At 60.6% G+C, this 55,539-nt stretch carries 57 protein-coding genes (2 of these 57 running past the window's edge); 54 read left to right on the top strand and 3 right to left on the bottom strand.

The window, feature by feature from the left end:
• From rfbG to fliJ, 22 genes are all read left to right on the top strand, one after another.
• A protein-coding gene (rfbG, locus tag ACYAS9_RS05575; RefSeq protein WP_463567324.1) for a CDP-glucose 4,6-dehydratase crosses the window boundary here: on the top strand, window positions 1-542 show its 3' portion. It extends 541 nt beyond the left edge of the window; the window shows 542 of its 1,083 coding nt (coding positions 542-1,083); its start codon lies off the left edge, out of view; the stop codon is at window positions 540-542.
• Complete coding sequence (locus tag ACYAS9_RS05580) at window positions 539-1,099, top strand: dTDP-4-dehydrorhamnose 3,5-epimerase family protein (RefSeq protein WP_463567325.1); 561 nt, start codon at window positions 539-541, stop codon at window positions 1,097-1,099. Before rfbG ends, ACYAS9_RS05580 begins: the two co-directional genes overlap by 4 nt.
• A complete protein-coding gene (locus ACYAS9_RS05585; RefSeq protein WP_463567326.1) occupies window positions 1,096-2,322 on the top strand; it encodes a methyltransferase domain-containing protein in 1,227 nt (408 codons plus the stop codon). Before ACYAS9_RS05580 ends, ACYAS9_RS05585 begins: the two co-directional genes overlap by 4 nt.
• Window positions 2,319-3,185, top strand: coding sequence for an NAD-dependent epimerase/dehydratase family protein (locus ACYAS9_RS05590; RefSeq protein WP_463567327.1), 867 nt, complete (start codon window positions 2,319-2,321; stop codon window positions 3,183-3,185). Before ACYAS9_RS05585 ends, ACYAS9_RS05590 begins: the two co-directional genes overlap by 4 nt.
• A complete protein-coding gene (locus tag ACYAS9_RS05595; protein WP_463567328.1) occupies window positions 3,175-4,248 on the top strand; it encodes a class I SAM-dependent methyltransferase in 1,074 nt (357 codons plus the stop codon). Before ACYAS9_RS05590 ends, ACYAS9_RS05595 begins: the two co-directional genes overlap by 11 nt.
• A gap of 15 nt (window positions 4,249-4,263) precedes the next feature.
• On the top strand, window positions 4,264-4,998 hold the full coding sequence (locus tag ACYAS9_RS05600) for a cephalosporin hydroxylase family protein (RefSeq protein WP_463567329.1): 735 nt from the start codon (window positions 4,264-4,266) through the stop codon (window positions 4,996-4,998).
• A 58-nt stretch (window positions 4,999-5,056) separates the two neighbouring features.
• Window positions 5,057-7,990, top strand: a complete 2,934-nt coding sequence (locus tag ACYAS9_RS05605; protein ID WP_463567330.1) for a glycosyltransferase family 2 protein — start codon at window positions 5,057-5,059, stop codon at window positions 7,988-7,990.
• Window positions 7,991-8,228: 238 nt separating this feature from the next.
• Window positions 8,229-9,155 (top strand): ketoacyl-ACP synthase III, encoded by a 927-nt coding sequence (locus tag ACYAS9_RS05610; protein WP_463567331.1) that lies wholly within the window; start codon window positions 8,229-8,231, stop codon window positions 9,153-9,155.
• 321 nt (window positions 9,156-9,476) lie between these two features.
• Window positions 9,477-10,328 (top strand): flagellin domain-containing protein, encoded by an 852-nt coding sequence (locus ACYAS9_RS05615; protein WP_463567332.1) that lies wholly within the window; start codon window positions 9,477-9,479, stop codon window positions 10,326-10,328.
• A 73-nt stretch (window positions 10,329-10,401) separates the two neighbouring features.
• Window positions 10,402-10,788, top strand: coding sequence for a flagellar protein FlaG (locus tag ACYAS9_RS05620; RefSeq protein WP_463567333.1), 387 nt, complete (start codon window positions 10,402-10,404; stop codon window positions 10,786-10,788).
• Window positions 10,789-10,870: 82 nt separating this feature from the next.
• Window positions 10,871-12,307: a flagellar filament capping protein FliD gene (gene fliD / locus ACYAS9_RS05625; protein WP_463567334.1), complete on the top strand. Its 1,437-nt coding sequence runs from the start codon at window positions 10,871-10,873 to the stop codon at window positions 12,305-12,307.
• 126 nt (window positions 12,308-12,433) lie between these two features.
• On the top strand, window positions 12,434-12,820 hold the full coding sequence (fliS, locus tag ACYAS9_RS05630) for a flagellar export chaperone FliS (protein ID WP_463567335.1): 387 nt from the start codon (window positions 12,434-12,436) through the stop codon (window positions 12,818-12,820).
• A 26-nt stretch (window positions 12,821-12,846) separates the two neighbouring features.
• The gene (locus tag ACYAS9_RS05635) at window positions 12,847-13,140 is read left to right on the top strand and encodes a flagellar protein FliT (RefSeq protein ID WP_463567336.1); all 294 of its coding nucleotides are present in this window, start codon (window positions 12,847-12,849) and stop codon (window positions 13,138-13,140) included.
• A 167-nt stretch (window positions 13,141-13,307) separates the two neighbouring features.
• Entirely contained in the window at window positions 13,308-14,783 is a 1,476-nt protein-coding gene (fleQ, locus tag ACYAS9_RS05640) for a transcriptional regulator FleQ (RefSeq protein WP_463567337.1), read from the top strand.
• Between the two features lie 126 nt (window positions 14,784-14,909).
• Window positions 14,910-16,103 (top strand): sensor histidine kinase, encoded by a 1,194-nt coding sequence (locus tag ACYAS9_RS05645; protein ID WP_463567339.1) that lies wholly within the window; start codon window positions 14,910-14,912, stop codon window positions 16,101-16,103.
• Between the two features lie 17 nt (window positions 16,104-16,120).
• A complete protein-coding gene (locus tag ACYAS9_RS05650) occupies window positions 16,121-17,491 on the top strand; it encodes a sigma-54-dependent transcriptional regulator (protein ID WP_463567341.1) in 1,371 nt (456 codons plus the stop codon).
• A gap of 273 nt (window positions 17,492-17,764) precedes the next feature.
• A complete protein-coding gene (gene fliE / locus ACYAS9_RS05655) occupies window positions 17,765-18,094 on the top strand; it encodes a flagellar hook-basal body complex protein FliE (protein WP_463567342.1) in 330 nt (109 codons plus the stop codon).
• Between the two features lie 15 nt (window positions 18,095-18,109).
• Window positions 18,110-19,894, top strand: a complete 1,785-nt coding sequence (gene fliF / locus ACYAS9_RS05660; protein ID WP_463567343.1) for a flagellar basal-body MS-ring/collar protein FliF — start codon at window positions 18,110-18,112, stop codon at window positions 19,892-19,894.
• A complete protein-coding gene (gene fliG, locus ACYAS9_RS05665; protein WP_459745053.1) occupies window positions 19,887-20,903 on the top strand; it encodes a flagellar motor switch protein FliG in 1,017 nt (338 codons plus the stop codon). The genes fliF and fliG overlap by 8 nt, the downstream gene beginning before the upstream one ends.
• 15 nt (window positions 20,904-20,918) lie before the next feature.
• Window positions 20,919-21,752 carry a flagellar assembly protein FliH gene (gene fliH / locus ACYAS9_RS05670; protein ID WP_463567344.1) on the top strand — a complete coding sequence of 278 codons (834 nt, stop codon included), beginning with the start codon at window positions 20,919-20,921 and terminating at the stop codon, window positions 21,750-21,752.
• A complete protein-coding gene (gene fliI / locus ACYAS9_RS05675) occupies window positions 21,742-23,100 on the top strand; it encodes a flagellar protein export ATPase FliI (RefSeq protein ID WP_463567345.1) in 1,359 nt (452 codons plus the stop codon). The genes fliH and fliI overlap by 11 nt, the downstream gene beginning before the upstream one ends.
• 6 nt (window positions 23,101-23,106) lie before the next feature.
• Window positions 23,107-23,556: a flagellar export protein FliJ gene (gene fliJ / locus ACYAS9_RS05680; RefSeq protein ID WP_463567346.1), complete on the top strand. Its 450-nt coding sequence runs from the start codon at window positions 23,107-23,109 to the stop codon at window positions 23,554-23,556.
• A 31-nt stretch (window positions 23,557-23,587) separates the two neighbouring features.
• Here fliJ and ACYAS9_RS05685 read toward each other — a convergent pair whose 3' ends face one another.
• Window positions 23,588-24,448, bottom strand: a complete 861-nt coding sequence (locus ACYAS9_RS05685) for a class I SAM-dependent methyltransferase (RefSeq protein ID WP_463567347.1) — start codon at window positions 24,446-24,448, stop codon at window positions 23,588-23,590.
• A gap of 211 nt (window positions 24,449-24,659) precedes the next feature.
• On the opposite strand from ACYAS9_RS05685, the gene ACYAS9_RS05690 reads away from it, so the two are divergent.
• The 26 genes from ACYAS9_RS05690 (at window position 24,660) to ACYAS9_RS05815 (ending at window position 48,903) form a co-directional block, all read left to right on the top strand.
• Window positions 24,660-24,962 (top strand): STAS domain-containing protein, encoded by a 303-nt coding sequence (locus tag ACYAS9_RS05690; RefSeq protein WP_463567348.1) that lies wholly within the window; start codon window positions 24,660-24,662, stop codon window positions 24,960-24,962.
• A 3-nt stretch (window positions 24,963-24,965) separates the two neighbouring features.
• Window positions 24,966-26,687, top strand: coding sequence for an ATP-binding SpoIIE family protein phosphatase (locus ACYAS9_RS05695; protein WP_463567349.1), 1,722 nt, complete (start codon window positions 24,966-24,968; stop codon window positions 26,685-26,687).
• Between the two features lie 66 nt (window positions 26,688-26,753).
• On the top strand, window positions 26,754-27,083 hold the full coding sequence (locus ACYAS9_RS05700) for an Hpt domain-containing protein (RefSeq protein ID WP_463567417.1): 330 nt from the start codon (window positions 26,754-26,756) through the stop codon (window positions 27,081-27,083).
• Between the two features lie 109 nt (window positions 27,084-27,192).
• A complete protein-coding gene (locus tag ACYAS9_RS05705) occupies window positions 27,193-28,539 on the top strand; it encodes a flagellar hook-length control protein FliK (protein WP_463567350.1) in 1,347 nt (448 codons plus the stop codon).
• A gap of 231 nt (window positions 28,540-28,770) precedes the next feature.
• The gene (gene fliL, locus ACYAS9_RS05710; protein ID WP_463567351.1) at window positions 28,771-29,271 is read left to right on the top strand and encodes a flagellar basal body-associated protein FliL; all 501 of its coding nucleotides are present in this window, start codon (window positions 28,771-28,773) and stop codon (window positions 29,269-29,271) included.
• Window positions 29,272-29,281: 10 nt separating this feature from the next.
• Entirely contained in the window at window positions 29,282-30,250 is a 969-nt protein-coding gene (gene fliM / locus ACYAS9_RS05715; protein ID WP_463567352.1) for a flagellar motor switch protein FliM, read from the top strand.
• Window positions 30,251-30,309: 59 nt separating this feature from the next.
• The gene (gene fliN, locus ACYAS9_RS05720; RefSeq protein ID WP_463567353.1) at window positions 30,310-30,774 is read left to right on the top strand and encodes a flagellar motor switch protein FliN; all 465 of its coding nucleotides are present in this window, start codon (window positions 30,310-30,312) and stop codon (window positions 30,772-30,774) included.
• Between the two features lie 30 nt (window positions 30,775-30,804).
• Window positions 30,805-31,230, top strand: coding sequence for a flagellar biosynthetic protein FliO (gene fliO / locus ACYAS9_RS05725; RefSeq protein WP_463567418.1), 426 nt, complete (start codon window positions 30,805-30,807; stop codon window positions 31,228-31,230).
• A complete protein-coding gene (gene fliP / locus ACYAS9_RS05730) occupies window positions 31,230-31,982 on the top strand; it encodes a flagellar type III secretion system pore protein FliP (RefSeq protein ID WP_463567354.1) in 753 nt (250 codons plus the stop codon). The genes fliO and fliP overlap by 1 nt, the downstream gene beginning before the upstream one ends.
• Before the next feature lie 25 nt (window positions 31,983-32,007).
• Window positions 32,008-32,277, top strand: a complete 270-nt coding sequence (gene fliQ / locus ACYAS9_RS05735) for a flagellar biosynthesis protein FliQ (RefSeq protein ID WP_463567355.1) — start codon at window positions 32,008-32,010, stop codon at window positions 32,275-32,277.
• A 6-nt stretch (window positions 32,278-32,283) separates the two neighbouring features.
• Entirely contained in the window at window positions 32,284-33,069 is a 786-nt protein-coding gene (gene fliR / locus ACYAS9_RS05740; RefSeq protein ID WP_463567356.1) for a flagellar biosynthetic protein FliR, read from the top strand.
• Between the two features lies 1 nt (window position 33,070).
• Window positions 33,071-34,207 (top strand): flagellar biosynthesis protein FlhB, encoded by a 1,137-nt coding sequence (gene flhB / locus ACYAS9_RS05745; protein ID WP_463567357.1) that lies wholly within the window; start codon window positions 33,071-33,073, stop codon window positions 34,205-34,207.
• A gap of 247 nt (window positions 34,208-34,454) precedes the next feature.
• Window positions 34,455-36,578 (top strand): flagellar biosynthesis protein FlhA, encoded by a 2,124-nt coding sequence (gene flhA / locus ACYAS9_RS05750; protein ID WP_463567358.1) that lies wholly within the window; start codon window positions 34,455-34,457, stop codon window positions 36,576-36,578.
• Window positions 36,579-36,589: 11 nt separating this feature from the next.
• A complete protein-coding gene (flhF, locus tag ACYAS9_RS05755) occupies window positions 36,590-37,921 on the top strand; it encodes a flagellar biosynthesis protein FlhF (RefSeq protein ID WP_463567359.1) in 1,332 nt (443 codons plus the stop codon).
• A 115-nt stretch (window positions 37,922-38,036) separates the two neighbouring features.
• Window positions 38,037-38,873 (top strand): flagellar synthesis regulator FleN, encoded by an 837-nt coding sequence (gene fleN / locus ACYAS9_RS05760; RefSeq protein ID WP_459745038.1) that lies wholly within the window; start codon window positions 38,037-38,039, stop codon window positions 38,871-38,873.
• Complete coding sequence (gene fliA, locus ACYAS9_RS05765; protein WP_463567360.1) at window positions 38,870-39,610, top strand: RNA polymerase sigma factor FliA; 741 nt, start codon at window positions 38,870-38,872, stop codon at window positions 39,608-39,610. The genes fleN and fliA overlap by 4 nt, the downstream gene beginning before the upstream one ends.
• Before the next feature lie 248 nt (window positions 39,611-39,858).
• Window positions 39,859-40,233, top strand: coding sequence for a chemotaxis response regulator CheY (locus tag ACYAS9_RS05770; RefSeq protein WP_459745036.1), 375 nt, complete (start codon window positions 39,859-39,861; stop codon window positions 40,231-40,233).
• A 19-nt stretch (window positions 40,234-40,252) separates the two neighbouring features.
• Window positions 40,253-41,038 carry a protein phosphatase CheZ gene (locus ACYAS9_RS05775; protein ID WP_463567361.1) on the top strand — a complete coding sequence of 262 codons (786 nt, stop codon included), beginning with the start codon at window positions 40,253-40,255 and terminating at the stop codon, window positions 41,036-41,038.
• A 31-nt stretch (window positions 41,039-41,069) separates the two neighbouring features.
• Window positions 41,070-43,379: a chemotaxis protein CheA gene (locus ACYAS9_RS05780; protein ID WP_463567362.1), complete on the top strand. Its 2,310-nt coding sequence runs from the start codon at window positions 41,070-41,072 to the stop codon at window positions 43,377-43,379.
• 50 nt (window positions 43,380-43,429) lie between these two features.
• Window positions 43,430-44,605: a protein-glutamate methylesterase/protein-glutamine glutaminase gene (locus ACYAS9_RS05785; RefSeq protein WP_463567363.1), complete on the top strand. Its 1,176-nt coding sequence runs from the start codon at window positions 43,430-43,432 to the stop codon at window positions 44,603-44,605.
• Entirely contained in the window at window positions 44,605-45,345 is a 741-nt protein-coding gene (locus ACYAS9_RS05790) for a flagellar motor protein (RefSeq protein WP_463567364.1), read from the top strand. The genes ACYAS9_RS05785 and ACYAS9_RS05790 overlap by 1 nt, the downstream gene beginning before the upstream one ends.
• A 5-nt stretch (window positions 45,346-45,350) precedes the next feature.
• Window positions 45,351-46,238 carry a flagellar motor protein MotD gene (motD, locus tag ACYAS9_RS05795; RefSeq protein WP_463567365.1) on the top strand — a complete coding sequence of 296 codons (888 nt, stop codon included), beginning with the start codon at window positions 45,351-45,353 and terminating at the stop codon, window positions 46,236-46,238.
• Window positions 46,239-46,282: 44 nt separating this feature from the next.
• Window positions 46,283-47,071: a ParA family protein gene (locus tag ACYAS9_RS05800; protein WP_463567366.1), complete on the top strand. Its 789-nt coding sequence runs from the start codon at window positions 46,283-46,285 to the stop codon at window positions 47,069-47,071.
• A 1-nt stretch (window position 47,072) separates the two neighbouring features.
• Window positions 47,073-47,960: a CheW domain-containing protein gene (locus tag ACYAS9_RS05805; RefSeq protein ID WP_463567367.1), complete on the top strand. Its 888-nt coding sequence runs from the start codon at window positions 47,073-47,075 to the stop codon at window positions 47,958-47,960.
• 58 nt (window positions 47,961-48,018) lie between these two features.
• Complete coding sequence (locus ACYAS9_RS05810; RefSeq protein WP_056838760.1) at window positions 48,019-48,498, top strand: chemotaxis protein CheW; 480 nt, start codon at window positions 48,019-48,021, stop codon at window positions 48,496-48,498.
• Between the two features lie 3 nt (window positions 48,499-48,501).
• A complete protein-coding gene (locus ACYAS9_RS05815; RefSeq protein WP_463567368.1) occupies window positions 48,502-48,903 on the top strand; it encodes a DUF2802 domain-containing protein in 402 nt (133 codons plus the stop codon).
• 94 nt (window positions 48,904-48,997) lie between these two features.
• On the opposite strand, the gene ACYAS9_RS05820 is transcribed toward ACYAS9_RS05815, so the two are convergent.
• Both ACYAS9_RS05820 and fliK read right to left on the bottom strand, forming a co-directional pair.
• A complete protein-coding gene (locus tag ACYAS9_RS05820) occupies window positions 48,998-49,321 on the bottom strand; it encodes an EscU/YscU/HrcU family type III secretion system export apparatus switch protein (RefSeq protein WP_463567369.1) in 324 nt (107 codons plus the stop codon).
• Window positions 49,321-50,958, bottom strand: a complete 1,638-nt coding sequence (gene fliK, locus ACYAS9_RS05825; protein WP_463567370.1) for a flagellar hook-length control protein FliK — start codon at window positions 50,956-50,958, stop codon at window positions 49,321-49,323. Before fliK ends, ACYAS9_RS05820 begins: the two co-directional genes overlap by 1 nt.
• 157 nt (window positions 50,959-51,115) lie before the next feature.
• On the opposite strand from fliK, the gene ccmA reads away from it, so the two are divergent.
• The 6 genes from ccmA to ACYAS9_RS05855 all read left to right on the top strand — a co-directional run.
• Entirely contained in the window at window positions 51,116-51,742 is a 627-nt protein-coding gene (ccmA, locus tag ACYAS9_RS05830) for a cytochrome c biogenesis heme-transporting ATPase CcmA (protein ID WP_463567371.1), read from the top strand.
• The gene (gene ccmB / locus ACYAS9_RS05835) at window positions 51,739-52,410 is read left to right on the top strand and encodes a heme exporter protein CcmB (protein ID WP_463567372.1); all 672 of its coding nucleotides are present in this window, start codon (window positions 51,739-51,741) and stop codon (window positions 52,408-52,410) included. Before ccmA ends, ccmB begins: the two co-directional genes overlap by 4 nt.
• Window positions 52,411-52,477: 67 nt before the next feature.
• A complete protein-coding gene (locus ACYAS9_RS05840) occupies window positions 52,478-53,263 on the top strand; it encodes a heme ABC transporter permease (protein WP_463567373.1) in 786 nt (261 codons plus the stop codon).
• Window positions 53,260-53,436, top strand: coding sequence for a heme exporter protein CcmD (ccmD, locus tag ACYAS9_RS05845; protein ID WP_463567374.1), 177 nt, complete (start codon window positions 53,260-53,262; stop codon window positions 53,434-53,436). Before ACYAS9_RS05840 ends, ccmD begins: the two co-directional genes overlap by 4 nt.
• Window positions 53,433-53,903: a cytochrome c maturation protein CcmE gene (gene ccmE, locus ACYAS9_RS05850; protein WP_463567375.1), complete on the top strand. Its 471-nt coding sequence runs from the start codon at window positions 53,433-53,435 to the stop codon at window positions 53,901-53,903. The genes ccmD and ccmE overlap by 4 nt, the downstream gene beginning before the upstream one ends.
• Before the next feature lie 3 nt (window positions 53,904-53,906).
• Window positions 53,907-55,539, top strand: the 5' portion of a protein-coding gene (locus tag ACYAS9_RS05855) for a heme lyase CcmF/NrfE family subunit (protein WP_463567376.1). Its footprint extends 341 nt past the window's final position; only the first 1,633 of its 1,974 coding nucleotides appear in the window; its start codon is at window positions 53,907-53,909; its stop codon lies off the right edge, out of view.

A 55,539-nucleotide genomic window follows, 5' to 3' on the forward strand; every position in this document is an offset into this window, starting at 1 on the left:
CTCCTGCTCTGCATGCAGAACACGGTCTGGCCCTGGCCACTGCGCGTGCCGGCAATGTACTGGGCGGCGGCGACTTTGCCGCTGAACGGCTGATTCCCGATGTGCTGCGGGCCTGGTCGGCCAGCGAGCCGGTGACCTTGCGTTACCCGCAGGCGGTCAGGCCTTGGCAGCATGCATTGGAGCCGCTGGCCGGTTATCTGTTATTGGCGCATGGCTTGTATGAGCATGGGCCGCAGTTTGCCGGGGCCTGGAACTTTGGTCCGGGTGAGTCCGACATGTGCAGCGTTGGTGAAGTAGTGCGTTTGCTGGCCGAGCGCTGGCCACAGGCTCCTGGCGTGCGGATCGAACCTGCCGAGCTGCACGAGGCTGGCTTGCTGCGTCTGGACAGCAGCCGGGCGCGGCACTTGCTGCACTGGCAGCCGCGCTGGTCGCTGGTGCAGTGTCTGGAGCAAACGCTGAACTGGCACCTGGCCTGGGAGGCCGGTGGCGATATACGTCAGGTCACCCTGGCGCAACTGAATCTGTACAGGGGGCATCTGTGAGCGAATTCGCCTTGCAGGCATTGCCGCTGGCGGGATTGTTTCTCGTCCAGCACAAACACCACAGTGACGCACGCGGGCATTTTTCCAGGCTGTTTTGCGAGGGTAGCCTCAGCGCTTTCGGTCAGCCCTTTCATATCCGTCAGATCAACCATTCCTGCACCCGTGAAGTGGGCAGCGTGCGCGGCCTGCATTATCAGACTGCCGCGCAGCCCGAAGCCAAGCTGATCAGTTGCCTGCGCGGTGAGGTCTGGGATGTGGCAGTTGACCTGCGTCCGGATTCGCCGACCTTTCTGCACTGGCACGCCCGGCACCTCAAGGCCGGTGATGGCCAGGGCCTGTTGATTCCAGCAGGCTTTGCCCACGGTTTTCAGGCACTGAGCGACGATGCCGAGTTGCTGTACCTGCACAGCGCCGACTACACCCCGGAGCATGAAGGCGGTTTGTCGGTGTATGACCCAAAGCTTGCCATCGCTTGGCCGCTGCCTGTCAAGAATCTGTCGCCGCGCGACATCGCGCATCCTTTGCTGGATGAATCCTTTGCTGGAGTTCGTGTATGAACTGTCGGGGTTGCGGCACGCCTCTGAGCCTGCCGCTGATCGATCTGGGCACTTCGCCGCCGTCCAACGCCTATCTGCTGGCCGAGCAACTGGAGCATGCCGAGCAGTGGATTCCGTTGAAAGTGCAGGTGTGTGAGCACTGCTGGCTGGTGCAAACCGAAGACTACACGCGCGCCGATAGTCTGTTCGATGCCGACTATGCCTATTTCAGTTCGTTCTCCAGTACCTGGCTTGAACATGCGCAGCGCTATGTAGGCGATATGGTCGAACGCTTTGGCTTGAACGCTGATAGTCGAGTGGTAGAGATTGCCGCCAACGACGGTTACTTGCTGCAATACGTGGCCGAGCGCGGCATCGCCTGTCTGGGTGTCGAGCCGACGCGCAGCACCGCTAATGCTGCCCGTGTCAAAGGGCTCGAGATCCGCGAACTGTTCTTCGGCCAGCAGACTGCGCAGATTTTGCGTGAAGATGGCTGGGCCGCCGACCTGATGGCCGCCAATAACGTGCTGGCCCATGTGCCGGACATCAACGATTTTCTGACCGGTTTTGCGACGCTGCTCAAGCCTGAAGGTGTAGTGACGTTTGAATTCCCGCACTTGCAGGCGCTGATGGCCGGCGCGCAGTTCGACACCCTGTACCACGAGCACTATTCCTATCTGTCGCTGACGGCCGTCAATACTTTGTGCCAGCGTAATGGCCTGACGATTTTCGATGTGCAGCATTTGTCGACCCATGGTGGCTCGTTGCGGGTGTTTGCCCGTCGCAGCGACGGCCTGTATCGCGAACCGCAGCCAGCCGTCGAGCAGCAACTGAATGCCGAGTTGAGCGCAGGTATCAAGACCGCCAGCTTTTACGCCACCCTGGCGCCGGCCGCCGAACGCATCAAGCATGAGTTGCTGCGCTTTCTGCTGCAGGCCAGGGCCGACGGCAAGCGGGTGGCAGGCTATGGCGCGGCAGCCAAGGGCAATACACTGCTCAATTACGCCGGGATCAAGCCTGACTTGCTGAGCTGGGTGGCCGATGCCAGCCCGCACAAACAAGGCAAGTTCTTGCCGGGCAGCCGCATCCCGGTGGTCGCCCCAGAGCGCTTGCTGGAAGAACAACCCGATTACGTACTGGTGCTGCCGTGGAACCTGCTCGACGAAGTCCGTAAGCAGTACCCACAAGTTCAGCAGTGGGGCGGGCAGTTTGTGATTGCCGTGCCTGAGTTGCGCCGGCTATGAGTGGCGTGACGGCGTTGGTGACCGGCGCCACCGGCTTTGTCGGTCGCCATCTGGTCCGGGCCTTGCTCGACAAGGGCTATCGGGTGCGTGCCGTGGCGCGCAACCTGGACGTTGCCCGCACCATGCCCTGGTTCGATGAGGTGCAGTTTTTCGCCGCCGATGTGCACGCGGCCGATCTGGACGTTGGCGGGTTGACCCAAGGCGTAGATGTGCTGGCGCATCTGGCCTGGCCAGGGCTGCCGGCATATCAGGGGCTGTTTCATTTCGAGCACAACCTGTTTGCCGATTACGCCTTTATCAAGACGGTCGTACAGGCGGGCGTCGGCCAGGTGCTGGTGACCGGCACCTGTTTCGAATACGGCCTGCAAAATGGCGAACTGAGCGAAATCACTGAGGCCAGGCCGGCCAATCCTTACGGGCTGGCCAAGCATTCGCTGCGTCTGTTTCTTGAAGCCTTGCAGCGTGAACAGCCGTTTACTTTGCAGTGGGCGCGGTTGTTCTATCTGCATGGCGAGGGGCAAAACCCCAACAGTCTGCTGGCCAGCCTTGAGCGGGCCATTGATGCGGGTGCCGAGCAGTTTGATATGTCGGCCGGCGAGCAATTGCGTGATTATCTGCCCATCGAGCAGGCCGCAGGCTATCTGGCGACAATCATTCAGCGCCCCGATTTCAGTGGCGTCATCAATTGCTGCAGCGGTCGGCCGGTTTCAGTGCGTGCCCTGGTTGAGCAACGAGTGGCTCAGCGCGGCTCGGATATTCGTCTTAACCTTGGTCACTATCCTTATTCGGTGCATGAGCCCCTGGCGTTCTGGGGCAGTGCGCAACGTCTTGAGCAGTTAATGGAGGCTAGGCATGGGCAATGAGTTGTACCGGGCCAGTGGTTTGCCCGTCTTGCAGAATCGTACCTTCGCCGATGCCGCCTCAGCCAGGGCTTCGATCAGCGCCGATGTGGTGCTGGTTCAGGATCCGCGCAGCGGACTGGTATTCAATGCCGCATTCGATCCGCAAAAGCTCACTTACGACAGCGACTACCAGAACGAACAGGCGCATTCGGGGCACTTCAAGGCGCACCTGGAGGCAGTCGAGCAGATCATTGCCCGGCACTTTGGCAGTAAAAGCCTGATCGAGGTGGGGTGCGGCAAGGGCTATTTCCTTGAGCAGTTGCGCAGCAAGGGTTTCAATATTGTCGGCATTGATCCTGCTTACGAGGGCGATAACCCGCATGTGATCAAGGCGCCCTTCACCCCTGAGGCAGGGCTGTCTGCCGAGGCGGTGGTGTTGCGCCATGTGCTTGAGCACATTCCGGACCCGCAGGCGTTTTTGCACACCATCGCCCAGGCCAATGGCGGCGGTTTGATCTATATCGAGGTGCCGTGCCTGGACTGGATTCTGGAGCACCGGGCCTGGTTCGATGTGTTCTATGAGCACGTCAATTATTTTCGTATCGATGATTTCCGGCGTCTATTCGGCACTGTGCATGAGGTCGGGCACCTGTTCGGTGGCCAGTATTTGTACGTGGTGGCTGACCTGGGCAGCCTGCGCAGCAACTTGCCGGCGCCTGGCTCACAGGTGCAGGTGCCAAATGACTTCCAGCACAGCATCGAGCGCGCCTTGAATATCGCCAAGGCATCTCCCGACCAGGCGCTGGGCATCTGGGGCGCCGCCTCCAAGGGGGTGATCTATTCATTGTTCTTGCAGCGCGCGGGCGTCACGGTCGATCAGATTGTCGACATCAACCCGGCCAAGCAAGGTCGTTACCTGCCGCTGAGTGGCCTTAGAGTGTCTTCGCCGCAAGAGGCCTTGCAGGCTTTGCCCGAAGGCGCTCACCTGTTTGTGATGAATTCCAATTACCTGGATGAAATCAGGCGCATGACCGATGACCGCTATGTCTATCACGCGGTCGACGCTGCGGCATTCCAACAATAGTTATCGAGGTTGAACATGACCGGTACCCAGGCTCAAGAATTCGCAGCACAGAACGAAGCAGACATTAAGGCGCAGGGTGAAAACACCACGTTGCGTAATCTGGCCACTGATTTTTTCAATGAGTCGGCCAAGCATAAATACAGCTATCACTTCTCCTGGATGGGGAGGCCGATCATTCAGTTGCCCCAGGACATGGTGGCGATGCAGGAGATCATCTGGCAGTTCAAACCTGACTTGATCATCGAATGCGGCATCGCCCATGGCGGCTCGATCATTTACTACGCCTCGATTCTGGAGTTGCTCGGGCATGGCGAGGTGCTGGGTATCGATGTCGATATTCGTCCGCACAACCGTGAGGCGATCGAAAGTCATCCAATGTTCAAGCGTATCTCGATGATCGAAGGCTCCAGCATTGACCCGGCGATTGCCGCCCAGGTTGCGGCGCTGGCTGCCGGCAAGAAGGTCATTGTCGTTCTGGACTCCAATCACACTCATGAGCACGTGCTTGAAGAGCTGCGCCTGTACGCACCGTTGGTGACGGTAGGCAGTTATTGCGTGGTGATGGACACCGTGGTCGAAGACATGCCGGCCGACGCATTCCCGGACCGTCCGTGGGGACCGGGTGATAACCCAAAGACCGCCGTGTGGCAATACCTCAAGGAAAGCAGCGACTTTGAGATCGATCGGCGCGTGGACAACAAGTTGCTGTTGTCAGTCGCGCCGGACGGTTATCTGTTGCGGGTCAAGTAAACAACACTAATTCGATTGCCAGGCCGCCGGTACGACCTGCGGGGATGGGGAAGACAAGATGCCGCTGCAAACCGTGGATACTGCCGTAACGCCCTTGAATGAGCGCTTTACTCTGGTTGTGATCAGCCATAACCGCAGAGCCTTCCTGCGCCGTACGATGGAGTATTACCGTCACTTTGCCGGCAAGTTGCTGGTGCTGGACTCCTCAACTGAAGCTGATACGACGCTGGTCGAGGATTACCCTGGTATTGAGTATCACCATCTGGGGCACCTGTCCTATTTTGGTTTGCAGGAAAAACTGGCGTATGGCTCATCGGTGGTGACTACGCCATACATGTCGTTTGCTGCTGACGACGACTTCATGCTGCATGATGCGATGGTCGAGTGCGTCGACTTTCTCGATGCCAACCCCGATTACGGCATGTGCCACGGCTATGGTTTGATGTATCTGTGCCGTGCGACTGAAGTGCTGTATTACCGCCGCGACCTCAAGGTGCAGGAAGACTACGGTTCGGAGTTGGCTGCGCAACGTGTCATGGATTTCATGGGCCAGTTTTTGCCGCCGTTCTATGCGGTAACACGTACTGAGCTGTTGCGCAGCTGGCACCAGTCGATGCCGGCGGGTATGAGTTTCGAGTGGCAGGAAATCGGCCATGCGTTCTATCTGCTGGCCAGTGCCAAGGCGCGAATTCTCGACATTCCTTACATCGTCCGCGAAATCAACTATGGCGGTTCTGATCACAAGACTAACGTATTGACGGTACTGACTTTTCAGGACCAGAAGTCGGTGGCTGAGCGTGAGGCGTTCGCTGAGTTCCTGGCAGGGCTGAGCACCGGGCTTGATGTCCTGGACAAGCCACAGGCGATTCAGGTGGCGCTGGATAGTTTTGCCGCAATGTCCAACTGCCTGCTCACCGGCAAGTCACTCAAGGCAACCCGTATCTTCCGTTCGCAGTGGTCGCCACTGTCGTTTGAACCGGTGCGTTTGTTCGACCCGCATCAGTTTGTGGAAATGCCGTTCTATAACAAGCCATTGTTCGATTTGTTGACCGAGATCGAGTTTTTGCTGCATGTGATGCCGGCTGGGCGTCAGCAACTGATCGAGCTTGAAGGTGTGCTGGTCAAGCAACACGCATTGCTGCGTCAGTACCCGGACGATACTCATGACACTGTCAGAAGCCGTTTATGGCAGGCCTTGAACGGCTATCTATTTAACCCTGCGGTAGTTGATGCGTTGCTGCATAACCTGGAAACCTCCGGCAATGATGGCTACGCGCTGGAGATCGAGCAGGCAAGGGGTTGGCAGCGGCGTCTTGCGACCCTGAATGTGGCAGATCGCAAAGTACTGCTCGACAACACCCAGTCAGGGCGCTTGCTTGGCTGGCTGAGTGCCCGGACGCCAGACGCCCGGCAGGTCGCTACGGCTGGCCAGTTGATTCAGCAAAACGGTCCCCGTTTCGAGATATTGCTGCTGGATCTGGAAAACGACGCGGCGGGCCTGCAAACCACGTTTGATAGCCTGCTGGCCAGCAACTTCAGAGCCTTCAAGGTGGTGGTGTTTACTACTGGCGACCTGCCGGGCGGCACAACGCGTAAAGATACGGTGCATTTCGTTCAGGTCAGTCCTGATCATTACGTGGAGCGCCTCAATGAAATCGCCGCCAACTCGACGTCCGACTGGCTGCTGCTGGCCGAGGCCGGCGATGAGTTCACGGCCAGCGGCCTGTTGCGTGCAGCTCTGGAATTGAAGGATGCCGAAGGCTGTCGTGCGGTCGCGATGGATGAAGTGCATCGTCAGGAAGATGGCGCCCTGCGGGACATCTTCCGCCCTGGTTTCAACCTGGATCTGCTGCTGGGCGTGCCAGCGCTGATGGCACGTCACTGGTTGATTCACAAGGACACGCTGCTGGAGGCGGGTGGCTATAACTCCGAGTTTGACCAGGCGCTGGAATTCGATTTGTTGCTGCGCATTATCGAGCAGGGCGGCATGGCGGGGCTTGCGCATCTGCCTGAGCCATTGCTGATCTGCAAGGCCGCCAGGCTTGAGAGAAACGATCAGTATGCCCAGGCTTTGACTCGTCATCTTGAAGCGCGTGGTTACTCGGCTCAGGTGGCATCTTCCGAGTCGGGCACCTTGCAGGTCGATTATCGGCATGCCGAGCGTCCTCTGGTGTCGATTGTGCTGCCCAGCCAGGACAATTTCGAAGCTTTGCAACTGTGCCTGATCAGCGTTCTGCAACGCACCCGCTACCATCATCATGAGATTCTGATTGCCGACAATCACAGCCAGGATCCGAAGCTGCATGAATGGCTGGATCAACTTGAAGGCAAGGGCGAGCGCATCAAGGTGTTGCGCCGGCAACAGGCGGTCAGCCCGGCGACGCTGCTCAATCAGGCCAGTCAGCAGGCCCGCGGTGAGTATCTGCTGTTTCTGGCTGCCGACGCGCAAGTGGTCACCGCTAACTGGGTCGAGGCGTTGCTTAATCAGGCGCAGCGTCCTGAAGTCGGCGTGGTCGGTGGCAAGCTGGTAGATGAAAAGGGCGTCTGCACCCAGGCTGGCCTGATTCTTGGCTTCGATCAAGGTGTTGGTGTAGCTCTGGTTGGGGAGGCCAAGGACGCCAAAGGCTATATGCAGCGCTTGCAGGTCGAGCAGAATTTCACGGCAGTGTCCGGAATATGCATGATGGTGCGTAAAGAACTCTTCGATGCCGTGGACGGTTTCGATGACGTGCTGTTCGGTGAGCACTTTGCGGCGGTCGATTTGTGCCTGAAGCTTGATGCGGCGGGTTATCTGACGGTCTGGACACCACAGGCGCAAGTTCTGCACCACGGTGCATTGCCACAGGCCAAGTCTGAGCTCGAGGCGCTGCAAACTCAGTGGCCTGTACCTATGCAGCATGATCGCGCCTATAATCCGAACCATCGGCACGCTGGCAAGGCATTCGTATTGGGTGCTGCTCAGCCGGTAGAGTGGGATCAACTGTTGGTCTGACGCGTTATCAGCTTTACCGGGGCCACGAACAACAACGGTTGTTCGTGGCTTTGCTGTTTATAGAGCGGGTGAGTGTGTCGCGCCAGGCGTCGCGAGATGAAATTAAGCGTGACCTTCAGCTCGCGGCAAGCATCTTCACTGTATCGTATGAGGCGGACCAGGCCTCGTAGCCATCTTTTGAGTCACGTCTTTCGCGCATTGAAGGGCGTCGTTAACCGTTTACTACTGGGAAGCCACGATGATTGGCATAAAAAGCATAGCGAGTTACGTGCCCACCGAAGGCGTGGATAACTACGCTCAAGGTGCCAGGTTCGACAAGGATGAAGAGTTCATCCTCGGCAAGATCGGCTCGACCTTTCTGCCTCGCAAGGATGCCGCACAGGAAACCTCCGACCTGTGCGTGGAAGCCGTCAACAAACTGTTGGCCGGTAACCCTCAGTTATCGCGTGAAAGTATTGATGTGCTCATTGTCGTCACTCAGAACGGCGATGAAGAAGGGCTGCCGCACACGGCTGCCATCGTTCAGGACAAGCTGGGGCTGACTACCGCCGTGGCGGCGTTCGATATCTCGCTGGGCTGTTCGGGCTATGTGTATGGCCTGTATGCCATCAAGGGCTTCATGGAAGCCACCGGCCTGAAGAACGGAGTCCTGGTCACCGCCGACCCGTATTCGAAGATCGTCGACCCGAACGACCGCAACACCACCATGCTGTTTGGCGATGCCGCCACCGCAACCTGGATGGGCGAAGACGCCGCCTGGCTGCTGGGCAAGGCTAAATTCGGCACTGATGGTTCTGGCGCGCCGCATCTGAAAGTCAGTAACGGTGTGTTCTATATGAATGGCCGCCAGGTGTTCAACTTTGCCTTGCTCAAGGTGCCGGCACATTTGCACGAGCTATTGGACGATTCTGGTCTGACCGCCGACGACATCGATGCCTTCTGTATTCACCAGGGCAGTGCGGCCATCGTCGATGCCGTGGCGCGACGTTTTGAAGATCAGCCCGAGAAGTTCGTCAAGGACATGGTCGAGACCGGCAATACCGTGTCGTCGAGTATTGCGCTGCTGGTCGAAAAGCATGTACTGGGTTCTTCATGGAAGCGTGTGGCACTCAGTGGCTTCGGTGTAGGTTTGTCGTGGGGATCGGCGATCATTTACCGTCCTTGATATTGATCGGTTGCAATCGACGCCCGGGACCTGAGCCCGGGCGTTTTTATTTTTACTGACCGTTCGTCGTGGTCGCTCGCACAGAGTGCCTAGCCGTTCACATTTCAGTGCCTCTCAAAGGCGCCTCGCCACAGCTCTGCTCCTCGTTAAAGCTACGCTAAGGTCTTGTTTTACTTGGGTTGGCACCGAGCCACTAAAAAAATTAAAAAAAAACCTCAAGCAACGTGCCATGCCGACGATAACTATTACGAAGGTTCTCTAGGCACACCCGGCGCTTGCAGGGGCCGGAAGCCACAGCAAACAAACCACGAGGAATTCATCATGGCTTTAACAGTAAACACCAACGTTGCCTCCCTGAACGTGCAAAAGAACCTGGGCCGTGCCTCTGATGCGCTGTCGACTTCCATGACCCGTCTGTCTTCCGGCCTGAAAATCAACAGCGCCAAAGACGACGCTGCCGGCCTGCAGATCGCAACCCGCATGACTTCGCAGATCCGTGGCCAGACCATGGCGATCAAAAACGCCAACGACGGTATCTCCATCGCCCAGACCGCTGAAGGCGCGATGCAAGAGCAGACCAATATTCTGCAGCGTATGCGTGAACTGGCTGTTCAGTCCCGCAACGACAACAATAGTGAAGCTGACCGTGACGCCCTGAACAAAGAGTTCGCGGCCATGTCCGACGAACTGACCCGTATCGCTGAAAGTACCAACCTGAACGGCAAGAACCTGCTGGACGGCTCGGCTGCAACCATGACCTTCCAGGTCGGTTCGAACTCGGGTGCAAGCAACCAGATCACTCTGAGCCTGAGCGACTCTTTCGTAGCTTCGACTCTGGGTGTTGACTCGGCGACCATCGCGATCACCGGTTCCGACAGTGATACTGCTCAGGCAAGCTTCGAAGCAGCTATCTCTGCAATCGACTCGGCTCTGGACACCATCAACGCCAGCCGTGCCGACCTCGGTGCTGCACAGAACCGTCTGACCAGCACCATCTCCAACCTGCAGAACATCAACGAAAACGCCACCGCCGCTCTGGGTCGCGTACAAGACACCGACTTCGCAGCTGAAACTGCTCAGCTGACCAAGCAGCAGACTCTGCAACAGGCGTCGACTTCGGTCCTGGCTCAGGCCAACCAGCTGCCGTCCTCTGTACTGAAACTGCTTCAGTAATTTCGGCATGGACTCTAGCGGGAGGGTGCGGGTGCGTACCCTCTCGCTTTTTTACTTTCAGAGGTGACAAAACATGGATATGGGCATCAGGCTGAATGTGTCTTATCCGGTCGCCAAACCGGTAAGCGACTCTGTCGGCGTCGACAAGAGTGCTTCGGTCGATACGACCAAACCTGTGCGTGTCGTCGATGCATCGAGCAAAAGCGAAAGCAATAGCAATAGTGCCGGGCAGCAAGACGATAATCAGGTCAAGGCAGCGGCCGCAGAAATTCAGGACTTCTTTCAATCGGTCAAGCGCAATCTTGAGTTTTCGGTTGATGATCGTTCTGGCAAAGTAGTGGTCAAAGTCATTGCGAGCGATTCAGGTGAGGTGATTCGACAGATTCCCAACGAGGAAGTGTTGAAGCTGGCCGAAAGCCTGAGCGACGCAAGCAGTCTGTTGTTCAGCGCGAAAGCCTGATTGCAGACAACCCCATGTTGCTGGTTTTCATGTGCTTCACAAGAGCCGTAAAACCGGCAGCATTCAAGCAAGGAGATACATGATGGCGAGTCCAATCTCAACGTCGACCGGTCTGGGTTCGGGTCTGAATATTAGTGGCATCGTCACCGCTCTGGTGGACGCCGATAAGGCGGCCAAACAGAAGCAGATCACGACCGACACGACCAAGAATACGGCGTCATTGTCTGGCGTCAGTCAGCTGAAATCGGCACTGGCTGCGTTTCAGTCAACGCTGACGACCCTCGGCAACACGACAACTCCAGCTTTTCAGGGGTATGGTGCGAGCTCGAGCAATGAAGCGCTGGTCAAGGCGACGACCAATAATTCAGCGGTCGGCGGCATCTATTCGGTCAAAGTGAACCAGTTGGCGACGGGTTCGAAAGTGGCCACTGTAGCCCTTGACTCAACTCAGGCGAGTGCCATTCCGAGTGGGAACCTGACCATCACTCAAAATGGCATTGATACGGTCATCAAGATCGACGCCACCTCGACCCTGCAGCAGGTGCGCGACAAGATTAACTCCGATCTGCAGTTCAATACCAACGGCATCAGTGCAAACATTATTAACGATGCCAATGGTTCGCGTCTGGTATTCAGCTCCAGCAAGACTGGTGCAGGCATGGATATCAGCGTCAAGGGCGACAGCAGCATCGGTACGTTGCTGGACATCGATGGCACCAAAATGATGAGTGCCAGTGGTACTGCGACTAATCCGGGGGCCGGCGCGATCAGTGCTCTGGCTCAGGATGCCAAGTTCGAGATTGATGGTCTTGCCATAACCAGCTCGAAGAATACTGTCGAGAATGCCGTTTCCGGTTTGACCTTGAACCTGGTTGCTGCCGATAAAGACAAAGTTACGACTATTACCGTGGCCTCGAATACCGATGCTATCAGAACGTCATTGCAGAGCTTTGTTGATGCTTACAATACTGTGGTCACGCTGGTCGGTAACCTGACCAAGGGCTCTACGGCATCCGATGGTACCTTTGTGTCCGGTGCAATGACCGGTGATTCAACACCGCGCAATATTCTGGCAGCCATTCGCTCGCAAATCGCAACCTCGACCAGTACCAGCGGCCTGGGGTCTTTGGCGCAGCTGGGAATTACAACTCAGCGTGCCGACGGTAAGCTGGCGCTCGATAATGTTGCCTTCTCGACCGCTATGAATGACAAGAATCTCGGTGGTCAGATTCAGACCATGTTTACCGGCGATAACGGCCTGCTGGGTCGCATCGAGAAATCGCTTAAGCCGTTCACGGATACGGGTGCCATTCTGGCGCAAAAAGACACCAGCCTGAACAAGGTCAAGACGCGGCTTGCCAACGACCAGGAAGCGCTTGATCGTCGTGTCGCCACGCTGACCGAGACCCTGACCAAGAAATACAATGCCATGGACCTGGCAGTAGCGCAGCTCAAGGCAACTGCTTCGAGCATCACCTCGATCTTCGATGCGATCAACGCGCAGAAAAACGCGTCCTGATCCAGGCATTAAAGCTCGTAACAAAAGCCCGACCTCGCGTCGGGTTTTTGCATTAATGCTAAAGTTTTCCCACGCCACGTCGATAGCTTGGGTATCCAGAGTACGGATTTGCCAAGAGGTCCCCCTATGAATCCGATGTTAGCGTTGCGTCAGTACCAAAAAGTCGGCTCCCAGGCGCAGACGTCTGAAGCCAGTCCTCACCGTCTGGTGCAGATGCTGCTTGAAGGCGGTCTCGCCCGTATCGCCCAGGCCAAAGGCGCCATGGCGCGTAAAGAAATCGCCGGTAAGGGCATCCTCATCGGCAAAGCCATCGACATCATCGGTGGCCTGCGCGAGGGTCTCGACCTGGACAACTACGGCACCGATGCCCTGCGTAACCAGGACAACCTCTACGACTACATGATGAAGCGCCTGGCTGAAGCCAACGCGAAGAATGATGCGAAGATCCTTGATGAAGTCACCGATCTGCTGATCACTGTCAAAGAGGGCTGGGACGCTATCGCAGCGGCCTGATCCTACGCCTTCACAAGGAGCTTCCCATGAGCGCAGCACAGCGTATCGCAGAAACCCGCGAAGCCTTGGTCGAGGCTTTGGCTGAACGCGACTGGGAAGCCATCGGCAGGCTCGATCTGGCTTGCCGTGAATGCATCGAAACGGTAGCAGTCGACACCGCAGCCAATGAGCCTGACCTGCGCGACAATCTGGAAGAGCTGCTGAACGTCTATCGGCAGTTGATTGACGTTGCAATCGGCGAACGTCAGGCAATTGCCGATGAGATGTCGCAGCTCAACAGAGCGAAACAAGCCTCGAAAGTGTACGATTTGTTCGGCTGAAAATTTCTTGTCGGACAAGATTCACGCCATAAATTTGACTATGTCCGTTTTTTTGACTTAACTAGTGATGTTTTTTGTTGTCTGGCGTCTGATCAGATGTAACGGCTAAGATGCCAAGCTGCCCACGACCGATGGGCGTACAAGTTGACTAGGGAAGTTTCGATTGCATGTGGCGTGAAATCAAAATTCTGCTGATCGATGACGACAGCCAGCGTCGCCGCGACCTGGGCGTCATCATGAACTTCCTGGGCGAAGAAAACCTCTCCTGTTCCAGCCAAGACTGGCAGCAGGTGGTCGGTTCTTTGTCGTCTACCCGCGAGGTGTTGTGCGTCCTGATTGGCAATGTCAGTGCCGCGGGCAGTCTTCAGGGCTTGCTTAAGACCATCGCTGCATGGGATGAGTTCCTTCCTGTGTTGCTGATGGGCGAAAGTTCTTCTGTCGACCTGCCCGAAGACCTGCGCCGTCGCGTGCTGTCCAGCATTGATATGCCGCCCAGCTACAGCAAGCTGCTCGACTCTCTGCACCGTGCCCAGGTCTATCGTGAAATGTACGATCAGGCCCGTGAGCGCGGTCGTCATCGCGAGCCCAATCTGTTTCGCAGCCTGGTCGGCACCAGCCGTGCCATCCAGCATGTGCGGCAGATGATGCAGCAGGTGGCCGACACCGACGCCAGTGTCCTGATTCTTGGCGAGTCCGGGACCGGCAAGGAAGTGGTGGCGCGTAACCTGCACTACCATTCCAAACGTCGCGACGCGCCGTTTGTGCCGGTCAACTGTGGTGCCATTCCGGCAGAGCTGCTTGAAAGCGAGCTGTTCGGCCATGAAAAGGGCGCCTTCACCGGTGCGATCACCAGCCGTGCCGGGCGTTTCGAGCTGGCCAATGGCGGCACCCTGTTTCTTGACGAGATCGGCGACATGCCGTTGCCGATGCAGGTCAAGCTGTTGCGTGTTCTGCAAGAACGCACCTTCGAGCGGGTCGGCAGCAACAAGACCCAGAGCATCGATGTGCGGATTATTGCGGCCACGCACAAGAATCTTGAAAAGATGATCGAGGTCGGCAGCTTTCGCGAAGACCTTTATTATCGCCTGAACGTATTCCCTATCGAGATGGCGCCGCTGCGCGAGCGTGTCGAAGACATTCCGTTGCTGATGAACGAACTGATTTCGCGCATGGAACACGAAAAGCGCGGCTCTATCCGTTTCAATTCCGCCGCGATCATGTCGCTGTGCCGGCACGCCTGGCCGGGTAACGTCCGTGAGCTGGCCAACCTGGTCGAGCGCATGGCGATCATGCACCCGTATGGCGTGATCGGCGTTGCCGAGCTGCCGAAGAAATTCCGCTATGTCGAAGATGAAGACGAGCAGATGGTCGACAGCCTGCGCAGCGATCTGGAAGAGCGCGTGGCCATCAACGCGACTACGCCGAACTTTGCGTCCGGTGCGATGCTGCCGCCTGAAGGTCTGGACCTCAAGGACTACCTCGGTGGTCTGGAGCAGGGCCTTATCCAGCAAGCGCTGGACGACGCCAACGGTATCGTGGCGCGCGCCGCAGAACGCTTGCGCATTCGCCGCACGACCCTGGTCGAGAAAATGCGCAAATACGGCATGAGCCGTCGCGATGGTGATGAACAGGCAGATGATTGACGCTTTGCCTGTCGCGTAACCTGTGAAAACCTCCGATTCGTCGGAGGTTTTTTTTCGGCACGAGGATTGCTAAGTCTCTTTTCTACACGCCGTTTAATGACGGTTCGCCCAGCGAGAGAGAATTCAATGTCCCAGGCCGTGCAGATTTGCAACGAACTCCCGAGCCCGTCGGCGCCTTCACTGGAGCTGGAAAGCCGTCAGGGGCTTGAGCAGGCCTTTGCGTTGTTCAATCAGATGTCGGCGCAACTGACCGATTCCTACAGCTTGCTTGAGGCGCGGGTCAATGAGCTCAAGGGCGAGCTGGCCGAGGCAGGGGTTCAACGTATGCAGGAACTGGCGGAAAACGAGCGTCTGGCCTATCGCTTGCAGAACCTGCTGGATCTGCTGCCGGGCGGTGTGATTGTGATCGATGGCACGGGCGTGGTGCGTGAAGCCAACCCGGCGGCCCTGGATTTGCTGGGCGAACCTCTGGTCGGCGAGCTGTGGCGACAGGTCATCAGCCGTAGCTTTGCGCCGCGCAAGGACGACGGCCATGAAGTCTCGCTCAAGGACGGCCGCAGGGTGTCCATCGCCACTCGCTCGCTGGATGCCGAGCCTGGGCAACTGGTGTTGCTGACTGATTTGACGGAAACCCGTCGTTTGCAGGATCAGCTGTCGCGTCACGAGCGCTTGTCGTCGCTGGGCCGGATGGTCGCTTCGTTGGCGCATCAGATTCGTACGCCGCTGTCAGCGGCGATGATTTATGCCAGTCACTTGAGCGAGCAGGAGTTGCCGGTGCGGACCCAGCAGCGTTTCGCCTCGCGCCTCAAGGAGCGCCTGCACGAGCTGGAGCATCAGGTGCGCGACATGCTGGTGTTCGCGCGTGGCGAATTGCCTTTGACCGATCGGCTGAGCCCCGAGGCGCTGTTTCAAGCGTTGCAATCGGCGGCCCAGACCCATGTGCGTGAGGCAGCGGTGCGCTGGCAGTGCGACAGCGTCGACGGTGAGTTGCTGTGCAATCGCGACACGCTGGTCGGTGCGTTGCTCAACCTGATCGAAAATGCCGTGCAGGCCAGCAGTGGCGCGGCGCGGCTGAAAATTCACGCTTATCAATACGGCTCGATGCTGCGTGTGTGCATCAGCGACAGTGGCAGCGGTATCGAGGCGGCGGCACTGGCGCGTATTGGCGAGCCGTTCTTCACCACTAAAACCACCGGCACCGGCCTGGGTTCGGCGGTCGTCATGGCCGTGGCCCGGGCTCATCAGGGCAGTGTGCAATACCGCTCCCGAGTCGGGCGCGGCACGTGTGCGATTGTCAGCCTGCCGTTAATTCCTTCCTGAGCTCCCGGAGTACGTTGATGGCAAGCAGAATCCTGCTGGTCGAGGACGACCGTTCACTGCGCGAAGCGCTCGGCGATACGCTGGAGCTGGCCGGGCATGCCTATCATGCGGTGGGTTCGGCCGAAGATGCGCTGGCCGCCGCGGCTCAGGAGTCGTTCAGCCTGGTGATCAGTGACGTCAACATGCCGGGCATGGATGGTCACCAGTTACTGGCCGTGTTGCGTGCCAGGCATCCGCAATTGCCGGTGCTGTTGATGACCGCCTACGGCGCAGTAGAGCGCGCCGTGGAAGCCATGCGCCAAGGGGCGGTGGATTATCTGGTCAAGCCGTTTGAGCCTGCAGCCCTGCTGGCGCTGGTGTCGCGTCATGCCTTGGGGCGGCTTGAGCCTGCCGGGCGGAGCGGGCCGGTGGCGGTCGAGCTGGCCAGTATCCAGTTGCTGGAGCTGGCCAGTCGGGTGGCGAGAAGCGATTCCACCGTGCTGATCTCGGGCGAATCAGGCACCGGCAAAGAGGTGCTGGCGCGCTATATCCACCAGCACTCGCCGCGTGCGGACAAGCCGTTCATTGCCATCAACTGCGCCGCGATTCCGGACAATATGCTTGAAGCCACGCTGTTCGGGCATGAGAAGGGCTCGTTCACCGGCGCGGTTGCCGCGCAGGCGGGCAAATTCGAGCTGGCCGAGGGCGGCACGATCCTGCTCGACGAAATTTCCGAAATGCCGATGGGCCTGCAGGCCAAGCTGCTGCGCGTGTTGCAGGAGCGTGAGGTCGAGCGGGTCGGCGCGCGTCGGCCGATCAGCCTGGATATTCGTGTGCTGGCGACCACCAACCGCGATCTGCTGGGTGAAGTGACGGCAGGGCGTTTTCGCGAAGACTTGTACTATCGCTTGTCGGTATTCCCGCTGGCGTGGCAGCCGCTGCGTCAACGAACCGCCGATATTCTGCCGCTGGCCGAGCAGTTGCTGAGCAAGCACGTCAATAAAATGAAACACGCGCCGGTGCGGCTGTCTGCCGAGGCCCAGGCCTGTCTGGTGGCTTATGCCTGGCCTGGCAATGTGCGTGAGCTGGACAACGCTGTGCAGCGTGCCTTGATCCTGCAGCAGGGCGGGGTGATTCAGGCGCAGGATTTCTGTCTGGCAGGTCCGGTGCATTTCACGTCGCAGCCTGCGATTGTCGCCGTGCCGGAGCCGGTCGAGCCCGCCGGTGCGCTGGGTGAAGACCTGCGGCGGCGTGAGTTCCAGTTGATCATCGACACGTTGCGCAGTGAGCGCGGACGGCGCAAGGAGGCGGCCGAACGCCTGGGGATCAGCCCGCGTACGCTGCGCTACAAGCTGGCGCAAATGCGTGATGCCGGCATGGATGTCGAGGCCTATCTGTTTGCGACCTGAGGTTTGCAAGCTGAGGCTTGCGGGCTGATGGGTGGCCTCTGGTCTGCCTTTTTTGTGATCTGTGTCAAATTGTCGATACAACGAAACATCACATCGTTATCATGATGGCCAACGGATACAGCGGGAGCGGGTGGGCCTGCGCAGCCAGTGGACGAGCATCAATATGTCCGGTTGGTCGTGCGCTTGTACGTCACTGGCACTCTTGTTGCTATGACATTGTTATCCGTAGAAACCAGTGTCAAAAAATTGCGGGCCTTACGAGAGATAAAGTCCATGAGCCAAGGTGTTGAATTTAATCGCTTGATGTTGGATATGCGGGCCATGCAGACGCAAGCCATGGGCGGTTCCAAGCCCGTTGAAGGCGTGCAGGAAGTGGCCGGCAGCAACTTTGCCGACTTGCTGGGCCAGGCGATCAACAAGGTGGCCGACACCCAGGAAGCATCGAGCCAGATGGCCAATGCCTTTGAAATGGGCAAGAGCGGTGTCGATATCACCGACGTCATGATCTCGTCGCAGAAAGCCAGTGTGTCCTTCCAGGCATTGACCCAGGTGCGCAACAAGCTGGTTCAGGCTTATCAAGACATCATGCAGATGCCGGTTTAAGGGACGTACTGATTAATGGCAGACGCAGCAGCCGATCCCGTTCCGGCAAGACCGGGCGCTCCGGAGAATAAAAAGCCGTTGTTCGGCTTTGCCTTTCTGGAAAACCTCTCCGAGATGACCATGCTGCGTCAGGTCGGCCTTATGGTCGGTCTGGCGGCAAGCGTGGCGATCGGCTTTGCCGTGGTGTTGTGGTCGCAGCAACCCGACTATCGGCCGCTGTATGGCAGCCTGGCGGGTCTGGACAGCAAGCAGATCATGGACACCCTGGCGGCGGCCAATATTCCGTACACCGTCGAGCCCAACTCCGGCGCTTTGCTGGTCAAGGCCGACGATGTGCAGCGCGCACGCATTCAGCTGGCTCAGGCCGGCGTGTCGCAGAACAACACCGGCATCGGCTTCGAGATCCTCGACAAGGATCAGGGCCTGGGCACCAGCCAGTTCATGGAAGCTACCCGCTACCGGCGTGGCCTTGAAGGTGAGCTGGCACGGACCATTTCTTCGCTGAACAACGTCAAGGCGGCTCGCGTGCACCTGGCGATTCCGAAAAGCTCGGTGTTTGTGCGCGACGACCGCAAGCCCACCGCTTCGGTACTGGTCGAGTTGTACCCTGGCCGTTCGCTGGAGCCGGGCCAGGTGGCCGCGATCATCAATCTGGTGGCCACCAGCGTGCCGGAACTGACCAAGTCGCAGGTCACCGTGGTCGACCAGAAGGGCACGTTGCTGTCCGATCAGGGTGAAAACTCCGAGCTGACCGTGGCCGGCAAACAGTTCGAATACACCCGGCGCATGGAGACCATGCTGTCGCAGCGTGTGCAGAACATTCTGCAACCGGTGCTGGGCAACGACCGCTACAAGGCTGAAGTCTCGGCGATGGTCGACTTCAGTGCCGTCGAATCGACCGCTGAAAGCTTCAACCCCGACCAGCCGGCGCTGCGCAGCGAGCAGTCGGTCAACGAGCAGCGCTCCACCAGTTCTGGAACAGGCGGTGTGCCGGGTGCCTTGAGCAACCAGCCGCCGGGCCCTGCCACCGCACCGCAAGTCGCCGGTGGTGGTGCCGCCGGTGCCGCGCCTGCCATAGCGCCAGGCCAGCCGCTGCTGGATGCCAACGGTCAGCAGATCATGGACCCGGCCACCGGTCAGCCGGCGCTGGCGCCGTACCCGACCGACAAGCGCACGCAGTCGACCAAGAACTTCGAGCTCGACCGCTCAATCAGTCACACCAAGCAGCAGCAGGGCCGTCTGAGCCGGTTGTCGGTGGCGGTGGTGGTCGACGACATGGTCAAGACCAACCCGGCCAACGGCGAAGTGACCCGCGCGCCGTGGAGCACCACGGACCTGGCCCGCTTCACCCGTCTGGTACAGGATGCGGTGGGCTTCGATGCCAGCCGTGGCGACAGCGTCAGCGTGATCAACGTGCCGTTCTCGACCGAGCGTGGCGAGCTGATCCCGGACATTCCGTTCTACTCGCAGCCCTGGTTCTGGGACGTTCTCAAGCAGGCTGTGGGCGTGATCTTCATCCTGATTCTGGTGTTCGGTGTGTTGCGCCCGGTGCTCAACAACATCACCAACCCCAAGAGCAAGGAATTGGGCTTCGGCGGCGACGCCGAACTGGGCGGCATGGGTGGTCTGGACGGCGAACTGGGCAGCGACCGGGTCAGCCTGGGCGGTCCGCAAAGTATTCTGTTGCCAAGCCCTACCGAGGGCTATGACGCACAGCTGAACGCAATCAAGAGTCTGGTGGCCGAAGACCCGGGTCGTGTAGCCCAGGTCGTGAAAGAGTGGATTAACACCGATGAATGATCGAGCTGCCGCAATCAAACTGAGCAAGGTCGAAAAAGCGGCCGTGCTGCTGCTGTCGCTGGGCGAAACCGATGCGGCTCAAGTGCTGCGGCACATGGGTCCCAAAGAGGTCCAGCGCGTCGGTGTGGCCATGGCGCAAATGCGCAATGTGCACCGCGAGCAGGTCGAGCAGGTGATGAACGAGTTCGTCAACACCGTGGGCGACCAGACCAGCCTGGGCGTCGGCTCCGATGGCTACATCCGCAAGATGCTCACCCAGGCACTGGGCGAAGACAAGGCCAACGGCCTGATCGACCGCATCCTGCTGGGCGGCAACACCAGCGGTCTCGACAGCCTGAAGTGGATGGAGCCACGCGCCGTGGCCGACGTGATCCGTTACGAGCACCCGCAGATTCAGGCGATCGTGGTGGCGTACCTGGATGCCGACCAGGCCGGTGAAGTGCTGGGCCATTTCGATCACAAGGTGCGGCTCGACATCATCCTGCGGGTGTCCTCGCTGAACACCGTACAGCCGGCCGCGCTCAAGGAACTCAACCAGATTCTGGAGAAGCAGTTCTCCGGCAACGCCAACACCTCGCGGACCACGCTGGGCGGTATCAAGCGCGCGGCCGATATCATGAACTTCCTCGACAGCTCGATCGAAGGCACGCTCATGGACTCGATCCGCGAGGTCGACGAAGACCTGTCGGTGGCGATCGAAGACCTCATGTTCGTGTTCAACAACCTGGCCGATGTCGACGACCGCGGTATCCAGGCGCTGCTGCGCGAAGTGTCCTCGGACGTGCTGGTACTGGCGCTCAAGGGCTCGGACGAAGCGGTCAAGGAAAAAATCTTCAAGAACATGTCCAAGCGGGCCGCCGAACTGCTGCGCGACGATCTGGAGGCCAAGGGGCCGGTTCGGGTCAGCGATGTGGAAGCGGCACAGAAAGAAATTCTCACCATTGCCCGTCGTATGGCCGAGGCCGGCGAGATCGTGCTCGGTGGCAAGGGTGGCGAGGAAATGATCTAAGGATCCAGCCCACACATGTCCAGCTCCAATAAAGAAGCGCCCAGCGACCTGATTCGCGCCAGGGATATACGTGGGCTCGATGTCTGGGCGTTGCCCAGCTTCGACCCGTATGTGCCCGCGCCGCCGCCTGAACCGGTAGCCGAGCCGGAACCCGATCCGGACACGGTCGAAGAGGTGCCGCTGGAGGAAGTTCAGCCGATCACTCTGGAAGAGCTCGAAAGCATCCGTCAGGAAGCCTGGAACGAAGGCTTCGCCACTGGCGAGCGCGAGGGCTTTCACAGCACCCAGATCAAGGTCCGCCAGGAGGCGGAAGTCGCCCTCAAGGCGCGGCTCGACAGCCTGGAGCAGGTCATGCTGCAGTTGTTCGATCCGCTGGCCGAGCAGGACATGCAGATCGAAAAGTCGGTGGTCCATCTGGTCGAGCACATTGCCCGCCAGGTGATTCAGCGCGAGCTGCAGACCGACTCGCAGCGCATCGTCCATGTCCTGCGCGACTGCCTCAAGCTGCTGCCGATGGGCGCGAGCAACCTGCGCATCTTCGTCAACCCGCAGGATTTCGGCTCGATCAAGGCGCTGCGCGAGCGGCACGAAGAAACCTGGAAGATTTTCGAGGACGACGACCTGCTGCCCGGCGGTTGCCGCATCGAGACCGAACACAGCCGCATCGATGCCAGCATCGAGACACGCATCAGCCAGGCGATTACCCGCATGTATGACCAGATGCATGAACAAGTCGCACACCCGGCCGCTCCTGATCTGAGCCTGGAATTGCCTGAGGTCTCGGCGCCGCGTGCTGCTGCGCCGGTTGAAGAGTACAGCGCATCCGAAGAGTCCGGCGATGCGCCTTGATCGCCTGAGCTTCGGCAAGCGCCTCGGTGGCTATAGCGGTGCCATCGACCTGCCGACCCAGCCGGTGGTCGAAGGTCGCCTGCTGCGCATGGTTGGCCTGACCCTTGAAGCCGAAGGCTTGCGCGCTGCCATGGGCAGCCGTTGCGTGGTCATCAACGACGACAGTCATCACCCGATGCAGGTTGAAGCCGAGGTCATGGGCTTTTCCGGCGGCAAGGTCTTTCTGATGCCGGTCGGCAGCGTGGCCGGCATCGCGCCGGGTGCTCGCGTGGTGCCGTTGGCAGACACCGGCCGCCTGCCGATGGGCATGAGCATGCTGGGCCGGGTACTCGACGGTGCCGGCCGGCCGCTCGATGGTCGCCCGCCGATCAAGGCCGAAGACTGGGTGCCGATGGACGGCCCGACGATCAACCCGCTCAAGCGCGACCCGATCAGCCAGCCGCTGGATGTGGGGATTCGCTGCATCAACGGATTATTGACGGTCGGCCGTGGCCAGCGTCTGGGCCTGTTTGCCGGTACTGGCGTCGGCAAGAGTGTGCTGCTCGGCATGATGACGCGCTTTACCGAGGCGGACATCATCGTCGTCGGCCTGATCGGCGAGCGGGGCCGTGAGGTCAAGGAATTCATCGAACACATTCTCGGCGAAGAGGGCCTCAAGCGCTCTGTGGTGGTGGCATCGCCGGCCGACGATGCGCCGCTGATGCGTCTGCGCGCCGCGATGTACTGCACGCGCATCGCTGAATACTTCCGCGATTGCGGCAAGAACGTTCTGTTGCTGATGGACTCGCTGACCCGTTTTGCCCAGGCCCAGCGTGAAATCGCCCTGGCGATTGGCGAGCCGCCGGCGACCAAGGGTTATCCGCCCTCGGTCTTCGCCCGCCTGCCCAAACTGGTCGAGCGCGCCGGCAATGCCGAGGCCGGTGGCGGCTCGATCACCGCGTTCTACACGGTACTGTCCGAAGGCGATGATCAGCAGGACCCGATTGCCGACTCGGCTCGCGGCGTGCTCGACGGCCATATCGTGCTGTCGCGGCGGCTGGCCGAAGAAGGGCATTACCCGGCCATCGACATCGAAGCGTCGATCAGCCGGGTCATGCCTGCCGTGGTCAGTCCCGAACACATGACCCGCGCCCAGCACTTCAAGCAACTGTGGTCGCGCTACCAGCAAAGCCGCGACCTGATCAGCGTCGGTGCCTATGTGGCGGGCGGTGACCGCGAAACGGACCTTGCCATCTCGTTGCAACCGACGCTGGTGCGCTACCAGCGCCAGGGCCTGCGCGAAAACGTCAGCCTGCAGGGCAGCGGCGATGCACTGGCGGCGGTGTTCGGGCCCGCGCCGGGCGGGTGATGAGTCATGGCCAATAGTCGTGCGGCGCGCCTGGCGCCAGTGGTCGAGATGGCCGAAAAGGCCGAGCGCACGGCCGCCCAGCGCCTGGGCTATCTGCAAGGCCAGGTCAATCTGGCGCACAGCAAGCTGGAAGAACTCGATCAGTTTCGCCTCAACTATCAGCAGCAGTGGATCAATCGCGGCAGCCATGGCGTGTCGGGCCAGTGGCTGATGAACTACCAGCGCTTTCTCAACCAGCTCGAAACCGCCATCGGCCAGCAGCGCAAGAGCCTGGCCTGGCACCAGGTCAACCTCGACAAGGCCCGCGGCGCCTGGCAACAGGCCTACGCCCGGGTCGAAGGCTTGCGCAAGCTGGTGCAGCGCTATATGGACGAAGCCCGTCAGCTTGAAGACAAGCGCGAGCAAAAACTGCTGGATGAACTGTCCCAGCGTCTGCCTCGGCATGATTCATTCTAAAAAGTGTGCTACAGACTGTGCGACCAGCAGGTCATTCTTTCTGGCTGATGATGTAAATGATATCGCTCGGCAATATTTTTAGAACAGGTAAGGTAATGGCCACTACTGCCCAGATAAGCCATCGACTGAGGAAGCCTGATTTACCCGTGTAAGCGATACGTTCGTGAAGCCCGTCCAGGCTTAATGTTGGCAACGTGCCTTCGGTTTTTACCGTAAATTCATACTGGCTAATCAATTGAGTGAGGTTCACTCGATTGAAGTAATGAAGATGGGGGGAGGGGAGTCCTTTTTGCCATAAGCGTTCAAAAGGCCCGTGCAGGTGCAGGCGTGAAAACAAGGTCGAGAGTTTGTAAAAGATACCATCGCTACTCGGAAGATTCAGGACCAGTAGTCCGCCCTTGTTCAAGTGTTGATGGCATTTTTCAATAATATGTCCAGGGGCGGGAATGTGTTCAAACACGTCATTGAAGACAATGATGTCGAAGGTTTCCTCTGGGATCAGGGCTGTCGGGAAGTAGCCTTGACGGACGACCAGCCCCTTTTGACTTGCAACGTCGAAGATGGCCTGGTCGGGTTCTATGCCGCACACCTCGAAATCCTTGCGTGCCGACTCGAGAAACCAGCCATGGGCACACCCGACTTCGAGCAGGCGACCGCCTTGAGGTCGGTGAAGTTTGATCTGCTGCAGAAGGGTGGTGAAGTTTTTTGTACGAATGGCCCGTAATCCGGCTTCACGAGAGGCTTCATCAATCAGGGTGTTTGCAGCGCTGTTAATAACAGGTCGAAGGTCGACGCCTTCATAATGACAATTTTTGCACCTGAAGTGCCAAGGCTGATGTCCGGGTGAAAGCTGGGTCTGGCAGACGGGGCATTGGCTGTGTGCTGAGGGCATGGATGTTCTCTGTCCGAGTAAAGGTGATGTAACGACAGAGGGTATGAGTAGGGTTGTCTCATTCTCTTTGCATCCGTGGGGGGCATTAACAGGGGGTGTTGCTATTTAAGTTGGGTGATGCGCTTCCTGCAAGTTAATAGAGTAAAGCGGAGGCGACATTTTTCAGATGGTCTAGGCTGTGTCTTATCGGTGAGACATTACAGGAGGCCTTATGACCGTCACTTCCGAGCGTTCCCCGGATGGCCGACAGGTAACCCTGCTCGTTGAAGGGCGCTTCGATTTTGCATCCCATCAGGCGTTTCGCGCCGCTTACCAGAACCATCCTGCCGATCTCGATTATGTCGTCGATCTGCGCGGCACCCATTATCTGGACAGTTCGGCGTTAGGCATGTTGCTGTTGTTGCGCGACCATGCCGGCGGCGAAAAGGCGGTTGTGAAACTGGTCAACTGCACGCCGGATGTGATCAAGATCCTGACCATTTCCAACTTCTCCAAACTGTTTCAGGTCAGCTGAGTCTTGCAGGCAGACCCGCACAGCCTGCGCATTCTGATCGCGGACGACAGCCCCAGCGACCGCTTGCTGTTGTCGAGCCTGATCGCGCGGCAGGGGCATCAGGCGCTGATTGCCGCCAATGGCGCCGAGGCGCTTGAGCTGTACCGCATTCAACAGCCGCACCTGGTATTGATGGATGCGCTGATGCCGGTGATGGACGGCTTCGAGGCGGCGCGGCAAATCAAGCTGCTGGCCGGCGAGTCGCTGGTACCGATCATTTTCCTGACCTCCCTGACTGAAGGCGAAGCGCTGGCGCGTTGTCTGGATGCCGGTGGTGACGACTTCATCGCCAAGCCATTCAACCCGCTGGTACTGGCGGCCAAGATCAACGCCATGAACCGCCTGCGCCAGTTGCAGGAAACCGTGCTGCGCCAGCGCGACCAGTTGGCCAGTCATCGCGAGCACATGCTCAACGAGCAGCGGGTGGCCAAGGCAGTGTTTGACCAGGTGGCACACTCCGGTTGCCTGGATGCGCCGAATATCCGCTACCTGCAATCGCCGTATGCGCTGTTCAACGGTGACTTGATGCTGGCGGCCTGGGCGCCTGCCGGGCACATGTATGTGTTTCTCGGTGACTTCACCGGCCATGGCTTGCCGGCCGCGGTGGGGGCGATGCCGCTGGCCGAGGTGTTCTATGGCATGACTGCCAAGGGCTATGGCTTGCCGGAAATGCTGCGCGAGATGAATGCCAAGCTCAAGCGCATCCTGCCGGTGGGCATGTTCTGCTGCGCGACCTTGCTGTGCATCGACTTCAAGCAGCAGCAAGTCGAGATGTGGAATGGTGGCCTGCCTGACGGTTATCTGTTGCACGCCGGTGGCGGCTTCGAGCCGTTACCGTCACGGCACCTGCCGTTGGGCATATTGCCGGCCAGCGCCTTTGACGAGAGCACTGAAGTGTTGCCGCTGGCGCCGGGCGACCGGATCTTTCTGCTTTCCGACGGCGTGATGGACACCCGCGACGCTCAGGAGCGTCTGTTTGGGACGCGGCGGCTGTGCGAAGTGCTGGCGGCCAACCGTGAGCCTGCGCGGTTGATCGAAGAAATCCTTGAGGCGCTGAATGAATTCGGTGGCCGAGCGCGTGACGATGTCAGCATGCTGGAAATCAGTGCCTCGCTGCAGGACGGCGACAGTGTGCCGCCAGCGACCCGTTCGGAGGGCGGCCCGGCAAGCCCGCTGGACTGGTCGGCAAACTTCGAGTTTCGTGCCTCGACGCTGAAGACCTTCAACCCCTTGCCCTACATTCTCCAGCTGTTGCTGGAGGTGCACGGGCTGCGCGATCAGAGCGGGGCGCTTTATAGCGTTCTGGCCGAGCTATACAGCAATGCGCTGGAACATGGGGTGCTGGGCCTCGATTCACGCCTGAAACAGGATGCGTCCGGATTTGCCCGCTATTATCAAGAGCGTACCCAGCGCCTTGAGCAGTTGCAGAGCGGCTTTATCAATCTGCAACTGCAAGTTCGCGCCAGTGCCGAAGGCGGCGTGTTGATCATCAATATGCAGGACAGCGGCAAAGGTTTTGACGTACAGGATGTGTTGACCCGCGCCCCTTCGGTCGACGGGTTATGTGGTCGTGGTCTCAGGCTGGTCCGTTCGCTGTGCAGTGAAGCGAACTGGTCGGACAATGGTCGGGCGGTTTGCGTGGAGTTTTCATGGGGGGTAGTGGCATACTTGCCCCCGGTTTCTTGATCAAGGAGTGAGCAAGTGGCGGCCGTTCATGTGGATTACAGTGTGTTGACGACCTTGCAAGAGGTCATGGAAGACGAATACCTGACGCTGATCGATGTCTTTCTCAAGGACTCGGACCTGCGTATGGCCCTGTTGCGCCAGAGCGTACACGCGACTCGCGTGGGTGGCACCTCGCTGGACCTGGTCGAGCTTGGGCTGGCAGCCCACAGCTTCAAGGGCAGCAGCAGCAATATGGGCGCGGTGCGGTTGTCGGACCTGTGCCGTCAGCTTGAAGACCAGACCCGCCGCCAGGCGGTCGAAGGCCTGGAAGACCTGGTTCGCTCGATCGACATCGAGTACCTGACCATCCGCCGGTTATTCGACGCCGAGCGCCAGACCTTCATCGGACAAACCTGATCGACCGCTGTTGCAGCCCGGGCACCGTGCGCACCGTTTACGTCGATGTGTGAGATGGCCCGCATCTTGCTGGTGCAATGTCATTGTGCTGTCTGATGCGGAGATTCGAATGTCCCTTGCCCCCAATGTATTACTCCAGACCAATGCGGCGACCACGGCCAAGTCCAGTGCCGCCAGCCATTTGTCCAAGTCTGCTGAGATCGGCAAGGACGGCGCTTCCGGCTTCTCCAAGGTGTTCAATCGCGAATCCCGCGAAGCGCCCAAGGCCGAGCGCGATGTGCAGCCCAACGCGGCTCGCGACAAAAGCGTAGCGGACAAAAGCAAATCGGTGGCCGGCAAGGACAAGCCTGACCAGGCGCCAGAGGTTGCCGATGACAAGTCCTCGGTTGCCGAAAGCGGCAATGACTTGCCTGCCGACAAGGTGGTGCAGGCAAACGATCAGGATCATTCGGCTGACAAGGGCGACGACAGCGCCGCACAGAACAGCGCCGGCAGCACCGTCGATCAGGCCGGCCAGGCGCTGGTCGCCAATGCGCAGGCGGGGCAGGTGCCATTGGTGCCTTTGACCGTGCCGCCGGCAAGTGCCGCTACCGATGCGGCCGTCGACGAAGCATTCGACCCTGAAGCCGACGCGCTCGAAGGTTTGCATGCCTTGCAGTTTGCGCTGGAAAGCGCCACCGGCCGCAGCCGCACGCCTGCGGCGCCGGCGACTCAGGCGTCCACCGCTCAGAACGGCGCGCTGGTCGATGGTGAAGTGGCGGATGCGCAGAACATCGTCAATAACCTGGCGAGCCTGCAAGGCGATCAGGACCTGGGCGAGGGCGGCTCTGAAGGGAGCGAGAAATCGCTGGCCGGCCTGCTGGACGACGGATTGAAAGATGTCAAAGCCGCCGCCGGCGATACGCGGGTGGATAATTTTGCCGAGCGCCTGGCAGCGTTGAGCCAGGCCGCGCAACCCGCCCGCACTGCAGCCGTGACTACGCCGGTGATCAACCAGCCACTGGCCATGCATCAGAGCGGCTGGAGCGAAGGCATCGTCGAGCGCGTGATGTACCTCTCGAGCCAGAACCTAAAATCGGCAGAAATCAAACTGGAACCGGCCGAACTGGGCCGCCTGGACATTCGCGTCAATATGGCGCCGGACCAGCAGACCCAGGTGACATTCGTCAGCGCGCACCTCGGTGTGCGTGATGCACTTGAAAGCCAGATGATTCGCCTGCGCGAGTCGTTCCAGCAGCAGGGCCTGGGCCAGGTTGACGTCAATGTCTCCGACCAGTCGCAACAACAGGCTCAGCAACAAGCCCAGGAACAGGCCAGCCGTGCCCAGCGTGGCAGCTCACGCAGCGATTCAGGCATCAGTGACGGACTTGAAAGCAACAGCACCGAACCTGCCGTCGCCACCAGCCAGCCGGTTCAGCGGGTCATCGGCAGCAGCGAGATCGATTACTACGCCTGACCCCGTGTGTATCGAACCCCTGATCTGCACCCCCGTAGGAGCGCGCTCGCCCGCGACCGAGTGCGCTAGCGCTCGCAAAATTTCGGAAACGCCAAAATTTACGACTGCTAACGCAGCCGGTCGCGGGCAGGGCGCGCTCCTGCACCCGCCAATGTGTTCCAATCTGGCATAACCTTTGCTCGGCCTCTGTCACGTAACAGTGAACCCCCTGAATAGTGACGGATTATTGGCATGGCGCAGACCGAAGCAGTCAAAGAGCCCGGCTCGAAAAAGAAACTCAAGCTCATCATCCTCGGTGTCGTGGGCTTGATCCTGGCCATCGGTTTGTCGGTGGGCGCCACCTGGTTCTTGATGCACAAGTCCGAGCCCAAGCCGGACCCGGCCGCCGCTGCCGCGCAGGCCAATACCAAACAGCCCGCCGTGTTCGAGGCCATGACGCCTGCGTTCGTGGTCAACTTCAATGTCAACGGCCGCCAGCGCTACATGCAGGTGAGCATTACCATGCTGGCACGCAGTGCCGCCGACATGGAGGCCTTGAAAGTCCACATGCCGACCATTCGCAATAATCTGGTGCTGCTGTTTGCCGGCATCCCCTTCGATTCGCTGACCACGCCGGTGGGCATGGAAATGCTGCGCCAGAAGGCGACGGCCAGCATTCAGGAAGTGGCCCAGAAAGAACTCGGCAAGACGGTCATCGAGCAGTTGCTCTTCACTAACTTCGTATTGCAGTAGGATCCACGACATGGCCGTGCAAGACCTGCTGTCCCAGGATGAGATCGATGCGCTGCTGCATGGCGTGGACGATGGCATGGTCGAGACCGACAACGTTGCCGAACCCGGCACCGTCAAGACCTACGACCTGACAAGCCAGGACCGGATCGTCCGCGGACGCATGCCGACGCTGGAAATGATCAACGAGCGGTTCGCCCGCTACACCCGCATCAGCATGTTCAACCTGCTGCGCCGCTCGGCGGATGTGGCGGTGGGCGGCGTGCAGGTAATGAAGTTCGGCGAGTACGTGCATTCGCTGTACGTCCCGACCAGCCTCAACCTGGCCAAGATCAAGCCGCTGCGCGGCACCGCGTTGTTCATTCTTGACGCCAAGCTGGTGTTCAAGCTGGTGGACAACTTTTTTGGCGGCGACGGACGTCACGCCAAGATTGAAGGGCGTGAATTTACCCCGACCGAATTGCGCGTCGTGCGCATGGTGCTGGACCAGGCTTTCGTCGACTTGAAGGAAGCCTGGCAGGCGATCATGGAAGTCAATTTCGAGTACATCAACTCGGAAGTGAACCCGGCCATGGCCAACATCGTCGGCCCCAGCGAAGCCGTGGTGATTTCCACCTTCCACATCGAACTCGATGGCGGCGGCGGCGACCTGCACGTGACCATGCCGTACTCGATGATCGAGCCGATCCGCGAAATGCTCGACGCCGGTTTCCAGTCCGATCTCGACGATCAGGACGAGCGCTGGGTCAAGGCGCTCAAGGAAGACGTGCTCGACGTCTCGGTGCCGGTCACCACCACGGTTGCCAATCGTCAATTGCTGCTGCGCGACATTCTGCACATGCAGCCTGGCGATGTGATTCCGGTGGATCTGGACGAAAACCTGGTGATGCGCGCCAATGGCGTGCCTTCGTTCAAGGTCAAGCTTGGCTCGCACAAGGGCAACCTGGCCTTGCAGATTATCGAACCCATAGAACGGCGCTGATCGGCACGGTCGCGCTTGACCAAATTGCGTAATTGAAGACTGCCCGCAGAGGACAACCGATGGCTGATAACAACGAAATGACGTCTGCTGAAGATCAGGCGCTGGCCGATGAGTGGGCTGCTGCATTGGGCGAAGCCGGCGATGGCCAGGCGGACATCGATGCCTTGCTGGCCGCCGATGCCGCCCGCAAGCCAAGTTCCAACCGTATGGCCATGGAAGAGTTTGGCGGCGTGCCGAAAAACTCGGCGCAAGTGACCCTGGACGGTCCCAACCTGGATGTGATCCTGGACATTCCGGTGTCGATTTCCATGGAAGTCGGCAGCACCGATATCAGCATTCGCAACCTGCTGCAGCTCAACCAGGGTTCGGTGATCGAGCTGGACCGTCTGGCCGGCGAGCCGCTCGACGTGCTGGTCAACGGCACCCTGATCGCCCATGGCGAGGTGGTGGTTGTCAACGAGAAGTTCGGTATTCGTCTGACGGACGTCATCAGCCCGAGCGAACGTATCAAGAAGCTGCGCTAAGTGAAGCGTTTGCTCTGTGCGGTGTGGCTCATGCCGTTGATGGCGGTTGCCAGCGAACCGGTCGCGTCGGGGGCGACGGCGGCAGCGCCTGTGGCCCAGGTCGGCAGTGCGCTGTCGGGCGGCATGGGCGGGCAGTTGCTGCAGCTGGTGTTGGGCCTGCTGCTGGTGATCGGCCTGATCTTTCTGCTTGCCTGGGTGACGCGCAAGGTTCAGGGCGGTGGCCTGGGCAATCAACAGGTCATCGAGCTGGTCGGTTCGCGTGCCCTCGGGCCGCGTGACCGGCTGGTGCTGGTGCAGATCGGCAAGGAACAGATTCTGTTGGGCGTGACGCCTGGGCGTATCACGCCGTTGCATGTGCTCAACGAGGCGGTGGACGTCCCTGTCCGCCAGCCGGCTACGCCGGAATTCGCCCAGCGCCTGCTGGAGTTGATGGGCAAGGATAAGGACAAGACGTAATGGCCATGCTGCGTTTGCTGATAGTGCTGCTGTTGGGGATGGCGGCGCCACTGGCGCTGGCGGCCGACCCGTTGTCGATCCCGGCGATTACCCTGTCCAATGGTGCCAACGGCCAGCAGGAATACTCGGTCAGCCTGCAGATCCTGATGATCATGACGGCGCTGAGCTTCATTCCGGCGTTCGTCATCCTGATGACCAGCTTTACCCGCATCATCGTGGTCTTCTCGATTCTGCGTCAGGCGCTGGGCCTGCAACAGACGCCGTCCAACCAGGTGTTGATCGGCATGACCCTGTTCCTGACCATGTTCATCATGACCCCGGTCTACGAGCGGGTGAACCGCGACGCCTTGCAGCCTTATCTGGCCGAAACCATGAGCGCCCAGGATGCCCTGGTCAAAGCGCAAGTGCCGGTCAAGGATTTCATGCTGGCGCAGACCCGCACCAGTGACCTTGAGCTGTTCATGCGCCTGTCCAAGCGCACCGACATCCAGACTCCTGAAGCCGCGCCGTTGACTATCATCGTGCCGGCCTTCGTGATCTCCGAACTCAAGACCGCCTTCCAGATCGGCTTCATGATCTTCATTCCGTTCCTGATCATCGACATGGTGGTGGCCAGTGTGCTGATGGCCATGGGTATGATGATGCTCTCGCCACTGATCATCTCGCTGCCGTTCAAGATCATGCTGTTCGTGCTGGTCGACGGCTGGGCGCTGATCGTCGGGACGTTGGCCGGCAGTTTCGGTGGTGTATGAGTCACGTTGACGAGGAGCCTGTCCGATGACCCCTGAAGTTGCGGTCGACCTGTTCCGTGAGGCGCTGTGGCTGACCACCGTGCTGGTCGCGATCCTGGTGGTGCCGAGCCTGATCTGCGGCCTGATCGTGGCCATGTTTCAGGCGGCTACACAGATCAACGAACAGACCTTGAGCTTTCTGCCGCGCCTGATCGTCATGCTTTTGACGTTGATCGTCGCCGGCCCCTGGCTGCTGAGCGTGTTCATGGACTACGTGCTGAATCTGTACAACAGCATCCCGACCTTGATCGGCTAGCGGCGCATGGAGCCGATGCTCGCCCTGACCGATACCCAGATCAGTACCTGGGTGGCCAGCTTCATGTTGCCGATGTTTCGCATCGTCGCCGTGTTGATGACCATGCCGATCATTGGTACCACGCTGGTGCCGCGCCGGGTGCGCTTGTACTTTGCCTTTGCGATCACCATTGTCGTCGCCCCGGTGCTGCCGCCGATGCCGGCGGTGCAGGCGCTGGACCTCAGTGCCCTGTTGCTGATTGGCGAGCAGATCATCATCGGCGTCGGCATGGGCCTGTCGTTGCAGTTGTTCTTCCACATATTTGTCGTGGCCGGGCAGATCATTGCCACGCAGATGGGCATGGGCTTCGCCTCGATGGTCGACCCCACCAACGGCGTGTCATCGGCGGTGGTCGGGCAGTTTTTCACCATGCTGGTGACCCTGATGTTTCTGGGCATGAACGGCCATCTGGTGGTGCTTGAGGTGCTGGTCGAAAGCTTCACCACGCTGCCGGTGGGCGGCGGGGTGCCGGTGGGCAATTTCTGGACCCTGGCTAACGGCCTGGGCTGGGTGATGGGCTCGGGCTTGCGCCTGGTGCTGCCGGCGGTGACTGCCTTGCTGATCATCAACATCGCGTTCGGCATCATGACCCGCGCCGCGCCGCAACTGAACATCTTCTCCATCGGTTTTCCGTTGACCCTGGTGCTGGGCATGGTGATCCTGTGGATGAGCATGGCCGATATCCTCAGTCAGTATCAGCCGATGGCGGTCGAGGCCTTGCAGCAAATACGAGATCTGGTGAGGGCCCGCTGAGATGGCAGAAAGCGAGAGCGGTCAGGACAAAACAGAAGAACCCACGGAGAAAAAGGTCCGCGACAGTCGGGCCGAGGGCCAGGTTGCGCGCTCCAAAGAGCTCACCACGCTGGTGGTGATGATGATGGGCGCGGTAGGGCTGCTGATGTTCGGCGGCGGCGTGGCGCAGATGCTCGCCGAAGCGATGCGCGAGAATTTCTCGATCACCCGCGAAATGCTCATGGACCCGATGTGGATGGGGCGCATGCTGCTCAAGACCGGGCAGACCGCCATGATCGTCGTGCTGCCGTTCATGATCGCCATGCTGGTGGCCGCGTTTGTCGGCCCGATCATGCTGGGTGGCTGGTTGTTCGCCACCAAGTCGCTGATGCCCAAGTTCAGCCGCATGAACCCGTTGTCCGGGGTCAAGCGCATGTTCTCGGTCAACTCGATCGTCGAGTTGCTCAAGGCATTTGCCAAGTTTCTGGTGGTGCTGGCCGTGGCGTTGGTGGTCATCAAGAAAGACCGCAACGACCTGATTGCCATCTCCCACGAGCCGCTGGAAATGGCGATCATCCACAGCCTGCAACTGGTGGGCTGGAGCACGCTGTGGATTGTCTGCGGGCTGATACTGATCGCTGCGGTCGATGTGCCGGTTCAGCTGTATCAGGCGCACAAGAAGCTGCTGATGACCAAGCAGGAAGTGCGCGACGAGCACAAGAACAGCGAGGGTAACCCACAGGTCAAGCAACGCATCCGGCAGTTGCAGCACGACATGGCCAACCGGCGCATGATGGCCGCGATTCCCGAGGCCGATGTCATCATTACCAACCCGACCCACTTTGCCGTGGCGCTCAAGTACGACCCCGAAAACGGCGGGGCACCGAAACTGCTCGCCAAAGGCCTGGACCTGATCGCCCTGAAAATCCGCGAGATCGGTGCCCACAACCAGATCATGATCCTCGAATCCCCGGCGCTGGCGCGCTCGATCTACTACAGCACCGAGCTTGAGGAAGAGATTCCTGCCGGCCTGTATATGGCTGTCGCCCAGGTGCTGGCCTATGTCTACCAGATCCGCCAGTTCCAGGCCGGCCGCGGCAAACGCCCGACCCCGCTGGGCGACATCAGCATCCCCCCCGATTTGCGTCGCGACGAATAACCCGTAGGAGCGCGCTTGCCCGCGACCGAGTGCGTAGCGCTCGCAAATTCTATGAAACGCTGAAAATTTACGGCTGTTAACGCACTCGGAAATTCTATGAAACGCTGAAAATTTACGACTGCTAACGCAGCCGGTCGCGGGCAAGCGCGCTCCTACAGGGTGTTGTGCTGAGTTGGACAGCTTTTTGCAGTAGGTCGATTCAGGACGCTGATGGCGTCAAAGTTTTGGTCTATGCGGTGGGGCATCAGTGGATCGATCTCAGTTAGTCAGCGGCGCACGCAATCTGGGCCGCAATCACAGTCAACTGGCAGTGCCGATCCTGTTGCTGGCGTTGCTGGCGATGATGATGCTGCCCATCCCGCCATTTTTGCTGGATGTGTTCTTTACCTTCAACATCGCCTTGTCGATCGTGGTCCTGCTGGTCTGCGTGTATGCGCTGCGGCCGCTGGATTTCTCGGTGTTTCCGACCATCCTGCTGGTGGCCACGCTGCTGCGCCTGGCGTTGAACGTGGCCTCGACCCGTGTGGTCATGCTTCACGGCCAGGACGGTCACGACGCGGCGGGCAAGGTGATCCAGGCCTTCGGTGAAGTCGTCATCGGTGGTAACTACGTGGTCGGTATCGTGGTTTTCGCGATCCTGATGATCATCAACTTCGTGGTGATCACCAAGGGCGCCGGGCGGATCTCCGAGGTCAGCGCGCGGTTTACCCTCGATGCGATGCCCGGTAAACAGATGGCCATCGACGCCGACCTCAATGCCGGTCTGATCGATCAGAACCAGGCCAAGGTCCGCCGTGCCGAAGTCGCCGCCGAGGCGGAGTTCTACGGTTCGATGGACGGTGCCAGCAAATTCGTGCGCGGCGACGCCATCGCCGGCCTGTTGATTCTGTTTATCAACCTGATCGGCGGCATGCTGGTCGGCATGCTCCAGCACGGCATGACCTTCGCCGATGCCGGGCGTATTTATACGCTGCTGGCGATCGGTGACGGTTTGGTGGCGCAATTGCCATCACTGCTGTTGTCCACCGCTGCCGCGATCATGGTGACCCGTGCTTCCGGTTCGGAAGAAATGGGCAAAATGATCAACCGCCAGATGTTTACGTCCTACAAGGCTTTGGGCGTTTCGGGCGCGATCATGATCGTCATGGGCCTGGTGCCGGGCATGCCGCACTTCGCCTTTATCGGTCTGGGCCTTGCCGCTTCCGGCGCCGCCTATTGGCTGTGGCGTCGTGACCAGCAGAACAAGATCGTGGCCCTGGCCGAGGTGCAGCGCCAGCAAGAGATGCTGCCGCCGCCAGGCCGTGTGCAGGATTCCAAAGAGCTGGGCTGGGACGACGTGACGCCGGTCGACATCATCGGTCTGGAAGTCGGCTATCGCCTGATTCCGCTGGTGGACCGCAACCAGGGCGGGCAACTGCTGGCGCGGATCAAGGGCGTACGCAAGAAGCTCTCGCAGGAGCTGGGCTTTCTGATGCCCACCGTGCACATCCGCGACAACCTTGACCTGGCGCCCAGCGCCTATCGTTTGACGCTGATGGGCGTGATCCTGGCCGAGGCCGAGATTTACCCGGACCGTGAGCTGGCGATCAACCCGGGTCAGGTTTACGGCACCCTCAACGGTATCAGCGCCCGTGACCCGGCCTTTGGCCTGGAAGCGGTGTGGATCGAAATCAGCCAGCGCAGCCAGGCGCAGTCGCTGGGCTACACCGTGGTCGATGCCAGTACCGTGGTCGCCACGCACCTCAACCAGATTCTGTACAAGCATTCGCATGAGCTGATCGGCCACGAAGAAGTCCAGCAATTGATGCAATTGCTGGCCAAGAGCTCGCCGAAACTGGCCGAAGAACTGGTGCCGGGTGTGCTGTCGCTGTCGGGCCTGCTTAACGTGTTGCAGGCCTTGCTGACCGAGCATGTGCCGGTGCGCGACATTCGCACCATTGCCGAGGCCATCGCCAACAATGCTTCAAGGAGTCAAGATACCGCCGCTTTGGTGGCGGCGGTACGTGTCGCGCTGAGCCGCGCAATCGTGCAAAGCATTGTAGGAATTGAGTCTGAGCTGCCTGTTATCACGCTTGAGCCAAGGTTGGAACAGATCTTGCTCAATAGTCTGCAGAAGGCCGGTCAGGGTCAGGAAGAAGGCGTTCTTCTTGAACCGAGCATGGCCGAGAAGCTCCAGCGTTCGTTGATCGAAGCCGCCCAGCGTCAGGAAATGCAAGGGTCGGCTGTGATTCTGCTGGTAGCAGGCCCCATCCGGGCCATGTTGTCGAGGTTTGGACGGTTGGCTGTACCGAACATGCATGTTCTGGCGTACCAGGAAATTCCGGACAACAAGCAAGTCACCATCGTAGCGACTGTCGGGCCCAACGGCTGAGGTAGTGAGTCATGCAAGTTAAGCGATTTTTCGCCGCCGATATGCGTCAAGCCATGAAACTGGTTCGCGATGAGCTGGGCGCCGAGGCGGCCATCATCGGTAACCGGCGCATTGCCGGTGGCGTCGAGCTGACTGCTGCCCTGGATTACAAGTTGTCCGCCCTGGCGCCGCGCGTGCCGAACATGGAACTTGAAGACGAGCTGCGCAAGACCCAGTCGCGCATCGTCTCTGCACAAGCCGAACTTGAAAATCGCACCGACAACGATGCGAACAACAACCTTCAGCTGTTTTCCGGCTTGCCGCTCAGCGCTGCCGACACGCACATCGAACCGACCCTCGAAGAGCCGCCACGGCCTGCTGCGCCACCGCCTTCATCGGCCAGCAGCGAAGCCGCCATCGGCCAGCGCGTGTTCGAGTCGATGTGCTCGGAGCTCAATGGCCTGCGCGAGCTGCTTGAAGTGCAGCTCGGCTCGCTGGCCTGGAACCAGTTGCAGGGCGCCCGCCCGCAGCAGGCCAACCTGTGGCGCCGTCTGCAGCGCATCGGCCTGTCGGGCCCGCTGTCACGCGACCTGCTGGGCATGATCCCGGACATCGAAGACCCCAAGCAGGCCTGGCGCATGCTGTTGGCGTACCTGGCGCGGATGATCAATGTGCCGGAAATCGAGCCGCTGGAAGAGGGCGGTGTCATCGCCATGGTCGGCCCTGCCGGCATGGGCAAGACCACCACGCTGGCCAAACTGGCCGCGCGTTACGTGCTCAAGTACGGCTCGCAGAACATCGCGCTGGTGAGCATGGACAGTTTTCGTATTGGCGCCCAGGAGCAGCTCAAGACCCTGGGGCGGATTCTCAATGTGCCGGTGACCCACGTCGACCCGGGCCAGTCGCTGGCCCAGGCGCTGGAGCCGTTGATTCGCAAGCGCGTCGTGCTGATCGACACCGCAGGCCTGCAAGCCAGCGACCCGGCACTGCGTCTGCAACTGGAAAGCCTGGCCGGGCGGGGTATTCGCTCGCGCAACTATCTGGTGCTGGGTACTACCAGCCAGAAACAGGTGCTGACCGCGGCCTATCACAGCTACAAACGCTGTGGCCTGGCCGGCTGCATCCTGACCAAACTGGATGAAACCGCAAGCCTTGGCGAAGTGCTGAGCCTTGCGATCGGTCATGAATTGCCAGTGGCTTATCTGACCGATGGGCCACGTATTCCTGATGATCTGCATCTGCCGCGTCGTCACCAGCTGGTGAGCCGTGCGGTCAGTGTGCAGATGCAGGATGAGCCGAGCGAAGAGGCCATGGCGGATATGTTCGCCGACCTGTATCACACCCCCGGCAAGCAAGTGGGGTAAATGATGGAAACGATTGGAAAGTCCCTGCATCTCTGGTCTGCCAGGCATTGTTCGCTCGCGAACGTGCAGCCCGTAATGTGGTTTCGGTCTACGCATGACAAGGTAATGAAATAACATGGGCAGCATGCATCCCGTACAGGTTATCGCCGTGACCGGCGGCAAAGGTGGCGTCGGCAAGACCAACGTGTCAGTGAACCTTTCACTGGCGCTGGCCGAGCTTGGGCGACGTGTCATGTTGCTCGATGCCGACCTGGGCCTTGCCAATGTCGATGTCCTGCTGGGCCTGACCCCCAAGCACACCCTGGCCGATGTCATCGAAGGCCGCTGCGAGCTGCGCGACGTGTTGTTGCAAGGCCCTGGCGGTGTGCGCATCGTGCCGGCTGCCTCAGGCACCCAGAGCATGGTGCATCTGGCGCCTGCCCAGCATGCCGGCCTGATCCAGGCCTTCAGCGAGATCGGCGACAACCTCGACGTGCTGGTGATCGACACCGCCGCCGGCATCGGCGAATCCGTGGTTAGCTTCGTACGCGCAGCGCAAGAAGTGCTGCTGGTGGTGTGCGACGAACCGACGTCGATCACCGACGCCTACGCGCTGATCAAGCTGCTCAATCGCGACTACGGCATGAACCGTTTCCGGGTCCTGGCCAACATGGCCCAGAGCCCGCAGGAAGGACGCAACCTGTTCGCCAAGCTGACCAAGGTCACCGACCGTTTCCTTGACGTGGCTCTACAGTACGTTGGCGCCGTTCCTTATGATGAGTGCGTACGCAAGGCCGTGCAGAAGCAACGTGCCGTCTACGAAGCGTTTCCGCGTTCCAAGTGCGCCCTGGCGTTCAAGGCTATCGCCCAGAAGGTCGATACCTGGCCGCTGCCGGCCAACCCGCGCGGGCACCTTGAGTTCTTCGTCGAACGGCTTGTTCACCAGACCAGCGCAGCGGGACCTGTTCAATGACAGCCAGCGGTTATCAGATGTACAGCAAGGCTTCCAGGAATTCGCAGTACGAACTGATCGAGCGTTACGCTCCATTGGTCAAGCGCATCGCCTACCACCTGTTGGCACGCTTGCCGGCCAGTGTGCAGGTGGAAGATCTGATCCAGGCCGGCATGATCGGCCTGCTGGAAGTGTCGACCAAATACGACTCGAGCAAGGGCGCCAGTTTCGAGACTTACGCCGGTATCCGCATTCGTGGGGCGATGCTCGACGAGGTGCGTAAAGGTGACTGGGCGCCACGTTCGGTACACCGCAATACCCGGATGGTCAGCGACGCAATTCGCAGCATTGAGTCAAAAACCGGTCGCGACGCTAAAGATCACGAGATTGCTGCCGAACTCCAGTTAAGTCTGGATGATTATTACGCTATCTTGAACGACACCTTGGGCAGCCGCCTGTTCAGTTTTGACGACCTCTTGCAGGACGGCGATCATGACGGGCTGCACGAGGATGGCGCCAGCGCTTCGCTGGAGCCGTCGCGGGACCTGGAAGACGAGCGCTTTCAGGCCGCGCTGGCCGATGCCATTGCCAATTTGCCAGAGCGTGAGCGTCTGGTCTTGGCGCTGTATTATGACGAAGAGCTGAACCTCAAGGAGATCGGTGAGGTCCTGGGGGTCAGCGAGTCACGGGTTAGCCAGTTACACAGCCAGTGCGCCGCGCGTTTGCGGGGGCGTTTGGGGGAGTGGCGCGCGCGCTGACAGCGCCCGGACTATCCGGGCGGCTGCAGACCGGCTGTGCAGGGCGTCATGTGTCGAGTAACCAGACAAGGCAGGAGCCTGTCAGCAGACCTTTCGGGGTGGCTGTTTCAGGCGCTTTGGCCGTGTCTATGTGCCCGGGATGTGAAGGCTGCAAACGGTCGAAAATGTGCTGTGCCGGTATTGAGTGAACAGCGGGTCCGGGAGCCGGGCTCGTTCAGGACTGCTTGGAGGTCGAATTGGACAAGAACATGAAAATCCTCATCGTTGATGATTTCTCAACGATGCGGCGGATCATAAAAAACCTGTTGCGTGATCTGGGGTTCACCAACACCTCGGAAGCCGATGATGGCCTTACCGCGCTGCCGATGCTGCAAAGCGGTGGTTTCGATTTTCTGGTTACCGACTGGAACATGCCCGGCATGTCAGGCATCGACCTGCTGCGCCAGGTGCGTCAGGACGAGCGTCTGAAGAACATCCCGGTATTGATGGTGACCGCCGAAGCCAAGCGTGAGCAGATCATCGAGGCTGCCCAGGCCGGTGTTAACGGCTATGTGGTCAAGCCTTTTACCGCCCAGGTACTGCAAGAAAAGATCGAAAAGATCTTCGAGCGCGTCAATAGCTGATGCATGCCGCGAGGGCGCTATGGACAACAATGATTCGCTGGGTGACTTTGAGTCGACCCTGAAAAGACATGCGCATGAACTCGTCGCCAGCCTTGAAAAAGGCAAATTTGGCGATGCGGTGCAATTGATCCATGAGCTCAATCAGACGCGTGACCGCGGCCTGTATCAGGAAGTGGGCAAGCTGACGCGTGAATTGCACAGTGCGATCGTCAATTTCCAGATTGACCCACAAATGCCGCAAGCCGAAGAGGTGTCCCAGATCACGGACGCCACCGAACGCCTGTCGTATGTTGTGCGCCTGACCGAAGGTGCGGCCAACCGCACCATGGACCTGGTGGAACAAAGCACGCCGTTGATGAACAGCCTCAGCGACGATGCCAAGGCGTTGAGTACCGACTGGGGACGCCTGATGCGTCGCGAGATCGGTGCCGAAGAGTTTCGCGGGCTGGCCAAGCGCGTTGAAAGCTTTCTTTCTCGGACAGAGAAGGAAAGCCACAGCGTGGCGACCAACCTCAACGATATCTTGCTCGCTCAGGACTATCAGGATCTGACCGGTCAGGTGATCAAGCGCGTCACGCAATTGGTCACCGAGGTTGAGAGCAATCTGCTCAAGCTGGTGCTGATGGCCAGCCATGTCGATCGCTTTGCCGGCATCGAACATGATCGTGAAGCACTGTTGGCGGAAAATAATCCGAAAAAAAATCTCGCCCAAGGTGAAGGTCCGCAAATTCATGCCGATAAACGGGAAGATGTCGTTTCCGGTCAGGATGATGTGGACGACTTGTTATCGAGCCTCGGCTTCTAGATCTTGACGGTTAATTTTAGGGAGCACCCCCATGAGCTTCGGCGCCGATGAAGAGATCCTTCAGGATTTTCTGGTAGAGGCCGGCGAGATTCTCGAGCAATTGTCCGAACAACTGGTCGAGCTTGAAAGCCGACCGGATGACGCAGACTTGCTCAACGCAATTTTTCGCGGTTTTCACACTGTTAAAGGGGGCGCCGGCTTCCTCCAGCTGCATGAGCTGGTGGAGTGCTGCCACATTGCCGAGAACGTGTTCGACATCCTGCGCAAGGGTGAGCGGCGCGTAGACTCTGAATTGATGGACGTGGTTCTCGAAGCGCTGGACACCGTCAACAGCATGTTCGGCCAGGTGCGTGAGCGTAGCGACGTCACGCCTGCCACCCCTGAACTGCTGGCGGCACTGGCACGTCTTGCCGACCCGCAGGCTGCCGACGAGGCACCCGTGCAAGCGGCGCCTGTGCAAGCGGCAGCTGTCGCACCGGTGGCAGAAGCTGAAGCGCCGGCGCCCGACGATGAAATCACTGACGACGAGTTCGAGCGCCTGCTCGACTCGCTGCACGGTGCCAAGTCCGATGCGGTCGCTGCCTCGGCACCGCCGTCGCCGTCTGCGCCGCAAGCGCAGGTTTCGGCCAGCGATGAAATCACTGACCACGAGTTCGAAGCCCTGCTCGATCAGTTGCATGGCAAGGGTTCGTTCGACGCCAGTATCGCGGGAGCATCGGCAAGCGGTGCGGCGCCAGCGGCTGTTGCGCCGGTCGCGGCGGCAGCACCTGCGGTGGCGTCCGATGAAATCACCGACGACGAATTCGAAGCCCTGCTCGATCAGTTGCACGGCAAGGGCTCGTTCGATGCGGACAAGGCCACGCCTGCCGCTGCGAGCGCTGCGCCTGCAGCGCCTGTCGCCGCGGCGAAGGTCGAAGCACCGGCTGCCTCGGACGAAATCACCGAACACGAATTTGAAAACCTGCTCGACCAGTTGCATGGCAAGGGCAAGTTCGAGCCTGCGGCAGTGGCGGGGGCTGTGTCTGCACCGCCTGCGCCTGCTGCCAAAGCGGCGGCACCGGTCGCCAAGCCGGCTCCAGCGGCGGCCGCACCGGTTGCCAAGCCTGCTGCTGCGCCTGCGCCAGCCCGTGCTGCTGCCGCTGCCGCCCCGGAAAAACCGGCCGCGGTCGAATCCGAGACCACCGTACGGGTCGATACCGCGCGCCTGGACGAGATCATGAACATGGTCGGCGAACTGGTGCTGGTGCGTAACCGTCTGGTGCGCCTGGGGCTCAACAGCGGCAACGAGGCCATGTCCAAGGCGGTGTCCAACCTTGACGTGGTAACGGCCGACCTGCAAACCGCGGTCATGAAGACGCGCATGCAGCCGATCAAGAAGGTCTTCGGTCGCTTCCCGCGACTGGTTCGCGACCTGGCCCGCCAGCTCAAGAAAGAGATCAACCTGGAACTGGTCGGCGAAGAAACCGACCTCGACAAGAACCTCGTCGAGGCCCTGGCCGACCCGTTGGTCCACTTGGTGCGCAACGCGGTGGACCACGGTGTGGAAACCCCCGAAGAGCGCGAAGCTTCCGGCAAGCCACGCGGCGGCCGTGTGGTTCTGTCCGCCGAGCAGGAGGGCGACCACATCCTGTTGTCGATCTCCGACGACGGCAAGGGCATGGACCCTGCGGTATTGCGTGCCATCGCCGTCAAGCGCGGCGTGATGGACAAGGACGCTGCCGACCGCCTGAGCGACACCGACTGCTACAACCTGATCTTCGCCCCGGGGTTCTCGACCAAGACCGAGATTTCCGATGTGTCCGGGCGCGGTGTGGGCATGGATGTGGTCAAGACCAAGATTTCCCAGCTCAACGGCTCGATCAACATCTACTCGACCAAGGGCCAGGGCTCCAAGATCGTCATCAAGGTGCCGCTGACCCTGGCGATCATGCCGACGCTGATGGTCATGCTCGCCGACCAGGCCTTTGCTTTCCCGCTGGTCAACGTCAACGAAATCTTCCACCTGGACCTGTCGACCACCAACGTCGTCGATGGCCAGGAAGTCGTGATCGTGCGCGACAAGGCCTTGCCGCTGTTCTACCTCAAGCGCTGGCTGATCCGCTCGGCCGCTTATGAAGAGCAACGTGAAGGCCATGTGGTGATCCTGACGGTGGGCACTCAGCGCATCGGCTTTGTGGTCGACCAGTTGGTCGGTCAGGAAGAGGTGGTCATCAAGCCGCTGGGCAAGATGCTGCAAGGCACCCCAGGCATGTCGGGCGCCACCATCACCGGTGACGGTCGCATTGCGTTGATTCTCGACGTTCCGAGCATGCTCAAGCGTTACGCCTCGCGGCGGATTTGATTCTGGTGCCGGGGCCGCTTTTGCGGCCCCGGGCGCCTATTGGAGTGTTTATGGCAGTCAAGGTCCTGGTGGTGGATGATTCCGGTTTTTTCCGCCGCCGAGTTACGGAAATCCTGTCTTCGGACCCCCAGATTCAGGTGGTCGGTACCGCCACCAATGGCAAGGAGGCCATTGAACAGGCCCTGGCACTCAAGCCCGATGTGATCACCATGGATTACGAAATGCCGATGATGGATGGCATTACGTCGGTGCGCCACATCATGCAGCGCATTCCTACCCCTGTACTGATGTTCTCCTCACTGACCCACGAAGGCGCGCGAGTGACCCTCGATGCCCTGGATGCCGGTGCGGTCGACTTCCTGCCGAAGAATTTCGAAGACATCTCGCGCAATCCCGACAAGGTTCGCCAACTGCTGTGCGAGAAGATCCAGAGCATCGCGCGCAGCAATCGTCGTTTCAGCGCGTCCTCAAATACACACGCCGCACACACGCCAGCAGCCCCTGCGAGCACCAGCAGCACGACATCGTTCGACACCCCGCGTCGCCCGGCACCGCCGCCACCGCCGGCGGCTGCACGGCCAGCGCCTGTGCGCTCTCCGGCGCCGGCGCCTGCTGCCCACGCGCACCATGCCCCGGAGCATCGTTCGCCAGCGCCGCGTCGTAAATCCTACAAGCTGGTGGCCATCGGCACCTCGACCGGCGGTCCCGTGGCGTTGCAGCGGGTGCTGACGCAATTGCCCGCCAACTTTCCGGCGCCTATCGTTCTGATCCAGCACATGCCGGCCGCTTTCACCAAGGCCTTTGCCGAGCGCCTCGACAAACTGTGCAAGATCAGCGTCAAGGAAGCCGAAGACGGTGACCTGCTGCGTCCGGGCCTGGCCCTGCTGGCCCCTGGCGGCAAACAGATGATGATCGATGGCCGTGGCGCGGTAAAAATCCTGCCCGGCGACGAGCGCCTCAACTACAAGCCGTGCGTGGACATCACCTTCGGTTCGGCGGCCAAGAGCTACGGCGACAAAGTGCTGGCGGTGGTGTTGACCGGCATGGGCGCCGACGGCCGTGAAGGCGCGCGCATGCTCAAGCAGAGCGGCAGCAATGTCTGGGCGCAGGACGAAGCCAGTTGCGTGATCTATGGCATGCCCATGGCCATCGTCAAGGCTGACCTGGCCGATGCCGTCTATAGCCTCGATGACATCGGCCGGCACCTGGTCGAGGCGTGCCTGTAATGGATATCCTGAGTCTTATCGGCCTGATCCTGGCGCTGATAGCCATTATCGGCGGCAACTTTCTCGAAGGCGGTCATGCCGGTGCCTTGCTCAACGGCCCGGCGGCGCTGATCGTGCTGGGCGGCACGCTGGCCGCCTCGCTGATCCAGTCGCCGATGAGCGCGTTCAAGCGCGCCATGCAGATTTTTCCGTGGATCCTGTTTCCGCCGCGCATCGACCTGTCCGGCGGCATCGACCGGATCATCGGCTGGAGCCTGACCGCACGCAAGGAAGGCCTGCTGGGGCTTGAGTCGATTGCCGATATCGAGCCGGATGCGTATGCGCGCAAGGGCCTGCAATTGCTGGTCGACGGTGCCGAGCCCGAGACCATTCGCAGCATCCTGGAAGTGGATTTCATCACCCAGGAAACCCGTGATATCCAGGCCGCCAAGGTCTTTGAAGGCATGGGCGGCTATGCACCGACCATCGGCATCATCGGTGCGGTCATGGGCCTGATCCATGTCATGGGCAATCTGGCCGATCCCAGCCAGTTGGGCAGCGGTATTGCCGTGGCATTTGTCGCCACTATCTATGGCGTGGCCAGCGCCAACCTGTTTCTGCTGCCGGTCGCCAACAAGCTCAAGGCCATTGCCCTGCGTCAATCGCGCTACCGGGAAATGCTCCTGGAAGGCCTGCTGTCGATTGCCGAAGGCGAGAACCCGCGCTCCATCGAACTCAAGCTGCAAGGCTTCATGGAGTAGCCGTCATGGCCCGTCGTCGCCCTCGCGAAGAACATGAAAATCATGAACGCTGGCTGGTGTCCTACGCCGACTTCATTACCTTGTTGTTCGCCTTTTTCGTCGTGATGTATTCGATCTCGTCGCTCAATGAGGGCAAGTACAAGATTCTGTCCCAGGCATTGGTCGGGGTGTTCAACGACGCCGAACGGACCATGCAGCCGATTCCGATCGGCGAGCAGCGGCCGCAGACGGTCAAGCCTGCCCAGCCGTTGCTCAAGGACAGCGAAGAAACCGATGCCGGCATTGGCCAGAACAGTGTCGACCCGCTGAAAACCATCGCCGATGAAGTGCGCGCAGGTTTCGGCGATCTGATCAGTTCGGACCAGATGACGGTGCGCGGCAACGAGCTGTGGATCGAGATCGAACTCAACTCCAGCCTGTTGTTCGGCAGCGGTGACGCCATGCCCAGCAACCGTGCATTCGGCATCATCGACAGGGTCGCCACCATCGTCAAACGCTTCGATAACCCGATCCATGTCGAAGGCTTTACCGACGATCAGCCGATCAATACCGCGCAGTTCCCCACCAACTGGGAATTGTCGTCGTCGCGCGCTTCGAGCATCGTGCGCCTGCTGGCCATGTACGGCGTCAATCCGGCGCGCATGGCGTCGGTTGGCTACGCCGAGTTTCAGCCCATCGCCCCCAATTCAACGCCTCAGGGCCGTGCTGAAAACCGCCGCGTGGTGCTGGTGATTTCACGCAATCTGGATGTGCGTCGCAGCCTGACCAGCAGTGGTTCGGCCAATGCCCAGCCAGACGCGGCATTGCGTCGTGCTGGCACACAAACTGCACCGGCACCGGCAAGACCGCCGTCAGGCAACAATGCTGTCAATTCTCCGTCACCTGCTCGCTAGACGATCGCCGGTATGGAAGTTGCCGTGCGCAAGGAAATAACCGAATGAGAGTCTGGGCAGTCGCCAATCAGAAAGGTGGGGTCGGCAAGACCACCACGACCATTGCCCTGGCCGGGTTGCTGGCCGACTCGGGCAAGCGCGTGGTCGTGGTCGATCTGGACCCGCATGGTTCGATGACCAGCTATTTCGGGCACAACCCTGACGAGCTGGAACACAGCGCGTTCGACCTGTTCCTGCACAAGGGCGCGGTGCCGCAGGACTTGCCCGGCCAGTTACTGCTGCCGACCAGTGACAAACGTATTTTTCTGATGCCTTCAAGCACCGCACTGGCGACGCTGGAGCGCCAGTCGCCGGGGCAGAACGGCCTGGGGCTGGTGATCGCGAAGAGCCTGGCGCAGCTGTGGCAGGATTTTGACTATGCCTTGATCGACAGCCCGCCGTTGCTTGGCGTGCTGATGGTCAACGCGCTGGCGGCCAGTCAGCAGCTGGTGATTCCGGTGCAGACCGAATTTCTGGCGGTCAAGGGCCTGGAGCGCATGGTCAATACCCTGGCGATGATCAACCGTTCACGCAAGACGCCGTTGCCGTACACCATTGTGCCGACCTTGTTCGACCGGCGTACCCAGGCCTCGATGGGCACGCTCAAGCTGTTGCGCGACTCGTTTCCAGACCATGTCTGGAAAGCTTATGTGCCGGTCGACACGCGCCTGCGCGATGCCAGCCGTGCCGGCGTCACGCCGTCGCAGAACGACAGCAAGAGCCGTGGCGTGCTGGCTTACCGGGCGCTGCTGAAACACCTGCTCTCCGAGCAACTGACAACGCAGGTGGCCTGAGATGATTCGCCCCGTAGATATCGCAACCCGACCACAACTGGCACTGCAATCGTATCTGGATGCCTTGCTTCAGGACGCTACCGAAGAGGCGCCGCTTGCCCTGGAGGTGCTTGAGCCTGCCAGCACAATTGACGAGTTTCAGGCGGCCGTTCTGGAAGAACAGGCCCGTGATGCCTTGATGCCGGCACGCAAACCGCTGGCGCTGGCCGTTGCCGCACCCGCTGCGGTTGCCGTACCGGTGGCAGTGGCTGCGCCCGTGCAGATTCCGGCCCCGGTTCCGGTAGAGGTTCCGGTTCCGGTCGAGGTGCCTGTAGTTGCACCGGTGGTTGCCGAGCCTGCGCTTGCCCTGGTCGAGCCGGTCGCCGAGCTGAACAAGCCGCTGGGCCTGATCGTGCCGCCGCCACCGGCGGGTAGCCAGCGTCCCGAATGGGCCGCCGAACCCTTCGAATGCCTGTTGTTCGATGTGGCCGGCCTGACGCTTGCCGTGCCGTTGGTGTGCCTGGGCGCGATCTACCCGCTGGACGGCCAGGAACTGACACCGCTGTTCGGCCAGCCGGACTGGTTTCTGGGCATCCTGCCGTGCCAGGCGGGCAACCTCAAGGTGCTCGACACGGCCCGCTGGATCATGCCCGAGCGTTACCGCGACGATTTCCGCCAGGGACTGCAATACGTGATCTCGGTTCAAGGCTATGAATGGGGGCTGGCCGTGCATCAAGTCAGCCGCTCGCTGCGCCTGGACCCCAACGAGATCAAATGGCGCGCCCAGCGCGGTCACAGGCCTTGGCTGGCCGGGACGGTGATCGAGCACATGTGTGCGCTGGTGGACGTGGCAGAGTTGGCCGAGCTGATTGCCAGTGGCGCGGTCAAGCGGCTCGACAAAAAAAGATAAATCATCGGACGGCGCACCGTGCGCCGCCTGCACAGCACACACCTGAGGGGTTGCAAGCATGAACAAGTCGTCTGCACAGGGTTCCGAAGATCCTATCCTGCAGTGGGTTACCTTCCGTCTGGACAACGAGTCGTACGGCATCAACGTGATGCAGGTCCAGGAAGTGCTGCGTTACACCGAGATCGCTCCGGTTCCGGGTGCGCCAAGCTATGTGCTGGGCATCATCAACCTGCGCGGCAACGTGGTCACCGTGATCGACACCCGCCAGCGCTTCGGCCTGCCGCCGGTTGAAGTCAGCGACAACACCCGGATCGTGATCATCGAGGCCGACAAGCAAGTGGTCGGCATCCTGGTCGACAGCGTCGCCGAAGTGGTTTACCTGCGTCAGTCTGAAGTCGAAACCGCGCCAAACGTGGGCAACGACGAATCGGCCAAGTTCATCCAGGGCGTGTGCAACAAGAACGGCGAGTTGCTGATCCTGGTCGAGCTGGACAAGATGATGACTGAGGAAGAGTGGTCCGAACTGGAGAACATCTGACCGATGCTTGAGGCCGCCGTCATCGTTCTGGGCATTCTGTGGGTCTTTACCCTGTTGATGCTCGTGAGCCACATCAAGCGTCAGCGCCGTCTGGATGCCGAACGCGACAAGGTCAGCAGCGCGCGCGAACAGCGCATGCGCGATCTGGCCCGGCGCGTCGACAATTTCCAGAGCGGCACTGTGCGCATGGGCGAAGAGCTGCACGACCTGCGTGCGACCGTGGCCTTGCTGCCTGACAAGATCACCTCGCTTGAGCAGCGCGACCCCTCGACCCTGACCTTCGCCCAGGCCGCGCGCCTGGTCGGCATGGGTGCCAGCGTCGAGGAGTTGACCCAGTCCTGCGGCCTGACCCAGGCCGAAGCGCAACTGGTCAGCAAACTGCACCGGCATAACAACCGGCCGTAGAGCGGCAGCTTCAAGCGGTAGCTGCAAGAAAAGCGCGGACCACGGCGCTCCTGCCCCTGCTTTTACTTGCAGCTCACAACTTGCAGCTTGCCGCTTATTTCGGGGTGATGTCTTTCTCGATCGGTGGGTCGTCAGGCCCCCGGCCCACGGGGTATTTACCTTTGAGGTGCCAGGCAAAGGCGATGATTTCGGCGATGCTCAGGTACAGCGCTTGCGGAATGCTGTCGCCCAGTTCCAGGCGCGCCAACAGGCTGACCAGTTCGGCATTTTCGTAGATCGGTACTTCGTGTTCGCGAGCGATGGCGAGGATTTCCTCGGCCAGCCGGTCGTCGCCCTTGGCGCTCAGGGTCGGGGCTTGCTGGCCGTCGTAGGTCAGCGCGATGGCCTGGCGCGGGGCGCCAAGGTCGGTGTGGTTCATCAGGCGTTCTCGTCGATCCAGCGTTGTTCAAGGGAGGTGCGCGCACCTTGCGGGGCCGCGCCGTGTGTGCAGGCCAGCTCGCCGACGCTCAGGCCGCAGGCCACCAGGCGCTCGCGCAAATGGCCCAGCTCACGCGCGATCAGTCCGGCGCTGGCTTCGCGTTCCGCCCACAGTTCGCTGGACAGCGTGCCGCGCAACAGCTTGGCATGCACTTGCAGCGGGCCCAGCGGCTCCAGATCGAACGCCAGGTTGATGCTCCACAACTGTTCGCGCTGCGGCTCTTTATCCTCACCCTTCTGGCCGCCTGCCGACTCATCCGGCGCCGACTCCTCGCGCTGCACCTTGACCTGCAACGGCACGATATCGTGGGCATGACGGGTCGGCACTTCCAGTTGCCAGGTGGTGACCTGAGTGCCGTCGGCCAGCGTGCGGGTCTGTTCCAGCGCGCCCAGTTGATGGCTTTGCAGGCGCGACACGGCAGCCGCCGCCAGCTTGAGCAGTATTTCCAGATCGTCTTTTTCGCCGGTCAGCACATTGCGCGAGGGCAGGGGAAAGCTGTCCGGCACACTGCGCGCCGCCACCAGGCCCAGGGTGCCGAGTGCATTGCGGATCGCATTGGGCATCACCCGCGCCAGGGTATTGGACGCGGCCACTGCGCCATACGAGGTGTTGGCCGGCAGGCCAGGCAATAACTGGGCGATCAGGCGCATCAGGTTGGCCTTCATGTCCGGCGCCTGCTGCAGATTCTGGCCCGCCAGCAGGCGCGCCTCCATGAACAGGCCGCTGGCATTGAACGCCTGGGCCAGGCCGCGCGCATTGCCCAGTTGCTGAAAGTCAGGCAACTCGGCCAGCAACTGGTTGATGCTCGCTTGCAGCGCAGGATTGCTGGTGGTCGAGGTCGCGGGCAGGTTTTGCAGGGCGTTGAGCAGTGTGTCCAGCGAGCCCTGGCGGCTCTGTTGCACGCCGAGCTGTTGCGCCACCGCCAGTTGATCGAGACGCCCCGGCAACGGCACAAAGCTCAGGGCCTGATTGCCCTGCACCCGCGCGCTGAGCAGGCTGCCGACGGTCAAGGCTTGCGCGCTGTCGACGCTGATCGTGGTGCCGGCCAGTGGCGTATTGAGCAGCAACACCAAAGAGCGGTACGCCGTGGGTTGCGCGGCAGCATTACCGATGGACGCGGCCGGTGCCGGCTGGCTGGCGCGGGCCATCTCGCCCAGCGCCTGGCCGACCACCTGGCTGGTCATCACCTTGCCCTGCAACAAGGTGCCGGGCGGCACTTGCCGGGTGTCCAGTTCGGTGGTGACGTTATTCATCGCGGCACTGACCTGCTGCAACGACATCAGCAACTGGTTGGGCGAGGCCTGCATCACCTGGAACAGCGTGCCGGGCGTCAGTGGCACGCTGCTGCTCACCGCAACGCTGGTCTGGGTGCCATTGGCCAGGTTCAGGCGCAACAGCATCTGGAATTGCTGGTCGACCTGCTTGAGGCTGATGACCTGGGCGTCGGCGGTTTCGCCGTCGCCAATCAGGTTGGCGGCCGCATTGAACAGGGTCATCACCTGGCCTGCAGCCGCGCCACCACGTAGTTGTGCCAGCGCAGGATTGGCGGGAGGAACCTGGGAGATGTCACCTGTCATTGAGCTGCAACCAATTGAATTAGACCTCTTGGGAGCAGGGCGCCCATGTATAATGCCGGCCCTTTTTGCCGGATTCGCAATCAAGTTGCACCAGTGTAACGGCCGTTTCAGGGCTGACTTGAACGCGCATTTTTCTCTCGACCCACGGGCTCACGCAATGACTGTAACCCTGCAAGCCTGCGACCTGAGCTGCGAACGTGACGGGCGGTTGCTGTTCGAGCATCTGCACCTGCACCTGGCAGCGGGTGACCTGTTGCAGGTCAGCGGCCCCAACGGCAGCGGCAAGACCAGCCTGCTGCGCCTGCTGTGTGGTCTGATGCTGCCCGCCGATGGAGAGGTTCGCCTCAATGGCCAGGCCTTGACCGGCCAGCGCGCGCAACTGGCGCGCCATCTGCTGTGGATCGGCCATGCCGTCGGCATCAAGGACGTACTGACCCCACTGGAAAACCTTGCCTGGCTGTGCGCCCTCAACCAGCGCGCCGACAGCGCTGCGCTGTGGCAGGCGCTGGAGCAGGTCGGCCTGCGCGGCTTTGAAGATGTGCCGTGTCACACGCTGTCGGCGGGGCAGCAGCGGCGGGTGGCGCTGGCGCGGCTGTATCTGCCGGCCCCGGCCATCTGGATTCTCGACGAGCCGTTCACCGCGCTGGACGTGCAGGGCGTGGCGCAACTGGAACAACGCCTGTGCGAGCACTGCGAGCAGGGCGGCCTGCTGGTGCTGACCACCCATCACACCCTTGCCAGCAAACCTGCCGGTTACCGCAACCTTGATCTGGGAGGCGCATGAACCAGGTCTTCAGCCTGTTGCTGGCACGCGAACTGCGCCTGCTGGTTCGCCGTCCGGCGGAGCTGCTCAACCCGCTGGTGTTTTTCGCTATCGTGATTGCATTGTTCCCGCTGGCCGTCGGCCCCGAGGCACAACTGCTGCAAACCCTGTCGCCGGGGCTGGTCTGGGTCGCGGCGCTGCTGGCCGTGCTGCTGTCGCTGGACGGACTGTTTCGCAGCGATTTCGAAGACGGATCGCTGGAGCAGTGGGTCCTTTCGCCACACCCGCTGGCCCTTCTGGTTCTGGCCAAAGTGCTGGCACACTGGCTGTTTTCCGGCCTGGCACTGGTGCTGCTGGCGCCCTTGCTGGCGTTGATGCTCGGCTTGCCGGGGCATTGCGTGCCGGTGTTGATGCTCTCGCTGCTGCTGGGCACGCCGACCCTGAGCCTGCTGGGCGCGGTGGGCGCGGCATTGACCGTCGGTCTCAAGCGTGGCGGCCTGTTATTGGCGCTGCTGATCCTGCCGCTGTATATCCCGGTGCTGATTCTGGGCAGCGGCGCATTACAGGCCGCCCTGCAAGGCATGCCCGCCATCGGCTATTTGCTGTGGCTGGGCAGCCTGGCCGCGCTGGCACTGACGCTGACCCCGTTTGCGATTGCCGAGGGGCTGAAAATCAGCGTGGCCGAATAATCGAGGTGCCGGGACCGTTGTGCGACGGTCAACCGCCACCCCCGTATACCGTGATAAAGGCAGTTAAATGAAAAGCAACAACAGCTGGGCCTGGTTTCACCGCCTGGGTTCACCGAAAACCTTCTACGACCTCAGTGGCCGCTGGCTGCCGTGGCTGGCTGCGCTTGCGGCATTGTCGCTGGGCATCGGCGTGGTCTGGGGCCTGGCCTTTGCGCCGCCCGATTACCAGCAGGGCAACAGCTTTCGGATCATCTACATCCATGTGCCCAGCGCGATGCTTGCGCAGTCGTGCTACGTGATGCTGGCGGTGTGCGGTGTGGTCGGGCTGGTGTGGCGCATGAAGCTGGCCGACGTGGCCCTGCAATGCGCCGCCCCGATTGGCGCATGGATGACCGCGCTGGCCTTGCTGACCGGCGCCATCTGGGGCAAGCCGACCTGGGGCTCGTGGTGGGTCTGGGATGCGCGGCTGACCTCGATGCTGATTCTGCTGTTTCTGTACCTGGGCCTGATCGCACTGGGCAATGCCATCAGCAACCGCGACAGCGCCGCCAAGGCCTGTGCGGTGCTGGCGATTGTCGGGGTGGTGAATATCCCGATCATCAAATACTCGGTCGAGTGGTGGAACACCCTGCATCAGGGCTCGACCTTCACCCTCACCGAAAAACCGGCGATGCCCGCCGAAATGTGGCTGCCGCTGCTGTTCACCACGCTGGGTTTCTACGCCTTCTTTGCCTGCGTGCTGCTGCTGCGCATGCGCCTTGAGGTGCTCAGGCGCGAGGCGCGCAGCCGCTGGGTGCAGGACGAAGTGAACAAGACGCTGAGTGTGCCGATGGACAAGGAGCCACGACCATGAGCTTTGAGTCCCTGAGCGATTTTCTGGCCATGGGCCGTCACGGGCTGTTCGTCTGGTCGGCTTACGGCCTGTTCGCCGTGGTGCTGGGCATCAACGTGGCGCTGCCGTTGCTGGCCCGGCGTCGTTATTTGCAGGAACAGGCACGCCGCCTGCGTCGGGAGCGTCAATCGTGAATCCACAACGCAAGAAACGCCTGTTGCTGATCCTCGCCCTGCTGGTCGGCATCGGCGCCGCCGTCGGCCTGGCGCTCAGTGCCCTGCAAGAAAACATCAACCTGTTCTACACCCCGACCCAGATCGCCAATGGTGAAGCGCCGCACGGCACGCGCATTCGCGCCGGCGGCATGGTCGAGAAGGGCTCGTTGCAGCGCTCGGGCGACTCGCTGGACGTGCGCTTCGTGGTCACCGACTTCAACCGCTCGGTGACCATCCGCTACCAAGGCATCCTCCCGGACCTGTTCCGTGAAGGGCAGGGCATCGTTGCCCTTGGCCGGCTCAATAGCGAGGGCGTGGTCGAGGCCGATGAAGTGCTGGCCAAACATGACGAGAAGTACATGCCGCCCGAAGTTACCAAGGCGCTCAAGGACAGCGGCCGTCTGCCGGCTGAACCTGCGCCATCACTGCCAGCAAAACAGGGCTGACCGATGATCCCCGAACTCGGCCATCTGGCCATGATTCTGGCGCTGTGCTTTGCCCTGGTGCAGGCCAGCGTTCCCATGATCGGCGCCTGGCGTAACGATGCCCTGTGGATGAGCCTGGCGCGCCCGGCCGCCTGGGGCCAGTTCAGCTTTCTGCTGATCGCCTTCGCCTGCCTGACCCAGGCGTTCATGAGCGACGATTTTTCCGTGGCCTATGTCGCGCAAAACTCCAACAGCGCCTTGCCGTGGTACTACAAGTTCAGCGCAGTGTGGGGCGCGCATGAGGGCTCGTTGCTGCTGTGGGCGCTGATTCTGGGCGGCTGGACGTTTGCGGTGTCGGTGCTGTCACGGCAGTTGCCGATCGTGATGCTGGCCCGCGTGCTGGGCGTGATGGGCATGATCAGCCTGGGCTTTCTGTCGTTCCTGATCCTGACCTCCAACCCGTTCTTGCGCATCCTGCCGCAAATGCCGGCCAACGGTCGCGACCTTAATCCGTTGTTGCAAGACATCGGCCTGATCGTCCACCCGCCGATGCTGTACATGGGCTATGTAGGCTTTTCGGTGGCGTTTGCCTTTGCCATCGCCGCCTTGCTCGGCGGGCGACTGGATGCGGCCTGGGCACGCTGGTCGCGGCCATGGACCATCGTCGCCTGGGCGTTTCTCGGCGTCGGCATCACGTTGGGTTCGTGGTGGGCCTACTACGAACTGGGCTGGGGCGGCTGGTGGTTCTGGGACCCGGTCGAAAACGCCTCCTTCATGCCCTGGCTGGTCGGCACCGCGCTGATTCACTCGCTGGCGGTTACCGAAAAACGCGGGGTATTCAAAAGCTGGACCGTCTTGCTGGCGATTGCCGCGTTCTCGCTGAGCCTGCTCGGCACATTCCTGGTGCGCTCCGGCGTGCTGACCTCGGTGCATGCCTTTGCCACCGATCCGGAGCGTGGCGTGTTCATCCTGATCTTCCTGCTGATCGTGGTCGGCGGTTCGCTGGCGCTGTTCGCCGTGCGCGCGCCGGTGGTCAAGAGTCAGGTCGGCTTTGCCCTGTGGTCACGCGAAACGCTGTTGCTGGCCAATAACCTGTTGCTGGTGGTCGCCGCCGCGATGATCCTGCTCGGCACTCTTTATCCGCTGGTGATCGACGCCGTGAGCGGGGCGAAGATGTCGGTCGGCCCGCCGTACTTCAACAGCCTGTTCGTGCCGTTGATGGCGCTGCTGATGGTGGTGATGACCGTCGGTGTGCTGGTGCGCTGGAAAGACACGCCGGGCAAATGGTTGCTGCGCATGCTCACCCCGGTGCTGATCGCCAGCGTGGCGCTGGCGCTGCTGTTCGGCCTGCTGCTCGGCGAAGGCCAATGGGCGGTGCTGGCCACCGTGCTGCTGGCGGCCTGGGTAGGGTTTGGCGCATTGCGCGATATTCACGACAAGACCCGGCACAAGGGCTTGCTGAAAGGCCTGCGCAGCCTGACCCGCAGCTATTGGGGCATGCAGGTGGCGCACGTCGGGCTGGTGGTCTGCGCGCTGGGCGTGGTGCTGTCGAGCCAGCACAGCATCGAACGCGACCTGCGCCTGGCGCCGGGGCAAGCCACCGAACTGGGTGGCTACCGCTTCGTGTTCGAAGGCGCCCGACACTTTCAGGGACCGA

This window comes from Pseudomonas sp. HP_08 (assembly GCF_055284095.1).

What these genes read in the sequence shown, in the direction of transcription:
- ACYAS9_RS05585 (WP_463567326.1), top strand. Translation starts at nt 1,096, where the DNA reads ATGAACTGTCGGGGTTGCGGCACGCCTCTGAGCCTGCCGCTGATCGAT.
- ACYAS9_RS05590 (WP_463567327.1), top strand. Translation starts at nt 2,319, where the DNA reads ATGAGTGGCGTGACGGCGTTGGTGACCGGCGCCACCGGCTTTGTCGGT.
- ACYAS9_RS05595 (WP_463567328.1), top strand. Translation starts at nt 3,175, where the DNA reads ATGGGCAATGAGTTGTACCGGGCCAGTGGTTTGCCCGTCTTGCAGAAT.
- ACYAS9_RS05600 (WP_463567329.1), top strand. Translation starts at nt 4,264, where the DNA reads ATGACCGGTACCCAGGCTCAAGAATTCGCAGCACAGAACGAAGCAGAC.
- ACYAS9_RS05605 (WP_463567330.1), top strand. Translation starts at nt 5,057, where the DNA reads ATGCCGCTGCAAACCGTGGATACTGCCGTAACGCCCTTGAATGAGCGC.
- ACYAS9_RS05610 (WP_463567331.1), top strand. Translation starts at nt 8,229, where the DNA reads ATGATTGGCATAAAAAGCATAGCGAGTTACGTGCCCACCGAAGGCGTG.
- ACYAS9_RS05615 (WP_463567332.1), top strand. Translation starts at nt 9,477, where the DNA reads ATGGCTTTAACAGTAAACACCAACGTTGCCTCCCTGAACGTGCAAAAG.
- ACYAS9_RS05620 (WP_463567333.1), top strand. Translation starts at nt 10,402, where the DNA reads ATGGATATGGGCATCAGGCTGAATGTGTCTTATCCGGTCGCCAAACCG.
- fliD (WP_463567334.1), top strand. Translation starts at nt 10,871, where the DNA reads ATGGCGAGTCCAATCTCAACGTCGACCGGTCTGGGTTCGGGTCTGAAT.
- fliS (WP_463567335.1), top strand. Translation starts at nt 12,434, where the DNA reads ATGAATCCGATGTTAGCGTTGCGTCAGTACCAAAAAGTCGGCTCCCAG.
- ACYAS9_RS05635 (WP_463567336.1), top strand. Translation starts at nt 12,847, where the DNA reads ATGAGCGCAGCACAGCGTATCGCAGAAACCCGCGAAGCCTTGGTCGAG.
- fleQ (WP_463567337.1), top strand. Translation starts at nt 13,308, where the DNA reads ATGTGGCGTGAAATCAAAATTCTGCTGATCGATGACGACAGCCAGCGT.
- ACYAS9_RS05645 (WP_463567339.1), top strand. Translation starts at nt 14,910, where the DNA reads ATGTCCCAGGCCGTGCAGATTTGCAACGAACTCCCGAGCCCGTCGGCG.
- ACYAS9_RS05650 (WP_463567341.1), top strand. Translation starts at nt 16,121, where the DNA reads ATGGCAAGCAGAATCCTGCTGGTCGAGGACGACCGTTCACTGCGCGAA.
- fliE (WP_463567342.1), top strand. Translation starts at nt 17,765, where the DNA reads ATGAGCCAAGGTGTTGAATTTAATCGCTTGATGTTGGATATGCGGGCC.
- fliF (WP_463567343.1), top strand. Translation starts at nt 18,110, where the DNA reads ATGGCAGACGCAGCAGCCGATCCCGTTCCGGCAAGACCGGGCGCTCCG.
- fliG (WP_459745053.1), top strand. Translation starts at nt 19,887, where the DNA reads ATGAATGATCGAGCTGCCGCAATCAAACTGAGCAAGGTCGAAAAAGCG.
- fliH (WP_463567344.1), top strand. Translation starts at nt 20,919, where the DNA reads ATGTCCAGCTCCAATAAAGAAGCGCCCAGCGACCTGATTCGCGCCAGG.
- fliI (WP_463567345.1), top strand. Translation starts at nt 21,742, where the DNA reads ATGCGCCTTGATCGCCTGAGCTTCGGCAAGCGCCTCGGTGGCTATAGC.
- fliJ (WP_463567346.1), top strand. Translation starts at nt 23,107, where the DNA reads ATGGCCAATAGTCGTGCGGCGCGCCTGGCGCCAGTGGTCGAGATGGCC.
- ACYAS9_RS05685 (WP_463567347.1), bottom strand. Translation starts at nt 24,448, where the DNA reads ATGCCCTCAGCACACAGCCAATGCCCCGTCTGCCAGACCCAGCTTTCA.
- ACYAS9_RS05690 (WP_463567348.1), top strand. Translation starts at nt 24,660, where the DNA reads ATGACCGTCACTTCCGAGCGTTCCCCGGATGGCCGACAGGTAACCCTG.
- ACYAS9_RS05700 (WP_463567417.1), top strand. Translation starts at nt 26,754, where the DNA reads ATGGAAGACGAATACCTGACGCTGATCGATGTCTTTCTCAAGGACTCG.
- ACYAS9_RS05705 (WP_463567350.1), top strand. Translation starts at nt 27,193, where the DNA reads ATGTCCCTTGCCCCCAATGTATTACTCCAGACCAATGCGGCGACCACG.
- fliL (WP_463567351.1), top strand. Translation starts at nt 28,771, where the DNA reads ATGGCGCAGACCGAAGCAGTCAAAGAGCCCGGCTCGAAAAAGAAACTC.
- fliM (WP_463567352.1), top strand. Translation starts at nt 29,282, where the DNA reads ATGGCCGTGCAAGACCTGCTGTCCCAGGATGAGATCGATGCGCTGCTG.
- fliN (WP_463567353.1), top strand. Translation starts at nt 30,310, where the DNA reads ATGGCTGATAACAACGAAATGACGTCTGCTGAAGATCAGGCGCTGGCC.
- fliO (WP_463567418.1), top strand. Translation starts at nt 30,805, where the DNA reads ATGCCGTTGATGGCGGTTGCCAGCGAACCGGTCGCGTCGGGGGCGACG.
- fliP (WP_463567354.1), top strand. Translation starts at nt 31,230, where the DNA reads ATGGCCATGCTGCGTTTGCTGATAGTGCTGCTGTTGGGGATGGCGGCG.
- fliQ (WP_463567355.1), top strand. Translation starts at nt 32,008, where the DNA reads ATGACCCCTGAAGTTGCGGTCGACCTGTTCCGTGAGGCGCTGTGGCTG.
- fliR (WP_463567356.1), top strand. Translation starts at nt 32,284, where the DNA reads ATGGAGCCGATGCTCGCCCTGACCGATACCCAGATCAGTACCTGGGTG.
- flhB (WP_463567357.1), top strand. Translation starts at nt 33,071, where the DNA reads ATGGCAGAAAGCGAGAGCGGTCAGGACAAAACAGAAGAACCCACGGAG.
- flhF (WP_463567359.1), top strand. Translation starts at nt 36,590, where the DNA reads ATGCAAGTTAAGCGATTTTTCGCCGCCGATATGCGTCAAGCCATGAAA.
- fleN (WP_459745038.1), top strand. Translation starts at nt 38,037, where the DNA reads ATGGGCAGCATGCATCCCGTACAGGTTATCGCCGTGACCGGCGGCAAA.
- fliA (WP_463567360.1), top strand. Translation starts at nt 38,870, where the DNA reads ATGACAGCCAGCGGTTATCAGATGTACAGCAAGGCTTCCAGGAATTCG.
- ACYAS9_RS05770 (WP_459745036.1), top strand. Translation starts at nt 39,859, where the DNA reads ATGAAAATCCTCATCGTTGATGATTTCTCAACGATGCGGCGGATCATA.
- ACYAS9_RS05775 (WP_463567361.1), top strand. Translation starts at nt 40,253, where the DNA reads ATGGACAACAATGATTCGCTGGGTGACTTTGAGTCGACCCTGAAAAGA.
- ACYAS9_RS05780 (WP_463567362.1), top strand. Translation starts at nt 41,070, where the DNA reads ATGAGCTTCGGCGCCGATGAAGAGATCCTTCAGGATTTTCTGGTAGAG.
- ACYAS9_RS05785 (WP_463567363.1), top strand. Translation starts at nt 43,430, where the DNA reads ATGGCAGTCAAGGTCCTGGTGGTGGATGATTCCGGTTTTTTCCGCCGC.
- ACYAS9_RS05790 (WP_463567364.1), top strand. Translation starts at nt 44,605, where the DNA reads ATGGATATCCTGAGTCTTATCGGCCTGATCCTGGCGCTGATAGCCATT.
- motD (WP_463567365.1), top strand. Translation starts at nt 45,351, where the DNA reads ATGGCCCGTCGTCGCCCTCGCGAAGAACATGAAAATCATGAACGCTGG.
- ACYAS9_RS05800 (WP_463567366.1), top strand. Translation starts at nt 46,283, where the DNA reads ATGAGAGTCTGGGCAGTCGCCAATCAGAAAGGTGGGGTCGGCAAGACC.
- ACYAS9_RS05805 (WP_463567367.1), top strand. Translation starts at nt 47,073, where the DNA reads ATGATTCGCCCCGTAGATATCGCAACCCGACCACAACTGGCACTGCAA.
- ACYAS9_RS05810 (WP_056838760.1), top strand. Translation starts at nt 48,019, where the DNA reads ATGAACAAGTCGTCTGCACAGGGTTCCGAAGATCCTATCCTGCAGTGG.
- ACYAS9_RS05815 (WP_463567368.1), top strand. Translation starts at nt 48,502, where the DNA reads ATGCTTGAGGCCGCCGTCATCGTTCTGGGCATTCTGTGGGTCTTTACC.
- ACYAS9_RS05820 (WP_463567369.1), bottom strand. Translation starts at nt 49,321, where the DNA reads ATGAACCACACCGACCTTGGCGCCCCGCGCCAGGCCATCGCGCTGACC.
- fliK (WP_463567370.1), bottom strand. Translation starts at nt 50,958, where the DNA reads ATGACAGGTGACATCTCCCAGGTTCCTCCCGCCAATCCTGCGCTGGCA.
- ccmA (WP_463567371.1), top strand. Translation starts at nt 51,116, where the DNA reads ATGACTGTAACCCTGCAAGCCTGCGACCTGAGCTGCGAACGTGACGGG.
- ccmB (WP_463567372.1), top strand. Translation starts at nt 51,739, where the DNA reads ATGAACCAGGTCTTCAGCCTGTTGCTGGCACGCGAACTGCGCCTGCTG.
- ACYAS9_RS05840 (WP_463567373.1), top strand. Translation starts at nt 52,478, where the DNA reads ATGAAAAGCAACAACAGCTGGGCCTGGTTTCACCGCCTGGGTTCACCG.
- ccmD (WP_463567374.1), top strand. Translation starts at nt 53,260, where the DNA reads ATGAGCTTTGAGTCCCTGAGCGATTTTCTGGCCATGGGCCGTCACGGG.